The following is a 57671-nucleotide window of genomic DNA, read 5'->3' as shown; positions in this document are numbered from 1 at the left end:
TACACGGACGACGACGAAGCGGAACTCGTCGAGAACTCCCACTACAAGGGGTTCGCGGACCGCAAGAACAAAGCCGTGACGATCCGCTACTTCCAGACGTCGGCCGAGATGGTCGCCGCCCTGAAGGCCAAGCGGATCGACGCGACGTTCCGCGGTCTCGCGGCCGCGGACGTCGTACGCCTCCAGGCCAAGCGCGACACGGCGGGCCTGCAGCTCGTCGAGGGCGCGGGCACGGAGATCAGTTACCTCGTGTTCAACCCGAAGGACCCGTGGGCGGGAAAGCGTGCCGTCCGCCGGGCCGTCGCGCAGGTCGTCGACCGCGGAGCCATCGCGCACGAGGTCTACCAGGACACCGTCGAACCGCTGTACTCCATGGTCCCCAAGGGCCTCGCGGGCCACACCACCGACTTCTTCGACGACTTCGGCGACCCCAGCGCCGCCAAGGCGGCGGGGATCCTCTCCGCGGCGGACATCACCGCGCCGGTACCGCTCACCCTCTGGTACACCACCGACCGCTACGGATCGGCCACGGCACCGGAGTTCCGTGCGCTCAAGCGGCAGCTGGAGGCGTCGAAGCTGTTCACCGTGACGCTCAGGAGCCGACCCTGGAAGACGTACGAGAAGGGGTACCGCAACGGTGAGTACCCGGTGTTCGGGCGCGGCTGGTTCCCGGACTTCCCGGACGCCGACAACTTCATCGCGCCCTTCGTGGGCCAGGAGAACGCACTCGGTACGCCGTACGTGTCGCCCGAGATCACCGGGACGCTGCTGCCGCGCTCGCGCGGCGAGAGCGACCGGGGCGCGGTGGTGCGCCAGTTCGAGCGCGCCCAGCAGATCATGGCGGACGACTCCCGGCTGCTGCCCCTGTGGCAGGGCAAGCAGTACATCGCGGCCAGCGACGAGATCTCCGGCGGCGAACGCGCCCTCGACCCGTCGACGATCATGATGATGTGGGAGCTGCACCGCAAGACCAGCTGGTGAGGCCGGACGTGGTTGTCAGTGGGTACCGGTAGGTTCGTGGGTGTCGAAAGCGGCCGGGCGCGTGGGGACACGCGCCCGGCCGAGCAAGTGCCCGTACCCCGGAGGTTGTTGACGTGACCGACACCGCGATGCTGCCCGAGTCCTGGCGCGGCGTCCTCGGCGAGGAGCTGCAGAAGCCCTACTTCAAGGAGCTCACCGAGTTCGTCGAGGAGGAGCGCGCGAAGGGCCCCGTCTACCCGCCGCGCGAGCAGGTCTTCGCCGCGCTCGACGCGACGCCCTACGAGAAGGTGAAGGTGCTCGTCCTCGGCCAGGACCCGTACCACGGCGAGGGGCAGGGGCACGGGCTGTGCTTCTCGGTGCGGCCCGGCGTGCGGACGCCCCCTTCGCTGCGGAACATCTACAAGGAGATGCAGGCCGAGCTGGGCACCCCGATCCCGGACAACGGCTATCTGATGCCGTGGGCCGAGCAGGGGGTGCTGCTGCTGAACGCGGTGCTGACGGTGCGGGCCGGCGAGGCCAACTCGCACAAGGGCAAGGGCTGGGAGAAGTTCACGGACGCCGTGATCCGGTCCGTCGCGGACCGTCCCGACCCGGCGGTCTTCGTCCTGTGGGGCAACTACGCGCAGAAGAAGCTCCCGCTCATCGACACCGAGCGGCACATAGTCGTGAAGGGGGCGCACCCCTCGCCGCTGTCGGCGCGGAAGTTCTTCGGCTCGCAGCCCTTCACGCAGATCAACGAGGCGGTCGCGGCGCAGGGCCACGAGCCGATCGACTGGCGCATCCCGGATCTGGGCTGAGTCGCGCCTGTGCCGGATCGCGGACGGCGGCCGTTAGCGTCGGTAGCCGCGATCGGCGCGCGGCCGTTCGGGAAGGTGGAGGAGCCAGTGGTACACCAGCGCGAGCAGGCCTCGGACGACGCCATGATGACCCGCATCGGGCAGGCGGTCATGCTGGCGCACGCCGGGGACCGCGAGGAGGCGCGGGACCGCTTCCTCGGCCTGTGGTCGGAGATCGGCGAGGACGGCGACCCGCTGCACCGCTGCACGCTCGCGCACTACATGGCCGACACCCAGGACGACCCGGCCGACGAGCTGGCCTGGGACCTGCGCGCGCTCTCCGCCGCCGACGGGCTCTCCGGCGAGCGGCTCGCGGCCCACGAGGAGTCCCTCGCGCTACGGGCCCTGTACCCGTCGCTGCACCTCAATCTGGCGGCGGACTATGTGAAGCTCGGCCGCCCCGGCGCGGCCCGCAGCCACCTCGCGCGGGCCTGGTCGGTGATCGACGCGCTGGGCGACGACGAGGCCAACGACTACGCGGCCGGGGTGCGCGCCGCCCTCACCCGGATCGAGCAGCGGGTGGCGGGGATGCCGCCCGACGGCGACGACGGCGAGGGCGGGAACGGGCGCTCGGGCGGTGAACCGCTGGGCCCGCCGCGCCGCAGCTCCTGACGCGACCTCTGCCGGGGCCTCTGTCGAGGGCGCTCGGGCGGTGGACCGCCCGCTCGGGCGGGGAACCGCTGAGCCGCGGTGAACCGCTGGGTCTGCCGCGCCGAGGTTCCCGGCGTGATCTCCGCCGGAGTCAACTTCCGTACGCGCTGTGGCAGATGACGGATTGCGGGCTGTCCGGGTCCCAGCCGCCGTACTGGCGGCCCAGCGCGCACACATCGGTCTGCGGCGGCGGCTTCCGGACGGTGCGCGGCGCGGGCTCGGGCGCCGCCTTGCGGGGTGCCGGTGCGGGCGCGCGGCGCGCGGGTTCCGGTGCGGCGGCGCGCCGGGGCGGGGCGGCCGTACGCGGAGGAGGCGGCGGGGCCTCGGTGCGCGGAGCGGCGGGGGTGCGGTGCGGTGCGGGGCCGGTGCGTTTCAGCGCTTCCCGGGCGGGAGCCTGCACCAGCGGCCGGTCGGCGTGGCCGTCGGGGTGGGGCTCCGGAGCGGTGACGGACGGTGAGGGCGCGGCCGGGGCGGTCGGGGTGGGGACGCTCATGCATCCGGACGTGACGGCGGCGGTGACGGCTGCGGTCGCCGTCAGGAAGAGCGCGGCTGAGCTGGGCTTTCGGTCCACCCGCGCCACTCTGCTGGACGCGGCCGTGGTGGGGGAACCGTAGCGGGCGAGGTTGCCCCGCACGGGTGACGGCGGACGGCTCAAGCGCCCTCGCCGGGCCCGTGCGGGCCGCTGCCGTGCGTGCCGCCCGTGTCGATCCCGTGCGGGCCGCTGCCGTGCGGGTCGTCGCTGTGCGTGCCGCCCGTGTCGAGCATGCCGTGGAGCAACTCCCCGTAGCCCTTGCGCAGTTCCGCGAGGCTCGGCACCGCCGCGTGGTACGAGCCCGCCACGCACGAGAACATCGTCCCCTCGGTCCACGCCACCAGCGACAGGGTGTGCCGCTCGGGCTCCTTCGACCCCGCTGCCCGCAGGAGCTCCGTCAGCGGCCGGCGGAACCGGCTCCCCGCATCGTCGAAGAAGGTGCGCAGTTCGGGGCGGCGCGTCGCTTCCAGAGCCAACTCGTGCCGCGACACGAGAAGTTGCGGGTAGCTCGTCAGATAGCGGTGGAGGGCGAGGGCCATGCCGTCGATCAGGGCGGGCAGGCCGCTCGCGGGGCCGGGCAGTTCGTCCACCGCGAGCACCTTCCCCTCCAGGACCGCGAGCCGCCGCACGGCCGCTTCGAGGAGGGCGAGCCGGGTGCGGGCGTGGTTCGACGTCGACCCCTGCGGCAGGTGGGCGACCTCGTCGACGGCCCGGTGCGTCAGGCCGCGCATCCCGCGCTCGGCGAGCAGCACCAGGGCGGCGTCGGCGATCCGGTCGGGGCGGGGGACGGCGGGGTCGGTGAGTTCGATGGTGCGGGGCATGAGCACAACCTACCGCGCCGACTACGGGTGTAGTGCTCGTCACGCCATGAATGCCGGGCGAAGACTGTCGCGCGCACTACGGGTGTAGTACGGTCATATCACTCGCTCACTACAGGTGTAGTGAGCGACCGGCTACACAACTGCACGGCTGCGAATCCGCGGACCCGCACACCGACACCGAGGGGGACGACATGGCATCGACCGAGGACCCGGCGCCGCGAACACGGCCGTCCAGGCGTACGCCGCAGGCCAGGGCCGTCGTGGTCGGCGGCGGCATCGGCGGGCTCACCGCGGCCCTGGCGCTGCGCCTGCGCGGCTGGCAGGTGACCGTCCTGGAGCGGGCGCACGAACTCAAGCCCGTCGGGGCGGGTATCTCCCTCGCGCCGAACGCGCAGCGCGCGCTCGATGTGGTCGGACTCGGCGACGAGATCCGCGCGCTCGCGGCGTGGGAGGGCGAGGGCGGCCTGCTCACCCCGGAGGGCCGCTGGCTGTCGCGGACCGATCCGGCTCGCGCGGCCGAGCGGTTCGGCGGCTCGCTGGTCCTGCTGCACCGCGCGACCCTCATCGGCGCACTGGCGGGCCGGCTGCCCGCCGACGCGGTGCGCACGGCGTCCGACGCACGCCTCGCCGCCGTCGGGGACCCGGCCGATCCGAACCGCCCGGCCCGTGTCACGACCTCCGCGGGCGAACTGGAGGCGGAGCTGGTCGTCGGCGCCGACGGGATCGGATCGGCGGTACGCGGCGCGCTGTTCCCGGAGCACCCCGGTACCGCGTACGCCGGATTCACCACCTGGCGCATGCTCGTGCCGCCCCTCGGCCGTTCCTTCGTCGAGCACGAGAGCTGGGGGCCGGGCCGGCTCTGGGGCACGCACCCGTTCGCCGACGGCACGGTCTACGCGTACGCCGCCGCGACGGTCCCCGCGGGGCGGACCGCCCCGGACGGTGACGAGAGGGCGGAACTACGGCGCCGGTACGGGAGTTGGCACGACCCGATCCCCGCGATCCTCGACGCGGTCGAGCCCGCTCAGGTGCTGCGGCACGACGTCCACCACATCGCCGGGGCGCTGCCCGCCTTCCACCGCGGCCGCGTCGCGCTCCTCGGCGACGCCGCGCACGCCATGGCGCCCACGCTCGGCCAGGGCGGCAACCAGGCCATCGAGGACGCGGTCGTCCTCGCCCACCACGCCGCCCCCGGCGCCGCGCTGGACCTGGCGGGATACACCCGGGTGCGGCAGCCGCGCACAGCGATGATCGCGCGCAGGGCGAGGACCGTCGGCCGCGTGGGCATGCTCGGCAACCGGCCCGGCATCGCCCTGCGCAACGCCGCGATCCGCGCCGTCGGCCTCGCCGGGCCCGCGCTGATGCTGCGCGGCATGGACGGCATCGCGGACTGGCGCCCTCCGCAGCGGGCGCCGTACGTGGACGCGGCCGGGCGGGCGTAGCCCCGTATGCTGCCCGGACGCAGGCGGGGCAGGGCTACAGAGGAGTACAGGGACGTGAAGGTCGGCTGCATCGGACTCGGGGACATCGCGCAGAAGGCGTATCTGCCCGTGCTCACCACGCAGGCCGGGGTGGAACTGCACCTGCAGACCCGGTCGCCCGCGACGCTCACGCGCGTGGGCGAGCAGTTTCACCTTTCGGCCGCGCAGCGCCACAGCGACCTCGACGCGCTGCTCGCGCAGGGGCTCGACGCGGCCTTCGTGCACGCGCCGACCACCGTGCACCCCGAGATCGTGACGCGGCTCCTGGAGGCGGGCGTCGCCACGTACGTCGACAAGCCCCTCGCCTACGAACTCGCCGACGCGGAGCGCCTGGTGGAGCTCGCCGAGGAGCGCGGCGTCAGCCTGGCCGTCGGCTTCAACCGGCGGTACGCGCCCGGGTACGCGCAATGCCTGGAGCACCCGCGCGAGCTGATCCTCATGCAGAAGAACCGGGTCGGCCTGCCCGAGGAACCGCGCTCGATGATCCTCGACGACTTCATCCACGTCGTCGACACGCTGCGCTTCCTCGTGCCTGGCACGGTCGACGACGTCTCGGTGCGGTCCCGTGTCGAGGGCGGTCTGCTGCACCACGTGGTGCTCCAGCTCGCGGGCGACGGATTCACCGCGCTCGGCGTCATGAACCGGCTCAGCGGCTCCACCGAGGAGATCCTGGAGGTGTCGGGGCAGGACACCAAGCGGCAGGTCGTCAACCTCGCCGACGTCATCGACCACAAAGGCCAGCCGACCGTGCGCCGCCGCGGCGACTGGGTCCCGGTCGCCCGCCAGCGCGGCATCGAACAGGTAGCGGTCAACTTCCTCGACGCCGTGCGCGCGGGCGAGGTGCTCAGCGCCCGCGACGCGCTCGCCACGCACGAGCTGTGCGAACGGATCGTGCGCGAGGTGCGCCGCCACGCCCGCTGACCCGGCCGGGACCCCCATGGGCCGGGGCTGACGGTGACTCCGCCGTCCGCCGCCCGAGCAGGCGCGCCGCCTCCGCCGCGGCCAGTACCGCGAGGACCGCCACGGCCGCGTGCACCGGCCAGTCCCCGAAGCGGACGTACCACGTGGTGCCGTGCGCCGTGGGCACCGCGTACACGCGGGCCGCGCTCGCCGCGGTGGGAAGCCAGGCGCCGGCCCGCCGCCCGTCCGGGCCGTACACCGCGGAGACCCCGGTCAGCGTCGCGTGCACCATGGGCCGGCCGGTCTCCGCGGCCCGCACCGCCGCCAGCGACGCGTGCTGCTCAGGCGCCCAGGTGTGCTGGAACGTCGAGGTCGAGGACTGGGCGAGCAGCAGCCGCGCCCCGTCCCGCGTCAGCTCGCGCGTCATGTCGGGGAACGCCGACTCGAAGCAGACCAGTGGTCCGACCCGCAGGCCCCGGCCACCGTGGTGCACGTCCATGACGACCTGGCGCGAGCCGCGCCTGCGGTCCTCGCCCGCCGCCTTGCCGACCGAGGTGGCCCAGCCGAGCAGGGACCGCGCGGGCACGTACTCGCCGAAGGGGACGAGCCGCATCTTGTCGTAGCGCGCGCCCGTCGGGCCGTCGGGGCCCACCAGCACCGAACTCTTGTAGATGCCGGGGCTCGCGGCGTCCGCGCCCGATGCGGGGCGGCGGGCGTCCACGTTGACCAGGACGTCCGCGTCGACGGCGCGGGAGAGCCCGGCGATCCGGCGCGCCAGGTCGGGGCGCCCGGCCAGGTCGTGGCCGACGCTGCTCTCGCCCCACACCACCAAATCGACGTCCTGACCGGCGAGCCCGCGGGTCAGCGCCTCCTCGCGGTCGAAGCGCCGCTCGGCGCTGTCCGCGCCGTCGATCACCCCCGGCTGGACCACGGCGACACGTGCCTGTCCGTCGGTCTGCGGGCGCGGCGCCCACACCCAGGCGACGCCGGTCACGGTGACGGTCGCGACGAGTCCGGCCACCGCGGGGGCCCGCGCGCCGCGGGCGACGACGAGCACCGTGATCCCCGTGTTCACGCTCACCACGAGCAGGCTCACCAGCCACACCCCGCCCACGGAGGCGAGCCGCAGCGCCGGCGCCACCTGCCACTGGCTGGAGCCGAGCATTCCCCACGGGCCGCCGAGACCCTGCCAGGAACGGACCAGTTCGACCATCAGCCAGCCCGACGGCACGGCCACGAGGGCGGCCGCCGACCGGCCGGGGGAGGGTGCGGCGTGCAGCAGTCTGTGCAGCAGCCAGGCCCACGGCGCCCACAGCGCACCGAGCAGCGCCGCGAGGACGACCGTGAACACGTGCAGGCTCGGCAGCAGCCAGTGGTGCACCGCCAGCATGAACCCGAGTCCGCCGAGCCAGCCGTCTAGGGCCGCGCGCCGCGGTGAGCCGGCCGAGCGCGCCAGCAGCATCCACGGCACCAGCGCGACGTACGCGAACCACCACAGCGACGGCGCCGGGAACGCGAGCGCGGGCAGCGCGCCCGCGAGGAGCGCGGCGGCCCCGCGCCACCAGGGCGACGAGCCGAGCCGCCGCTCCCATCGCCGTCGCCACATGGGCCGCGCCTCCCCGCTCGTCCGACACCCGACGCCACCCGCCGGGTGCCTTCAGTGTGCGTGCCGGGAGCGATCAACGACAGGGGCACCGGGCCGGCCGGGGGAGACGGTCACGCTCCGGCGGGGGCCCGTTCCGGGGCGCGCCGCCACTTCTCGTGGACGGTCACCCGGTGCAGACGCCAGCCGCCGGGCGTGCGGACGAGCCCGAAGGCGTACCGGCCGCCGCACACGAAGTCCGGCGCCGTGCCGTCGCCCGCGAAGCGCATGGGGTTGATGTAGTCGGCCTGGACGTCGGCCGTGTCGCCGATCTCCCGGTCCACGGAGTCGAACCGCACCAGCCGGTTCACGATCAGGTGCTGCCGCATCGGGAACAGTTCCATGGTGGAGGTCAGCCAGCGCGCGATCTCCTCCGCGCTGCCCTCCACGCCACCGGCGTCCCGGTAGTCGGCGCGGCCGTCCGGTGCGAACAGGGCGCGGTACGCCGCCCAGTCACCGTCGTCCACGGCCACCGCGTAGCCCGTCACCAACTCGTCGACCGCGAGCCGGTCCAGGACGGTCGCCAGTTCCACACGCTGCGTCATCGGCCAAGTGTCGAGCCCCAGGCCCGTTCAGCCAAGGCCCCTGCGTCATTCGTCGACTGACGCCGCGTCAAGATTGACCTCGCGTCCAGGGAACGGGACTTGACCGCGCCCGTCAGGGCGGTACGAAAACTCCCGGGCCCGCCGGACGGACCACGGTACGGTCGCCCCATGCCAGCACAGTCGAGCACCCCCAGCACCCCGAGCGACTCAGGCCCCTCCACGAGCCTGCGGCCGGGGCCCGTCACCGGCGACGACGTGGCGCGGGCCGTCGCTCTCGCCGTCACCGCGCTGGAGCCCGCGCGCGACGCCGACTGGAACGTCCGGGCCGGGTCCCTGGAGTGGACGTGCTGGGAGACCGGCGAGCACCTCGCCGACGACCTGTTCTGGTACGCGGCCCGGATCGGCTCGCTGCGGCCCTCGACCGACGGGAGCGACCCCCTCGGCTCCTCGCGGCGCCGCCCCGAAGGGCCCGTGAACACCATCACCGCAGACCCGGCGGCCGGTCCCGCCGGGCTCCTCCAGGTACTGGAGGACTGCGGCGGACTGCTCGCCGCCGTCGCGCGGGCGACACCGCCGACCGCGCGCGCCCACCACGTCTTCGGGGTCAGCGATCCCGAGGGCTTCGCCGCGATGGGCGTCGTCGAGACGCTGCTGCACGCCCACGACCTGGCCCAGGGGCTCGGCGTGGACTTCGCGCCGCCGGCCGACCTGTGCGCCCGGTCGCTGCACCGCCTCTTCCCGGACGCGCCCGAGGACGCCGAACCCTGGCCGTCCCTGCTGTGGCTGACCGGGCGCGGTGACCTCCCCGGACGCGGGCGCGTCACGAAATGGCGCTGGTACGGTGAGCCCGGCGCGGCATGATCATTGTTCGGGAGGACCCGTTGACCCGCCCTGCCACGCTCCGCCCCGCACCCTCGTCACCGGCGGCAGCCGGGGCATCGGCGCCGCGACCGCACTGCGGCTCGCCCGCGACGGACACGATGTCGCGCTCTCCTACGTCCATGACCAGGCGGCGGCGGACCGGGTCGCCGAGGCCGTGACCGCGGCCGGTGCCCGCTGCGCCGTCATCCGTGCGGACATGGCCCAGGAGGCGGACGTGGAGCGGATGTTCGACGAGGCGGTGGACCGGATCGGGCCGCTCACCGGCCTGGTCAACAACGGAGGCGTCACCTCCGCGCTCGGCCCGCTCGCCGAAGTGTCCACCGAGGACCTGCGCCGCGTCGTCGACGTCAACGTCCTCGGCGTCCTGCTCTGCTGCCGCCGCGCGGCCCGGGACATGAGCGCCGCGGGGGTCGGTGCGATCGTGAACCTGTCCTCGGCCGCGGCCACCCTCGGCAGCCCCGGCGACTACGTGCACTACGCCGCGTCCAAGGCCGCCGTCGACACGCTCACCCTGGGCCTCGCCAAGGAGCTCGGCCCGGCGGGCGTGCGGGTCAACGCCGTCGCGCCGGGCATCATCGACACCGGGATCCACGTGGCGAGCGGCGCGCCCGACCGGGCCGCGCAGGCCGCCCCGGGCATCCCGCTGCGCCGCCCGGGCACCGCGGAGGAGGTCGCCGCGGCGATCGCCTGGCTGCTGTCGGACGACGCCGCGTACACGACGGGCACGGTCCTGCGGGTGGCGGGCGGCCGCTGAACCCGGCCGGTCGGCCCCGGGGGCGGGCGGTGGCGGGGGCGACCGGTGGTGGAAACCGACCGCTGCGGGGACCGGCCACCGCCGAGATCGGACGTCCGCGGGGACCGATCAGGCGGCTTCGGTCACGACCTCGGCGCGGACGGCCTCGGCCCACTCGGTCACGAGCATCTCGTACTGCGCGCGCTGCTCGGCGCGGAGTCGTCCGCCCGCGCGCAGCCACAGATTCCGGATCTGCTCGTTCACCTCGTCGGCAGACCGCACGGAACCAGAAGTGACAGGCGGCATGTGCCAAGGCTACGTGCCGGGCGACCGATTGGAAACCCTGAGCGAGCATTCGAACGCGGCAAGTGATCAAATACGTACCGGAGTTGGCGTACTCAGCCTGCGGACTCGGCCGCGTGCGGGCTGAGTACGCCCACGCCGACCAGCACGAACAGGGCGATGCCCAGCGCGATCCGGTAGTAGACGAACGGCATGAAGCTCTTCGTCGAGATGAACTTCATCAGCCACGAGATCACCGCGTACCCCACGCCGAAGGCGATCAGGGTGGCGAAGATCGTCGGGCCCCAGGAGACATGGCCGCCCTCGGCCGCGTCCTTGAGTTCGAAGACGCCGGAGGCGAGGACCGCCGGGATGGCCAGCAGGAACGAGTAGCGGGCGGCCGACTCACGGGTGTAGCCGAGGAAGAGGCCGCCGCTGATCGTCGCGCCGGAGCGGGAGACGCCGGGGATCAGGGCCATCGCCTGGCAGACGCCGTAGATCAGGCCGTCCTTGACGGAGAGGTCCTTGAGCTCCTTGCGGCTGCGGATGGCGCGGTGCCGGCCGCCCGTCTCGTCGCGGGCCGCGAGACGGTCGGCGATGCCGAGGACCACGCCCATCACGATGAGCGTCGTCGCCGTCAGGCGCAGGTCGCGGAACGGGCCCTCGATCTGGTCCTTGAACGTCACGCCGAGCACGCCGATCGGGATGGAGCCCACGATCACCAGCCAGCCCATCTGCGCGTCGTGGTCGCCGCGCATGGCTTTGTCCGTCAGGGAGCGGAACCACGCGGAGATGATCCGCACGATGTCCTTGCGGAAGAAGATCACCACCGCGGTCTCCGTGCCCAGCTGGGTGATGGCCGTGAAGGCGGCGCCGGGGTCGCTCCAGCCCGCGAAGGCGGCGGTCAGACGGAGGTGGGCGCTCGACGAGATCGGGAGGAACTCCGTCAGTCCCTGGACGAGTCCGAGAATGAATGATTCGAACCAAGACATGGGGAGATAGCGATCCAGGGTGCGGGCGGAACCGGCCGCGAACGCGGTCCGGAAAGGGTCTGCGAGCCCCCGGGGCCTCTGCCGCGGGCGCACGCGTGGGCAGCGTAGCGCCCGAAAGTGACGGACCCGCCACGGGGTCCCGCCACCGAGACCCGGCCCGGGACCGCCGCACGGGCTCGACACAGGCCCCAGCACGGGCCCCGCGCAGGTCGGGGGACAGGTCCCCGCACGGGCCCCGCGCAGGTCCGGGTACATATCCCGGCGCAGGTCCCGGCCACGGGCGCCCGCCCCGGATCGGCCTGGCCGGACTCCACAGGCGCCCGCCCCGGCTCGGCCCGCCTCAGCCGCCGCCCTCCCTCCGCGCCGCCACAAGCGTGTCACCGGCCGGGGCGCGGTAGTACAGCACCGAACGGCCCGCCCGGCGGCGCCCCACGAGGCGGGCGTCGAGCAGCACCTTCAGGTGGCGGCCGACCGAGCCGAGCCCCTGGCCGGTCAGGGCCACCAACTGGGAGGTCGTCAACGGCTGTCCGAGCAGCACGAGGACCTGCGCTCGGGCCGGTCCGAGCAGCGTGGCGAGCCCCGAGGGCGCCGCCGCCCGGCCCGGGTCGGCGAGGGCGCCCGCGCACGGGTAGATCACGGCGTACCGGTCCGCGGGTGTCTCCCAGGAGAACCAGCCCTGCTCCGGTGTGACGGGGACGAAGAGCAGCCCCGACCCGGAGATGTCCCGCGGCGGGTGGTCGTGCGCGTTGATCCGCAGGCGCCCGTCGCCCAGCCAGCGCATGGCGGGAAGCATGCCGTCGAGCGCCGCCGCCCAGCCGCCGAGCGTCAACTGCCGGGTCCGGGCGACGACATCGGCCTCGATGACCCGGCGCCGCCACGTCCACTGCGGCCGTACGGTCTCCCGCCACACCCATGCCAGCAGCGCGGCCGTGCGCTCCGCCAGGTCGTCCGCGCGGGCCAGGGCGGCGGGCAGCGGCCCGGCGCAGGAGAGAGCGAGATCAGCGCGTACCACCTGCGGCGCGGTGGCGCGGATCCGGGCGAGTCCGTCGTCCAGATCGAGGACGCGGAGCCCGTCCGGGGTGGGCGTGACGAAGTCGGCGGTCCAGGTGGCCCCGAACGCGGCCGTCACCAGCAGCGCCGTCACCGGATCCGCGGCGAGGCGCGCACGGTAGGCGGGCAGGTGCCGCTGGAGCCACTGCCGTTCACCGGGGTGCGCGGCCCGGGGAGCCGCCAGCTTCTTCAGGCTCGCGACCGTCTCTGCCAGCGACGACACCACGAAACGGCTGCCCGCGAGCGTGTCCGTGTCGATCTGCCAGATGCCCAAGGCGCCGCCCTCCGCCGCGCCGGTCCCCACCTTGTTTCGCCGGCCCGCGAAACATTAACGCCCCGCTCGCGCCGCCCCGCACGCTCCCGACCATGCGCACCTACCGAGAGCTGTTCACCACGCCGGAATATCCGCTGTTCTTCCTCTCCTGTTCGCTCAAGACCGCCGCCCAGACCGTCGGCGGCCTGGCCCTCGGCTCGCTCGTCTACGCCTCCACGGGGTCCGCGCTGCTCTCCGCGCTCGCCATGTTCGGGCCGGCGCTCGCCCAGGTCGTGGGCGCGTTCACGCTGCTGTCGGCCGCCGACCGGCTGCCTCCGCGCGCGGCCCTCGCCTGCCTCCCGCTGTTCCTGGGCCTCACCACCGCCGCGCAGGCCGTACCTGGCCTGCCCACGGCGGTGGCGCTCACCCTCGTCCTGGTCCAGGGTGTGCCCGCGGCACTCGGCGGCGGCATCCGCTACGGATTGCTCACCGACATCCTCGACCGCGACGGTTACCTGCTCGGCCGCTCGGCCCTGAACATGAGCACGGGCCTCTGCCAGATCCTCGGGTACGCGCTCGGCGGCATCCTCGTCCAGAGCCTCGCCCCGCGCGGCACCCTGCTGATCGCCGCGGGACTGTACGGCCTGTCGGCGGCCGTCGCCCGCCTCGGCCTGACCCGGCGTGCGGCGCGGGCCACCGGCCGCCCCTCGGTCGCGGAGACGATGCGCGGCAACGCCCGGCTGTGGTCCTGCGGGCCGCGCCGCTACGTGTTCCTGGCCCTGTGGGTGCCGAACGGGCTGATCGTCGGCTGCGAGGCCCTGTTCGTCCCCTACGATCCCCGGCACGCGGGCCTGCTGCTGGCCGGCGCCGCCCTCGGCATGCTCGCCGGGGACATCCTCGCGGGGCGCCTTCTGCCGCCCCGCCTGCGGGCCCGCCTCGGCGCACCGCTGCGGCTGCTGCTCGCCGCGCCCTACCTGGTGTTCGCGGCCCGCCCGGTGCTGCCGGTCGCCGCGGTCGCGGTGGCGCTCGCCTCTGTCGGGTACGGGGCGAGCCTGCTCCTCCAGGAACGCCTCGTGGCGCTGACGCCGGAGGAACTCAGCGGGCACGCCCTGGGGTTGAACACCGCGGGCATGCTCTCGGCGCAAGGGGTGGCGGCGCTCGTCGCGGGCGCGCTGGCCGAGGCCACCTCGCCGTCGACGGCGATGACGGTCCTGGCGGCCGCGTCCCTGGCCGTCACCTTCGCGCTCGCGCCCGGACTGCGTCCGGTGGAGCGCCCCGCGCCCCGGACCTTCGCGCCCTGAACCGGCCGGACCGCAGCCCGGCCCCGGGGCGGGAGCGAATCAGCCGTGCGTGGATCGGCCGTGCGATGGATCGGCCGTCCGCGGATCGGCCGTGGGGGGATCAACTGCGCGCGGATCACCGGGAGTGCATCAACCGGGAGTGGATCAACCCCCGCCGCACTGTTGACCCCCATCCCTCCGCCCGCTTAGCGTCAACGCGGAGAAAGCGCTTGCTACACGGCGCCGCCCCTCGCGTCAGTCCCGTCACCGCACCCCGATGGAGTGTTGATCGCGTCCATGCGCAGCGCACCCGCACCGACTCGCTCCGGCCCCCGTACCCACCGGCTCAGAGCCGCCGTCGTCGGCACCGGCGGCATCGCCCGCGGCAGCCACCTGCCGGCCCTGAAGGAGCTGGCCGCCGAGGGTGAGCTGGAGGTCGTCGCGGCCGTCGACATCGACGACGACGCCGTACGCCGGTTCTGCGCGGAAGGCGGCGTCCCGCACCCGTACACCGACCTCCGGCGGATGCTCGACGAGCAGCGCCCCGACCTCGTCACCGTCTGCACCCCGCCCACCCTGCACCGCGAACAGACCGTCGCCGCACTGGAGTCCGGCGCCTGGGTGTGGTGCGAGAAGCCGCCGACGCCGTCCCTGGAGGAGTTCGACGCCATCGAGGCGGCCGAGGGGGCGCCGGGCGGGCCGTACGCGGCGATCGTCTTCCAGCACCGGTTCGGATCGGGCGCGCGGCACGTACGCGACCTGCTCGCCAAGGGCGAGATCGGACGGCCGCTCGTCGCCCACTGCCAGACGACCTGGTACCGGGACGCCGCCTACTACGCCGTTCCCTGGCGCGGCCGTTGGGCCACCGAGGGCGGCGGGCCCGCCATGGGGCACGGCATCCACCAGATGGACCTGCTGCTCGACATCCTCGGCCCGTGGTCCGAGGTGCGGGCCATGGCCGGCCGGCTCGTGCACGACGTCGAGACCGAGGACGTGTCGACCGCCCTGGTGCGCTTCGAGAGCGGCGCCCTGGCCACCGTCGTCAACAGCGTCCTCAGCCCCGACGAGGTCAGCCGCATCCGCATCGACTGCGAGCGTGCCACCCTCGAACTCACCCACCTGTACGGGTACGGCAACGCCGACTGGACCGTCACCCCCGCACGCGACGTGCCCGGCGAACTGGCCGCCTCCTGGCGGGACTTCGGCGCCGACGTGCCGAGCTCCCACGTCGCCCAGCTGCGCGAACTCGTCGCCTCCCTGCGCGCGGGCGAGCGGCCGCGCGGCAGCGGGCCCGACGGGCGCACCAGCCTGGAGCTGATCTCCGCGCTCTACAAGTCCGCGTTCACCGACGTCACCGTCCGCGCGGGTGAGATCGGCCCCGGCGACCCGTACTACACAGCCCTGCACGGCGGCGCGCACGGCTGGGCGCCCCTCCCGGAGGCCGGTACTCATGAGTGAGACCCTGCGCGTCGTCCACGCCCACGGCGACCGGATCACCGTCACCGAACCCACCACCGGCGTCGACCTGTTCGCGTACGTCTACCGTCCCGAGGCGGCCTGGGAGGCACCCAAGCCCTACCTCCACCCCATCAGGACACTCAGCGGTGACATCGTCACCGACTACCGGCCCAACGACCACCGCTGGCACAAGGGCCTCCAGATGACCGCCTCCCACCTCTCGGGCCAGAACCTGTGGGGCGGCAACTCCTATGTCCCCGGCGAGGGTTACCTGGCGCTGCCCGAGCGGGTCGGCTCCATGGCCCACGCCGGCTTCGACGAGGTCCGCGCGGACGCGAGCGGCCTTGCCATCGCCGAGCGGCTGACCTGGCACCCGTACGACGGTGCGCTGTGGGCGGAGGAGGAGCGCCGCATCGAGGTGCGGGACGTCGATCCGGCCGCCGGGGCCTGGGCGCTGATCTGGACCAGCGCCGTCACCAACCGTCGCGCCGAACCTCTCCGGTTCGGCAGCCCCACCACCCACGGCCGCGAACTCGCGGGCTACACCGGCCTGTTCTGGCGCGGCCCGCGCGCCTTCCGCGGCGGCCGCATCCGGACGGCCGACGCCGAGGGGCCCGCGGTCATGGGGACACAGGCGCCCTGGCTGGCGTACAGCGCGGAGCACGACGGGTCCGACGGACACGCGACCCTGATCTTCGAACACGCCCCGGACAACGACCACCTGGGGGAGCGGGGCGCCCATCCGGCGCACTGGTTCGTCCGCGCCGAACCGTTCGCCGCGGTGGCGCCCTCCTTCGCCTTCCACGACGAACTGGTCCTGGAACCCGGCGCCGCCCTCACCCGCCGCTACCGCGTCGTCGTCGCCGACGGCGCCTGGGAGCGCGACGAGATCTCCGCGTACCTCGCGGAGCACCCGTGGTGAGCCTCTCGGACGCGTCCCCGGCCTTCTCGGGGCTGCCGGGCGGCATCGCCGTCTCGCAGCTGTCCGTCTACGACTGGCCCGCCGCCGACGGGCTGCGCGGCGGTACTCCGCACCTGCATCTGGCGTGCAGCGAGGGGTACGTCGTCACGGCGGGCGCCGGCGCCGTCCAGACGCTCACCGCCGCGGGCTTCGCGCGGACGCCGCTGACGGCGGGCACCGTCGCCTGGTTCACGCCGGGCACCGTCCACCGGCTCGTCAACGAGGACGGCGCCCTGCGCATCGTCGTCCTGATGCAGAACAGCGGGCTGCCCGAGGCGGGCGACGCCGTGCTCACGCTGCCGCCCGCGTACCTGACCGACCCCGACACGTACGCCGCCGCCACCGCCGTCCCCGCCGACGCCCCCGAGGCCGAGCAGGAGCGGATCGCGAGGGCCCGGCGCGACCTTGCGATCGAGGGGTACCTGCGGCTGCGCGAGAGACCGGCGCAGCTCCCCGCCTTCCACGCGGCGGCGGCCGCGCTCGTCCGGCACCGGCTCGGCGCATGGCGGGCCAGGTGGGAGACCGGGGCGGACGCCGCTGCCGCCGCGACCGGGCGCCAGCTCGACCGGCTCGCCGACGGGGACGCCGGGCATCTCACGGACGCCGTGGTGCGCTCCGAAACGCCCGCCGCACGCGGGAGATTCGGGGTGTGCGGCCGCCTGGACGTGTACCGGACGGACTGAACCGGCGGGGCGCGCCCCGGCCCTGCCTCCCGGCGCCTGCCTTCCCGCGCCCGCTTCTCTACACCTTGTCGCGCAGCTTGTGGCGCTTCAGCCAGGCCACCAGCGCGCCTGCCACACCCGTGATCGCGATGAAGCCCATCGCGACCAGGAACACCGGGGACGTGGGCGTCGAGGCGCGGGCGCCCGCCACCACGTAGGCCGCCGTGTTCGGGATCGAGCCGAGCGCGGTGGCCAGCAGGAACGAGGTCCAGCTCATCCGGGAGATCGACGCGCAGTAGTTGGCCGCCCAGAACGGGACACCGGGGAAGACGCGGGCCGCCAGCATCGAGCGGAAACCGTGTCTGCTCAACTGGCCGTCCGCCGCCTTGAGCCAGCGGCCGCGCAGCAGCGGGCGCAGCGCGTCCTGGCCGAGCATCCGGCCGAGACCGAAGGCGAGACCCGCGCCGAGGACCGTCCCGCCGATCGCTCCGAGCAGGCCGAGCTGCGAGCCGAAGAGGGCGCCCGCCGCCAGGTTGAGCAGGGGGCGCGGGACGAAGGCGACCGTGCACACGCCGTACGCCACGGCGAACAGCACCACCGCGGCCGCGCCACCCACCTCGGCGGGCCACCCGTCGGACAGCAACCGCTGCGGCTCGAAGAGCAGGACGCAGGTCGCGCCCGCGGCCAGCAGCAGCACGAGGAGCGACAGTCTCGACCAGGGCGAGAGCAGCGCTCTGGTGCAGCGCGCTGCCAGGCCGGAGGGACGGGCGGCGACGGGTTCGAACATCCGGGGAGACTAACCGACACATACATAAGATCGCCGTAGGTTGTGTCTCACTTTTCCGGAGGTTCTCCCGCATTTCCCCGCGCCGTTCCGCTTCGAGGGAGGTCTCGTGCCCGTCATCACACCGCCGCCCAGCGCGTACGCCGACACCGTGCTCGCCCGGCTCCCCGTCGTCCACGGCGCCGCGGCCGATCCGGAGCGGGCCGCGGCCATGCGCGCGTACATGAAGGGCATCGCTCCCTTCCTCGGGATCGCCTCGCCCGTGCGCAAGGAGTTGTCCCGGGCGGTGCTCGACGGGCTGCCCCGGCCGGACGAGAGAGACCTCACCGCCGTGGCGCTGCGCTGCTGGACGCTGCCCGAGCGCGAGTACGCGTACTTCGCGAGCGATCTGCTGCGCCGGCACGTACGCCGCCTGTCGTCCGGCTTCCTGCCCGTCGCCCGGCAGTTGGTCACCACCGTGCCCTGGTGGGACACGGTGGACGCGCTCGCCGCGCACGTGGTGGGCGGCCTCGTGGCCGCCGACCCCGCGCTGACCTCCGCCATGGACGCGTGGATCGAGGACCAGGACCTGTGGGTCGCGAGGACCGCACTGCTGCACCAGCTCCGCTACCGCCGATCCACGGACCAGGAACGGCTGTTCGCGTACTGCCTCCGCCAGGCCGGGCACCCCGACTTCTTCATCCGCAAGGCCATCGGCTGGAGTCTGCGCGAATACGCCAAGACCGACCCCGACGCCGTACGCGCCTTCGTCGCAGCGCACCACGGCGTACTCGCCCCGCTGTCCGTGCGGGAGGCACTGAGGAACGCAGGGCCCTGACGGTCGGGCCCGCCACGCCTGCGAGCGGCGAAAACCATTCGACGCCGGACGTCCCGTCGGCGATGCTCTGCACATGTTCCGGCACGCCTTCCTCGCAGCAGCGCCCGCAGTCGCGGGCGCCGCTCAGGCTGCCGCCTTCCTCGCAGCTCCTTCCGCAGCGGCCGTCGACGGCGCGCGAAGCTGACCCTCTCCGGACATTCCGGCGGACCCCGCAGGGGGAGGGTCGGTAGGGCCCAGGGGTCCCCGCCTCCCGCAGGAGGCCATTGCGTATCTGAATGACTCAGATGTTCCGGAAGGACCACCCAGCCATGCCCAAGACGGCTTACGTGCGCACCAAGCCGCACCTGAACATCGGCACCATGGGCCACGTCGACCACGGCAAGACCACCCTGACCGCCGCCATCACCAAGGTCCTCGCCGCCCGCGGCGCGAGCACCTTCGTGCCGTTCGACCGGATCGACAAGGCGCCCGAGGAGGCGCTGCGCGGCATCACCATCAACATCACGCACGTCGAGTACGAGACCGACACCCGGCACTACGCGCACGTGGACATGCCCGGCCACGCCGACTACATCAAGAACATGGTCACCGGCGCCGCCCAGCTCGACGGTGCGATCCTCGTCGTCTCCGCGCTCGACGGGATCATGCCGCAGACCGCCGAACACGTGCTGCTCGCCCGGCAGGTGGGCGTCGACCACATCGTCGTGGCTGTCAACAAGGCGGACGCCGGTGACGAGGAGCTCACCGACCTCGTCGAGCTGGAGGTGCGCGAGCTGCTGTCCGCGCACGGCTACGGCGGCGACACCGTGCCCGTCGTCCGCGTCTCCGGACTCAGGGCCCTGGAGGGGGACCCGCGTTGGGAGGCGTCGATCGAGGCGCTGCTCGACGCCGTGGACACGTACGTGCCGATGCCGGAGCGGTACGTGGACGCGCCGTTCCTGATGCCGGTCGAGAACGTCATGACCATCAGCGGGCGCGGCACCGTCGTCACCGGCGCCGTGGAGCGCGGCCGTGTCCGCATGGGCGACCGCGTACGCGTGTACGGGGCCGAGACCCTCAAGGAGGGGGAGACCGTGGTCACCGGGATCGAGACCTTCGGCAAGCCGATGGACGAGGCCCAGGCCGGGGACAACGTGGCGCTGCTGCTGCGCGGGGTGGCGCGGGACGCGGTGCGGCGCGGCCACGTCGTCGCGCGGCCCGACAGCGTACGGCCCGCCCGGCGCTTCACCGCCCAGGTGTACGTCCTGTCGGCGGCGGAGGGCGGCCGCAGCACGCCTGTCGCCACCGGGTACCGGCCGCAGTTCTACCTGCGTACGGCGGATGTCGTCGGGGACGTCGACCTCGGCGCGGCGGCCGTCGCGCGGCCCGGGTCCACCGTCACGATGACGGTCGAACTCGGCCGTGACGTACCGCTGGAGGCCGGGCTCGGCTTCGCGATCCGCGAGGGCGGCCGGACCGTCGGCGCCGGTACGATGACGGTCGTCGAGTGAGGTGAGCCCGTCGTGTGGCCGGGGCCCGCGGACCCCGGCCACACTGACCGAGGACAGGAAGACGACGCGTCGGACGGAGGTCACGGTGGCGGGCAGGGCTCTCGTACTCGGCGGTGGCGGGCTCGCCGGCATCGGCTGGACCTCCGGCATCCTGTACGGCCTCGCGGAGGCGGGCGTCAACCTGTGGGACGCGGACACCGTGATCGGCACGTCGGCGGGCGCGGTCGTGGGCGCCCAGCTCACCTCGGGGAAGCTCACCCCTGCGACGCTGTACGAACGGCAACTCGCCGCGCCGGTAGGGGAGGTGGCCGGAACGCTCGGTGCGGGCACCCTCTTCCGCTACGCGCGCCACGCGCTCACCTCCCGCACCGTCGAGGCGTACGGACGCAGGCTCGGGCGGCTGGCCCTGGCCGCCTCCACCCCCGACGAGGCGGCGCGGCGGGCCGTGATCGCGGACCGGCTCCTCTCGCACGACTGGCCGGACCGCCGCCTCCTGATCACCGCGGTACAGGCGCGCACCGGGGAGTTCCGGGTCTTCGAAGGGGACCGCGGCGTCGGGATCGTCGACGCCGTCGCCGCGAGCTGCGCCGTCCCCGGCGTCTGGCCGCCGGTCACCATCGACGGGGCCCGCTGGATCGACGGCGGGATGCGTTCCCCGGCCAACGCCCAGCTCGCCGCCGGCCACGACCGGGTCGTCGTCGTCGCCCCCGTCGCGGCGGGCGGCGGTGTCCTGCACGCGGCCCGCACCCAGGCCGCCCGGCTCGCCGCGGACGGCGCCCGGGTCACCCTTCTCACCCCGGACCGCGCCGCCCGCCACGCCTTCGGCGGCAACAGCCTCGACCCCGCGTGCCGGGCGCCCGCGGCCCGGGCGGGCCGTGAGCAGGCCGCGGCGCACGTCGAGGAGGCGCTGCGGACGTGGGCGGACGGCTGACACGCGCCGCCACCGGGGTCCGGCCCGTCGCCCCCGGCACAATGGGCACGTGAACGCACCCGATCCCGAGCCGATACCCGTCGTCCGCACCGTCGACCACGGCACCGCCAGACTCCTGCCCGACGTGGACCGGCGGCGCGCCTGGCTGCTCACCGTGGACGGGGCGCCCCAGTCCTACGTCGACCTCGACGACCCCGCGCACCTGGAGTTCGAGTACGCGCGCCGCCTCGGGCACGTGCTCGACTGCGCGGCGCCGGAGGGACGGCCGCTCGACGTACTGCACCTGGGCGGCGGCGCGCTGACGCTGCCCCGGTACGTCGCCGCGACGCGGCCCGGCTCCCGGCAGCACGTCGTCGACGCGGACCGGGCGCTGACCGCCCTGGTCGCCGAGCATCTGCCGCTGCCGCCCGGCACGGACATCACCGTGCACGGCGCCGACGCCCGGCAGTGGCTGGAGGACGCGCCGGACCGTTCCGCGGACGTCCTCGTGGCCGATGTGTTCGGCGGGTCGCGGGTGCCCGCGCATCTGACGACGGAGTCCTACGCGCGCGAGGCGGGCCGGGTGCTGCGCGCGGGCGGCTGCTACGCGGCGAACCTCGCGGACGGGGCGCCGTTCGCCTTTCTGCGCTCGCAACTGGCCACGTTCTCCCGTGTCTTCGCGCAGGTCGTCCTCATCGCGGAGCCCGGGGTGCTGCGCGGCCGGCGGTTCGGCAACGCCGTGCTGCTCGCATCGCAGAGCGAACTCGACGTGGCGGAGCTGGCCCGCCGCACCGCCCGCGACACGTTTCCCGCGCGGGTCGAGCACGGGGACGGGCTGCGCCGCTTCGTGGGCGGCGCGCGGGCCGTCGCGGACGCGGACGCGGTGCCCTCCCCCGAGCCGCCCGGCGGCTCCTTCAGCGTGGGGTGAGGTCCGCTTCCCGCGCGGCGGACCCGGCCGACGCCGCGACCCCGGCCGAGTGCGGCCGGCGGCGCAGATTGCGGACGTCCGGCACGCACAGGACCGCCGAGGTGGCGAGGACGACCAGGGCCGCGCAGCCCCACAGCGACTCCGTCCGGCCGAACACCGACTCGGCCGGACCGGCGAGCGCCGTCGCCAGCGGCACCATCGCCACCGAGCCGAACCAGTCGTAGGCCGAGACCCGGGAGAGCTTCTCCTCCGGGATCTCCTGGTGCAGGGCGGTGATCCAGGAGACGCCGAATATCTCGATCGTGACGCCGCTGACGAACATGACCGCGATGAGGGCGCCCAGGGGCACGGGGACCGCCAGCGCGGCAGACGGCAGGGCGAGCGAGAACACCGACAGCGTCGCCGCGAACAGCAGCCGCTGCGGTTTCCAGCGCATCATCAGCAGGCCGCCGAGGATCGTGCCGACCCCGAACGCGCCCAGCGCGATGCCCCACGGCCCGGCCCCGCCCAGCTCGTCGCGGGCCACCAGCGGCCCGAACACCGACTCGGCCGCGCCCACCACGGCGACGACCACCGAGAACTGGGCGACGATCGTCCACAGCCAGGGCCGCCCGACGAATTCCCGCCAGCCGTCCCGCATGTCCGCGAGCAGCCCGCTGCCCGGCACCCGGGGTGCGATATGACTCACGTCGAGGAACATGCGGAGCGCGCCGGCCACCGCGAACGCGGCCGCGTCGACCGCCAGCACCCAGCCGGGTCCGAGCGCGGCGACCATCAGCCCGCCGAGCGCGGCCCCGCCCACCGCGGCGCCGGACATGCCCATCCGGAACATCGCGAACGCGCGGCTCGCCTGCTCCCCGGAGACCGACGCCATCAGCATGCCCTCGGCCGCCGGATTGAAGAACGCCTGGCCGGTGCCGCCGAGCGCGCTGAGCGCCATCATCTGCCAGAGCTTCGGGTCGCCCTGGAGGACGAGCAGGGCGAAGGCGCCCTGGGAGAGGAAGTTGAGGGCGTTGGCCGCGACCATCACATGGTGGCGCGGCAGCCGGTCGGCGACCGCGCCGCCGACCAGCAGGAAGATCACCAGGAACAGCGTGCGCGCCGCGGCCACAAGCCCCACGTCGCCGCCGTCGCCGCCCGTGTCGAGCACGGCGAAGGCGGACGCGATGAGCGCACCGTGCGCGCCGAGCGTCGTGACGAACGCGGCGACGGCCAGCAGCGTGTAGTTCCGCCCGGCCCACGCGGGGCGGCGGCTCGGGCGGGGTGGCGGGGAGGCGGCGGCTGAGGTCACTGAGGGACTATCGCCGCCGCGCGCCCATTTGCCAAACCGTTTCCTTACGGGGCGGACCTGGCCGGACCCGACCTGACCGGGCCCGTCAGGTCAGGAAGCGGTCGGGTCCTTGTAGTAGCGGACCGAGCCGAGGATCTTGTCGATCGTCGCGTCGTCCAGCTCGCCCTTGACGCCCTTCGCCGCCCAGAGATCCCAGGACACGTAGTCCCCGGCCTCGTTCTGGAAGGCGAAGACGACCGCCTTGCCCTCGCTGGCGCACTTGCCCTTCTGCGGCGTGTTCTCGGAGGTCGCCTTGATGAGGCTGCCCGAGACGCCCTGGCCGTTGGTGAACTCCTCGGCCTTGCCGGTCTTCACCGACTTGATGTCCGGCTCGGTGTACCCGCCGTAGATCCACCACGGCACGCGGTTCTCGGCGGCCTGCGCGGCGGTCTTGGCGCCGTCCTCGCCCCGGGTCCCGGCGCCGGCGAGCGAGGTGTCCTCCTTGCGCCCGTCCTTGTCGGAGTCGTCGGAGCACCACTTGGACTTGAACTCGGCAGGAGCGGACACGGTGGTCATACCGTGCTCCTTCTTGCCCTTCTTGTTCTTGAAGTCGTACTCGAACCCGATGATCTGGTCCGAGCCGCCGGAGCTGACCTCCCAGCCCGGCGGGACGTCGAACACCGTCTTGTGCTTGGTGTTCACCACCGGCTGCCACCCCGCGACGACCGGCTTGACGGCGTTGTCGCCGCCGCGCGGGTTGTCGTCGCCCGACGGGGTCGGGCTCGGCCGGGGGCTCGCGGACTGCGAGGCGCCGGGCTTCGTGTCGTCCTTGCCCTTCGCGTCGTCGTCCTTGTCGCCGCCGAGCACCAGGAATCCGGTGACTCCGGCCGCGATCACGACGGCGGCCGCGGCGACGATCGCGACGATCTTCGTCTTGTTGCCACCGCCGCCCCCGTGCGGCGGCTGCGGGCCGAGTGGTGTCGTCGGCGCGTTCCAGCCAGGCTGCTGCTGGTACGGGTTCGGCTGCTGGTAGCCCTGCTGCTGATAGGGGTTCGGCTGCTGGTACCCCGGCTGCTGGTACGGGTTGGGTGTCGGCGGGTCGGTGGGGTAGTTCGCGTTCTGCGCGTCCTGCGGGTTCTGCTCGCCCCCGGGCGGCTGCTGTCCTGGCCACATGGCCGTAAACGATAGAGGGTCACGGGGCCGCCGAGGCCCCTGCCCTGTACCGGACGTGCAACGGTTCCGTTCCGCAAGGCCGAGGATGGCCAACTTTGCTACCCATGGGTAACATGCGGTCATGAGCGCAGACCAGATGTCGATCGGCGAGATGCTCGCCGCCACGGTGCCGATGGCCCGCACCCTGAACCTCGCCTTCGTCGAGACCACCCCCGAGCGGGCGGTCGTCGCCCTGCCGGACCAGGCGGACTACCACAATCACGTCGGCGGCCCGCACGCCGGCGCGATGTTCACGCTGGCCGAGTCCGCGAGCGGCGCCATCGTGCTGGCCGCCTTCGGGGACCAGCTCTCGCGGGCCGTGCCGCTGGCCGTCAGCGCCGAGATCGCGTACAAGAAGCTGGCCATGGGCCGGGTCACCGCCACGGCGACGCTCGGCCGCCCGGCCGCCGACGTGGTGGCCGAGCTGGACGCGGGGGAGCGCCCCGAGTTCCCGGTGGCCGTCGCGATCCAGCGGGAGGACGGCGCGGTCACGGGCGAGATGACCGTGGTGTGGACCCTGCGCCCCAACGGCTGACGGACGGCCCGCGGTCGCCCGCGCCTCCTGCGGATGCGGGGCTCGTCATGAGCACCCATGCTGGAGACAACGGCTCGAACCGAGGAGGCCGACCATGTCCGTGATGGACAAGCTCAAACAGATGTTGAAGGGCCACGAGGACCAGGCCGGTCAGGGTGTCGACAAGGCCGGTGACTTCGTGGACGGCAGGACCGACAGCAAATACAGCGGTCAGGTCGACACGGCCCAGCAGAAGCTGAAGGATCAGTTCGGTGGGAGCGGCGGCCAGGAGCCTCCGGCCCAGAAGTGACCACCGGCCCGCCTCCGCGGGCACTGATCTGCGCGTCAAGCCAAGCCCCGTCGCACGAGCGGCGGGGCTTCCGGCGTTCCGCTGCCCTCCTCTGCGCGTGATCCTTCCGCGCATCTCATTGACACGAGTCACCGGCGGTCATAGCTTTCCGGGCGGTTCCGCATCCGCACGCGAGGACGCGTACGTGAGAAGGAGTGACTGCGATGAGCGACCGCACATCCAGGAGACCGGCCGCGCGGCGGACCGGAGGCGCCGTCGCCGCCCTGCTGACGGCCCTGATCGTCGCCCTGTTGCCCGCGGCGCCCTCCCAGGCGGCCGACGACGGCACCAAGGTCCTCACCAGCTCGGGGTGGGTGCGCGGTCGGCACACCGATGAGGGGCGGCAGTTCCTCGGCATCCCGTACGCCGAGCCGCCCGTCGGCCCGCTGCGCTGGCGCGAACCGCGGCCGGCGAAGCCCTGGCAAGGCGTCCGAGCCGCGACGCGCTTCGGCAACCGGTGCGTCCAGAGCGCGAGTTGGGACCCCGGATACGAGGACCCGACGTACACCGAGGACTGTCTGCATCTCAACGTGTACGCGCCCGAGGGTGCCGCGGGGCGGCCCGTGATGGTGTGGCTGCACGGCGGCGGGCTCACCGCGGGCGCGGGCGCCGACATCGTCCCGGACACCTTCGCGCGGACCACCGGCACCGTGGTCGTCACCGTCAACTACCGCCTCGGCGCCATGGGGTTCCTCGCCGCGGCCGCTCTCGGCCGCCAGGCCGCCGACGGGGTCTCGGGCAACTTCGGCATGCAGGACCAGCAGTTGGCGCTGCGCTGGGTGCGCGCCGACATCGGGCGGTTCGGCGGCGACCCCGGCCGGGTCACCCTCGCTGGCGAGTCCGCGGGCGGCCGCTCCGTCTGCACGCAGCTCGCCGCACCGACGGGGCGTGGCCTGTTCCGCGCCGGGATCATCGAGTCCGGGGCGTACGGGGACTGCGCGGCCCGCGCCCACGAGGACGCCGTCGGTTCCGGCGCCGCGTTCGCCGCCCGGCTCGGGTGCGCGGCCGGGCCCGTGGCGGACTGCCTGCGGGGCAGGTCGGCCCGGGAGATCCTGGAGGCGCAGGGCGGCTTCGACTGGGGGCCCGTCGTCGGCGGCGCCTTCCTGCCCGAGCAGCCGGCCGCCGCGATCGCCGCGGGGCGCTCCGCGCGCGTGCCCGTGCTCAACGGGGCCAACCGGGACGAGGGGCGGCTGTTCGCGTACGGCGCGTACGACGGACAGGGCACGCCGCTCACGGCCGAGGCGTACCCGAGGGCTCTGACCGACGCGTTCGGCCCGGACACCGGGGCGCGGGCGCGGGCGGCGTACCCCCTGGCCGAGCACGCCTCGCCGACCTACGCCTATGCCGCCGCGGCCGGTGACCAGCTGATGGCCTGCCCGGCGCTGCGCCTGGACCGGCGGCTCGCCCGCGCCGGTCTGCCCGTCTACGCCTACGAGTTCGCCGACCGCACGTCGCCGCCGTTCGCGTCGATCAGGGAAGCGGGCCGGACGTTCGACTTCGGGGCCACCCACGTGAACGAGGTGCAGTACCTCTTCAAGCACTTCGGTCTCGTCACGCCGCTCGACGCGCAGCAGCGGGCTCTGGCGCGGCGGATGGTCCAGTACTGGGGTTCGTTCGTGCGGGGTTCGGTGCCGCGTGCTGAGGGGGCGCCCGCGATGCCGGACCAGCGGGTCGCGGCCGGCCGGACGCTGTCGCTGCGGACCGCCGCCGTGGGCGGGATCACGCTCTCCTCGACGATTCACCGGGAACACCGATGCACCTTGTGGGACTCGGCGGCGTCTTGACCGGTAGGTGCGCCAGGTAGGCTGCCCGGCGTGCGCGACCGGCGGGGGAGTGCACGGCGGGCACACGGAATTTTTGGGTACGGGAGGCGACGGCGTTGCACGTCCAGGAGTGGCTCGACACGATTCCGGCGGTCGCCATCTACGCCTTGGTGGCCGGGGTCATCGGCCTCGAGAGCCTGGGCATTCCGCTGCCCGGGGAGATCGTGCTCGTCTCGGCCGCGCTGCTGTCCTCGCAGCACGGTGACGTCAACCCGGTCGTCCTCGGGGTCTGCGCCACAGCGGGCGCCGTCATCGGCGACTCCATCGGGTACGCGATCGGGCGCAAGGGCGGGCGGCCGCTCCTCGCCAAGCTGGGTGCCAGATTCCCCAAGCACTTCGGGCCCGCCCACATCGCCACGGCGGAGCGGTCCTTCGACAAGTGGGGCATGTGGGCCGTCTTCATCGGGCGGTTCATCGCCCTGCTGCGGATCTTCGCCGGGCCGCTCGCGGGCGTGCTGCACATGCCGTACTGGCGGTTCCTCACCGCGAACCTGCTCGGGGGCGTGGTGTGGGCCGGCGGGACGACCGCCGTCATCTACTACCTCGGGATCGTCGCCGAGGACTGGCTGAAGCGGTTCTCGTACGTGGGGCTCGGACTGGCCGTGCTGTTCGGGCTCGGCTCGATGCTGTTCATGAAGCGGCGCGCGGCGAAGGTCGCCGCCGAGGCCGAGGCCGAGCCGGAGACCGTCGGGGCGGAGTAGATTCCGCGGGCCCGTGTCGTCGGCCCGCCCCCGGCCCGGTCCGGCCAGGCTTACGCGTGGGCCGCTTTGTGGGCCTTGGCCAGGTCGACGTAGAGGGTGCCGTTGAGGGTGATGCCCTCGCGCTCCTCCTGGGTCAGTTCGCGCTTGACCTTGGCGGGGACCCCCGCCACCAGCGAGCCCGGCGGGACGACCATGCCCTGGGGGACGAGGGCCTGGGCCGCGACCAGGGAACCCGCGCCCACCACCGCGCCGTTGAGGACCGTCGCGCCCATGCCGATGAGGCAGTCGTCCTCCACGGTGCAGCCGTGCAGCACCGCGTTGTGGCCGACCGAGACGCGCTCGCCGACCGTCACCGGGAAACCGGGGTCGACGTGGACCGTGCAGTTGTCCTGGATGTTGCTGTCGGCGCCGAGCTCGATCGGCCCGCAGTCGGCCCGCAGTACGGCCCCGTACCAGACGCTCGCGCCCGCGTGCAGCGTCGCCTCACCGATCACCACGGACGTCGGCGCGGTGAACGCCTCCGGATCCACCTGCGGGTCCTTGCCGCCGATCCCCATGACGAGTGCCTCGTGGCCAGTGCTTCCCATCGGGTGCCGCTCCCTACGTGTCGTGCCTGCGTCGCGCCTGAGCGAACCGTACCTGTGGGGTGAAGATCACAGCTCGTCGAGGTGGGGGCGGACGGTACGGATGAGTAACGTGGCGCCGTGCCGATGAAGGGGAACGTGTTCTCGCCCGATGGACGGTCCGCCAAGGGCCGGCTCACCCATCGCGTCGTGCAGGCGGCCTGGCGCTGGGCGCAGCGCGCGGGAGCGGTCACCGCCGAGCAGCCGGGCGGACACCGGTTCGCTGCGATCGGGCCCGGCACGAAGCTCGCGTTCCCGCAGGGGACGGTCTTCGGGGAGCCCTGGATCCGCCTCGGCGAGCACTGCATCATCGGTGAACAGGTCACCCTGACCGCCGGGATGATGCCGGACCTCGATCTGGGGCCCGAGCCGATACTGACCCTCGGCGACGGAGTCGTCATCGGACGCGGCAGCCATGTCATCGCCGACACGACCGTCACGGTGGGGCGCGACGTGTACATGGGGCCCTACGTCTACATCACCTCCACCAACCACTCCTACGACGACCCGCACGAGCCCATCGGCAAGCAGTGGCCCCGGATGGAGCCGGTCGAGATCGGTCCCGGCTGCTGGATCGGTACCGGCGCCGTGATCCTGCCGGGCGCCAGGATCGGCCGGAACGTGGTGGTCGCGGCGGGCGCCGTGGTGCGCGGCGAGGTACCGGACCACGCGGTCGTGGCCGGTGCGCCGGCCCGGGTCGTACGGAGCTGGGACGCGGACACGGGCTGGCAGCCGCCCCTGCGCACCCCCGCCCCGCGGCCGATCCCCGCCGGGGTGACGCCCGAGCAACTGGTGGCGCTGGGAGAGCTCGAAGAGACGTAGGGCTGCGTTCCGAACGTCCGTGCGGTGCTGCGATAGTGACCCCTGGCCGAATAGATGTAACGAGCAACCAGGAAGCCCGTGGACACCAGCGACAGCAGCACCGGCACCGACCCGCGGGACGCGTCGCCCGCCGAGGAGAAGGCGCGGCCGCCCCGGCGCGGATGGCGCCGCTGGGCCATGGACACCCGCCCGCTGCGCATCCCCGCCTACCGCCGCCTGTGGTCGTCGACGATCGTCACGGCGGTGGGCAGCCAGCTCACCGCGGTCGCCGTGCCGAAGCAGATCTACGACATCACCGGCTCCTCGGCATGGGTCGGCGCCGCGAGCATGGCGGGGCTGCTGCCGCTGATCGTGTTCGCCCTGTGGGGCGGGGCGGTCGCCGACACCATGGACCGCCGCAAGCTGCTGCTGATCACCAACTGCGGCATCGCCGTGACCTCGGTGCTGTTCTGGGTGCAGGCCGTCGCCGGGTTCGACTCGGTGGCCGCCCTGATGATCCTGCTCGCGGTGCAGCAGGCGTTCTGGGGGCTCAACGCCCCGGCACGCAACGCCTCCATCGCCCGGCTCGTCCCCGAGGGAGAGCTGGCCGCCGCCAACGCGCTCGGCTCGACCGTCATGCAGACCGGCCAGGTCGTCGGCCCGCTCATGGCCGGTGTCCTGATCCCCGTCATCGGCCTGCCCGAGCTGTACCTCATCGACGCGCTGGCGCTCTGCGTCACGGTGTGGGCCGTCCACCGGCTGCCCGCGCTGCCGCCCCTGGACTCCGCGACGAAGCGGCGGGCGGGGGTGCGCGAGATAGCCGCCGGGTTCCGCTACATCTCCGCGCACAAGGTGCTGCTGCTGTCGTTCCTCGCCGACATCATCGCCATGGTCTTCGGCATGCCACGCGCCCTGTTCCCGCAACTCGCCGCCGAGACCTACGCCCCGTACGGCGAGGGGCTCGCGCTCGGTCTGCTGTTCGCGGCCATCCCCATCGGGGCGGTGGTCGGCGGGCTGTTCTCCGGCACGTTCTCGCGGGCCCGGCGGCACGGCTGGATGGTGATCGGCGCGGTCGTGGCGTGGGGCGCGGCCATCGCCGGGTTCGGACTGAGCGGCAGCCTGTGGCTCGCGGTGGTGTTCCTGGCCGTGGCGGGCGTCGCGGACATGGTCTCGATGGTCTTCCGCGGGGCGATCCTGCTGTCCGCGGCCACCGACGAGATGCGCGGCCGGATGCAGGGCGTCTTCACGGTCGTCGTCGCCGGCGGCCCCCGCCTCGCCGACGTGCTGCACGGCGCGGCGGGCTCGGCCTTCGGACCTCGCGCCGCGGTCGTCGGCGGCGGCGTCCTCGTCGTGGTCGCCATGGGGGGCCTGGCCCTCGCCGTACCCGCCCTGCGCCGCTACCGCATCTGACGCCCGGCCCCAGAGATCAGGCATCTGACGCCCGGCCCCCGGAGCTCAGCCCGCCGCCAGCAGCACCGTGCCGACCAGGGCCAGTCCCGCCCCCGCCGCCTGCACCCCGCGCAGCCGCTCGCTCAGCACGCCCCGCGCCGCGAGGGCCGTGATCACCGGGTACAGGGAGGCCAGTACCGCCGCGACGGTCACCGGCCCGTGCTGGGCGGCGAGCGAGTAGGTGCCGTTGGCGGCCACGTCCGCGAGGCCCACGAAGGCGAGCGCGGCCAGGGACCGCAGGACGAGCCGCGCCCCGCCCTCCGGCGGCAGCACCGGCGCGCCGCGCCGGGCGGAGGCCCAGAGCGCGGCGCCGCCCGCCGCCACGTTCGTCACGCGCTGCACGAACAGCGCGAGGAAGAGGCCCGTCAGCGTGGTCGACGCCGCCGAGATCAGGGCCATCACCGCGCCGAAGCCGAACGCCGCGACGAGGGTGAGCAGGACCGCCCGGCGCTGGACCGGCGCACCCCGGAGCTGGGGGCCGCCGGCCAGGACGACGCCCGCGACGGCCACGAGGATGCCCGCGAACTGGAGCGGCCCGGGGCGCTCGCCGAGGACGAGGCCGACGCCGACCGGCACGGCGACGCCGATCGAGCCGAGCGGGGAGACGACGCCCATCGGGCCGAGGGCGAGCGCCTTGTAGAAGGCGAGCATGGCGACCGGCCCCACCAGACCCGCGCCGACGGCGAACCACAGCCGTGGCCCCGCCTCGCTCCAGCCGCCGGTCGCCGCCACGATCGCGCCGAGCACGGCCACGGCGAGGGACTGGGAGACGACCACGACCGTCAGCGCCGGGGTGCGCCGGGTCAGCATGCCGCCGCCGAAGTCGGCCAGCCCCCACAGGACGCTCGTGGCCAGGGCGAAGAGCGCGGACCGTGCTTCCACTGTCGACCTCGCAGTACAGTTTGCTGAACGTTTTGGTGCACCACAACGTAGTTCAATTCATTGCACTCTGTCATCCAAAATATTGGACGGAATGTGTCGGACCTCGACCTCCTGACCCAGTCGCTCGCCCGCAACGTCAGACACTGGCGCTCCGAGCGCGGCTTCACCCTGGACGTGCTCGCGACCCGGGCCGGCGTCAGCCGCGGCATGCTCATCCAGATCGAGCAGGCGCGCACCAACCCGAGCATCGGCACGGTCGTGAAGATCGGCGACGCGCTCGGCATCAGCATCACCACGCTCCTCGACTACGAGCAGGGGCCCAAGGTGCGGATCGTCCCCGCCGACCAGGCGGTGCGGCTGTGGTCCACGGAGGCAGGCAGCTACCACCGGCTGCTGGCCGGGACCGAGGCCCCGGGTCCGCTGGAGATGTGGGACTGGCTGTTGCAGCCCGGCGACGGCAGCGCGTCCGACCCGCACCCCAAGGGCGCCGTGGAACTGCTCCACGTCACCGAGGGCGAACTGACCCTGATCGTGGACGGCGTCCGCCACCAGGTGCCCGAGGGGGCGAGCGTCACCTTCGAGGCCGACGTGGCGCACGAGTACCGCAACGACGGCGCCGTACCGGCCCGGATGGTGATGGCCGTATCGGTGCCGTTCGAACGCTGAGACACTCGGAATCCGTGCGCGCGGCGGCTGTTAGCGTGCCGCCATGCGCGCACCCCTCGGCACGTTCGACGACGCCCGCCCGGCCCCCGACGCCCTCGACCTGCTCACCCGGCCCGTCGCCGACGCCGTCCGCCACTGGCGCGGCGCGGTCCCGGCGCAGGAGCTGATCCACGTCGACACCGAGCCCGCGTGGGCCGACACGGCCACGTTCCTGGAGCACTACGGGCCCGAGCTGCTGGCGCGGTCGGCGAACTGCGTCGTCGTCGCGGGCAGGCGTGGCGGCGAGACCACGCTCGCCGCCTGCGTCGTCCTCTCCGCCACCAAGGTCGACGTCAACGGGGCCGCGCGCCGCCGACTCGGCGCACGCAAGGCCTCGTTCGCTCCCATGGACATCGCCACCGGCGAGACGGGCATGGAGTACGGCGGCATCACCCCGATCGGCCTCCCGGCCGACTGGCCGGTCCTGGTCGACGCGGCCGTCGCCGACCTCCCGTACGTCCTCATCGGCAGCGGCACGCGCCGAGGGAAGCTGATCGTCCCGGGCAAGGCCCTCACGGAGCTGCCGGGCGCCGTGGTCCTCGAAGGGCTCGGCGTCTAGACGCGGGGACCCGGCGCCCGTCCCGTGCTCTCCCGCACCACCAGCCGCGTCGGCACCAGCGTCGTCCCCCGTTCCGCCTCGCTCTGCCGGACCTGGCGCAGCGCGCTCTGCACGCAGCGGCGGCCCACCTCGGCGAAGTCCTGGTGGACCGTGGTCAGCGGGGGCAGGAACGAGCCCGAGTCGGGGATGTCGTCGAAGCCGATGACCGAGACGTCCTCGGGGACCCGGCGGCCGCGCTCGTCCAGGGCGCGCAGCAGGCCGAGGGCCATCTGGTCGTTGGCCGCGAACACCGCGGTGCAGTCGGCCTCTTCGGCCAGGCGCAGCCCCGCACGGTAGCCGGACTCCGCCGACCAGTCGCCGCGCACCAGCGGCGGCGCGGCCCGGCCGGCTTCCTCAAGTGCCGTGCGCCAGGCGTCCGTCCGGCGCTGGGCCGCGTACGACTCGGACGGCCCCGCGAGGTGCCAGACCGTGTCGTGGCCGAGGCCGAGAAGATGGCGCACGGCGTCGCGGGTGCCGCCCGCCTGGTCCGTGTCCACGACCGCGTACCGGTCCCCGGCGTCCGAGTCCGCGACGACGACCTTCACGTGCGGCGGCAGCGACAGCCGCGCGGAGTCCAGGAGATGGACCTCCATGATGACGATGACCGCGTCGACCGCCAGCTCGCCGAGGCGGGAGAAGGCGCCGCGGACCTCGTCCTGGGTGGGGACCGCGACGGGGAGCAGCGTCACCGCGTAGCCCTCGTGCGCGGCCGAGGTCGCGATCGCCTCCAGGGTGCGCATGTTGCCCGTCGTCGACAGCGTGAACGTGATGACACCGATCGTGCGGAAGTCGCCGCGCTTGAGCGCCCGCGCCGCGCTGTTGGGGCGGTAACCGAGCTCCTTCATCGCCGCGCGGACCCGTTGCCTGGTCTCCTCGTGCACGCCGGGGAAGCCGTTCGAGACGCGGGACACCGTCTGCGAGGAGACCCCCGCGACCCGGGCGACGTCCGCCATCGACGCGTTCTGTGTACGACGACGACGCCGGCCCTCGGCCCCGTCGTGCGCCGGGGCGCTCTCCGTTGCTCCCACCGTCTCCCTCACCAGCCGTGTTCTTCCCGTACCGCGCTCTGCTCCGCGATGTCCCCGGCGACTCTTGACCGCCGTCATCGGGGCAGTGTAGACATGCCGCCACCGAATGTTTACGTAAACATAACAGCCGTGGGCCGCTTCGCGCGCCGCGATGTTTACGCAAACATCGGCAGCGCCACCCGCGAGGGATGTACGAGCGAGGGACCCGAGATGACGACGCTTGACCCACCGGCCGCCACCGGCCGCCGCCCGGCCGGGCCCCCGGCGCGACGCACCCGCCGCGCGCGCCGCTCATGGACGGGATGGGGGTTCATCGGCCCCTTCGTGCTCGTCTTCGCCCTGGTCTTCCTGGCCCCTCTGGCGTACTCGGTCTACCTGAGCCTGTTCCGTACACAACTCATCGGCGGCACCACCTTCGTGGGCCTCGACAACTATCAACAGGCGCTTCAGGACGGCCAGTTCTGGGACGGTGTCGCCCGCGTCGGCCTCTTCCTGCTCGTCCAGGTGCCGATCATGCTCGGCATCGCGCTCCTGGTCGCCCTCGCCATCGACAGCGGCCGGCTGTACGGCAAGGATTTCTTCCGGATATCCGTCTTCCTGCCCTACGCGGTGCCCGCCGTCGTCGCCACCCTCATGTGGGGCTTCATGTACGGCCCGCGCTTCGGGCTGGTCGGCGACCTCAACGACGCGTTCGGCCTGCACCTGCCCGACCCGCTCTCCTCGGGCCTGATCCTCGCCTCCATCGGCAACATCGTGACCTGGGAGTTCGTCGGCTACAACATGCTGATCTTCTACTCCGCGCTGCGCGTCGTCCCGCACTCCCTCTACGAGGCCGCGGAGATCGACGGCGCGGGCCAGTGGCGGGTCATCTCGGCGATCAAACTCCCCGCGATCCGCGGCGCCCTCGTCATCGCCACGATCTTCTCGATCATCGGCAGCTTCCAGCTCTTCAACGAGCCCGCCATCCTCCAGAAGCTCGCGCCGAACGCCATCACCACGGACTACACCCCGAACTACTACACGTACTCGCTGTCCTTCTCCGGCCAGCAGCACAACTACTCCGCGACGGTCGCCATCGTCATGGGCGTCATCACCATGATCGTCGCCTACGTGGTCCAGCTGCGCGGCATGCGCAAGGGAGCGTGAACCCGGTGACAACCCTGCCGGAACCGACCGGACCGCTCGCCACGATCGCCTCCCCGCGGATGGCGCCCCCGAGGACCGCCGCGCGCCTGCGCACCCCCCGCCGGCACCGCCCGGGCCGCCCCCGGCGCAGCGTCCTGCTGACCGCGCTCACCGCGCTCGTCCTGCTCTACAGCCTCGTACCACTGCTGTGGCTGCTGATCAGCGCCACCAAGTCGCAGGAGGGGCTGGCCAACTCCTTCGGCCTGTGGTTCGACGGGGACTTCGCCCTGTGGGACAACATCAGCCGGACCTTCACCTACCAGGACGGCGTCTTCGGCCGCTGGCTCCTCAACACCCTGCTGTACGTCGTGGTGGGCGCGGGCGGCGCCACCTTCCTGGCCGTCCTCGGCGGCTACGCGCTCGCCAAGTTCCGGTTCCCCGGCAAGCGGGCCGTGTTCGCGGTCGTCATCGGCGCGGTCGCGGTGCCCACCACGGCGCTCGCGGTCCCGACCTTCCTCATGTTCAGCAAGATCGGCCTGACCGACACCCCGTGGGCCGTCATCGTCCCGTCGCTGATCTCGCCGTTCGGCCTGTACCTGATGTGGGTCTTCGCCACCGACGCGATCCCCGCCGAGCTGATGGAGGCCGCCCGGATCGACGGCGCGAGCGAGCTGCGCACCTTCTTCCAGGTGGCCCTGCCGCTGCTCGCGCCCGGCACGGTCACCGTGCTCCTCTTCACCACGGTCACGACCTGGAACAACTACTTCCTGCCGCTGATCATGCTGAAGGACCCCGACTGGTACCCGCTGACCCTCGGTCTCGACGCCTGGAACAAACAGGCGCAGACCGCAGGCGGCGAGGCCGTCTTCAATCTGGTCGTCACCGGCTCGCTGCTCACCATCGTGCCGCTGATCGCCGCCTTCCTGCTGCTCCAGAAGTACTGGCAGTCCGGGCTCGCCGCCGGAAGCGTCAAGGAGTAGGCGCCGCGGCGCCGTTCGCTCCGTACCGCTGTATCGCACCGCTGTTCAGAAATCCCTCGTAGAACCACGACGAAGTGGAAGCCTCAGCATGCCCAAGCACACCCGCCGCCTCCTGCGCGGTATAGGTCTCGTCGCGGCCCTCGCCCTCGGGGCGACCGCCTGCGGCGGCTCCGACGACGACAGCTCCGGCCAGAAGCAGGTGGGCGCGGCCGATATCGAGGCCGCGCTGAAGAAGGGCGGCACCGTCACGGTGTGGGCCTGGGAGCCCACCCTGAAGCAGGTCGCCGCGGACTTCGAGAAGGAGCACCCGAAGGTCGACATCAAGCTGGTCAACGCGGGCACCAACAACGACCAGTACAAGGCCCTGTCGAACGCGATCTCGGCGAAGAAGGGCGTCCCGGACGTCGCGCAGATCGAGTACTACGCGCTTGGCCAGTACGCCCTGACGAAGCAGATCTCCGACCTCAAGGCCTACGGCGCCGACAAGCTCGCCGACGCGTACTCGCCCGGCCCGTGGAACGCGGTCCGCTCCGGCGACGGCGTCTACGGCCTGCCCATGGACTCCGGCCCGATGGCGCTCTTCTACAACAAAAAGGTCTTCGACAAGTACAAGATCGCCGTCCCCACCACCTGGGACGAGTACGTCGAGGCCGGCCGCAAGCTGCACAAGGCGGACCCGAAGGCGTACATCACCAGCGACGTCGGCGACGCGGGCACCACCACGAGCCTGCTCTGGCAGGCGGGTTCGCGCCCGTACAAGGTCGACGGCACCAAGGTCGGCATCGACTTCACCGACGCGGGCGCGAAGAAGTACACCGACACCTGGCAGAAGCTGATCGACGAGAAGCTCCTCTCGCCGGTCGTCGGCTGGAGCGACGACTGGTACAAGGGCCTCGGCGACGGCACCATCGCCACGCTGCCCATCGGCGCGTGGATGCCCGCCAACTTCGCCTCGGGCGTGAAGAACGCGTCCGGCGACTGGCGCGTCGCCCCGCTGCCGCAGTGGACGAAGGGCGCGAACGCCAGCTCCGAGAACGGCGGCAGCTCCCTCGCGCTGCCCGAACTCGGCAAGAACAAGGAACTCGCCTACGCCTTCGTCGAGTACGCCAACTCCGGTGCGGGCGTGCAGACCCGCATCAAGAACGGCGCGTTCCCGGCGACCACGAAGGACCTGGACTCCCCGGCGTTCCAGGACACCGCGTTCCCGTACTTCGGCGGCCAGAAGGCCAACAAGATCTTCGCCGAGTCCGCGAAGAACGTCCCCGCCGACTGGAAGTACCTGCCCTACCAGGTGTACGCCAACTCGATCTTCAACGACACCGTCGGCAAGGCCTACATCTCCGGCACGAAGCTGACCGCCGGCCTGAAGTCGTGGCAGGACGCCTCCACCGAGTACGGCACCGAACAGGGCTTCACCGTCGAGAAGTAGCCCACCGCGCACCATTCGACCCCGTACGACCGGAAGGACCTCGATGACCGCCCCCCTCACCTCCCGCTTCCCCTACGCGAAGGGACCCGACGGCACCCGCAGACTCGGTTACGGCGCCGACTACAACCCCGAGCAGTGGCCGCGGGAGGTGTGGGAGGAGGACGTCCGGCTGATGCGCGAGGCCGGGGTGAACGTCGTCTCCCTGGCGATCTTCTCCTGGGCGAGACTCCAGCCCACCGCCGACACCTGGGACTTCGCCTGGCTCGACGAGGTCATGGAGCTCCTGCACGCGGGCGGCATCGGCGTCGACCTGGCCACCGCCACCGCGTCCCCGCCGCCCTGGCTGACCACCGCCCACCCCGAGATCCTCCCGGTGACCGCCACCGGCGAGACGCTCTGGCCCGGCGCGCGACAGCACTGGCGGCCCACGTCACCCGTCTTCCGCGAGCACGCGCTGCGCCTCGTACGGGAGATGGCGACCCGGTACGCGGACCACCCGGCCCTCATCGCCTGGCACGTCAACAACGAACTGGGCTGCCACAACGTCTACGACTACTCCGACGACGCCGCGAGCGCCTTCCGCACCTGGCTGCGCCGCCGCTACACCACGCTGGACGCCCTCAACGACGCCTGGGGCACCGCCTTCTGGTCCCAGCGCTACAGCGACTGGGACCAGCTCCTGCCCCCGCGCCTCGCGGCCTCGCACCCCAACCCGACGCAGCAGCTCGACTTCAAGCGGTTCTCCTCCGACGCGCTGAAGGAACATCTGCTCGCCGAGCGCGCCGTGCTGCGCGAACTGACCCCGGGCACCCCCGTCACCACCAACTTCATGGTCATGGGCGGCACCAAGGGCATGGACTACGCCGACTGGGCCACCGAGGTCGACTTCGTCGCCAACGACCACTACGTCGTCCCCGGGCCGCAGGACCGCGACGAGCTCTCCTTCGCCGCCAACCTCAGCAGCGGCATCGCGGACCACCGCCCGTGGTTCCTGATGGAGCACTCCACCAGCGCCGTGAACTGGCAGCCGGTCAATCTGCCCAAGAGCGCGGGGGAGTTGGCGCGGGACTCCCTGCTGCACGTCGCCCACGGCGCCGACGCCGTCTGCTTCTTCCAGTGGCGGCAGTCCGTCGCGGGCGCCGAGAAGTACCACTCGGCGATGGTGCCGCACGCCGGCGCCGACAGCGAACTCTTCCGCTCGGTCACCGAGTTGGGCCGCACCCTTCAAGCGCTCGCGCCGGTCGCCGGATCGGTACGTGAACCGGCCCGCGTCGCCGTCCTGTTCGACTGGGACTCGTGGTGGACCAGCGAGCACGACTCCCACCCCACCGCCCGCCTCGACTACCACCGCGAGGCCCTCGACTGGTACTCCGCACTGCTGCGCCTCGGCGTCCGCGCCGACGTCGTGCCCGCGCACCGCACCGACCTCTCCGGCTACGACGTCGTCATCGCGCCCGTCCTGCACGTGGTGCCGCAGCAGCTCGGCAAGGAGCTCACCCGGTACGTCGAGAGCGGCGGCCACCTCGTGACCACGTACTTCTCGGGGATCGTCGACGAGAACGACCACATCTGGCTCGGCGGCTACCCCGGCGCGCTGCGGGAGCTGCTCGGCATCCGCGTCGAGGAGTTCGGGCCGCTGCTCGACGACGCCGCCGTCGACCTCGACAACGGCACCACCGGAACCCTGTGGACCGACCGGATCGACGTGACGGGGCCGGACGTCGAGGTCCTCGCCCGCTACCGGACCGGTACCTACGCCGCGCGCCCCGCGGTCACCCGCCGCGGCACGGGCCGGGGATCGGCCGCGTACGTCTCCACGCGCCTGGGCGTCGACGGCCTCACCACCCTGCTGCCCGACCTGCTCGCCCCGGCCGGTGTGGCCGGTGAACTTCCCGCGCAGGCCCGCGGATCGGTGGAGACGGTCGTGCGCCGCGACGCGGACCACCGCTACCTCTTCCTGGTCAACCGGAGCGACGCGCCGGTGCCACTGCCCGGCATCACCGGTGACGTGCTCATCGGCCCGGCGCCGGGCGACGGGCTCGTCCTGCCGCCGCGGGAGGTCGCCGTCCTGCGGCAGCCCGCTTCCTGATCCGCACCGTCACAGCAGTACCAACTGCCCGGCTACACCCTCGCGTTGGGAGAGCACGTTGACACGCCGTACCCGCACAAGACGCCTCCTCGGCCTCGTCGGCACCGCAGCCCTGGTCTCCGGGGCCGCCCTGACCACGGCGCCGCCGGTGACCGCCGCGACCGCGGCCGTCACGGTGACACTCGACCCCTCCTACCAGCAGCAACGGTTCGAGGGCTGGGGCACGAGCCTCGTCTGGTTCGCGAACGTCACCGGCGGCTATCCGCAGCAGATCCGCGAGAAGCTCGCCGATCTGCTCTTCGGCGACGACGGGCTGGCCCTGAACATCGCCCGCTACAACATCGGCGGCGGCAACGCCCCCGACGTCCCGGACTACCTGCGCGCGGGCGGCGCCGTCCAGGGTTGGTGGAAGGCGCCCGCGGGCACCACCCGGGACGACACCGACTGGTGGAGCGCGGACGATCCGGCGGACTGGAACCCGGACGCCGACGCCACCCAGCGCTGGTGGGTGGAGCGGATCAAGGACCAGATCGACCACTGGGAGACGTTCAGCAACTCCCCGCCCTACTTCATGACGGAGAGCGGCTACGTCTCCGGCAACTTCGACGCGAACAAGGACCAGCTCAAGACCGAGTCGGTCGACGACTTCGCCGCCTACGTCGCCGGGGTCACCAAGCGCCTGGAGAAGGCGGAGGGCATCGAGGTCGACACCGTCGACCCGTTCAACGAACCGAACACCGGTTACTGGGGTACGCAGTTGGGCGCCGACGGCGAACCGACCGGTGGCCGCCAAGAGGGCGCGCACATAGGTCCCGAGCTCCAGCAGAAGGTCATCAAGGCCCTCGCGCCCGCCCTGAGGAAGGCACGGACCGGCGCGGAGATCGCCGCCATGGACGAGACCAACCCCGGTCTCTTCGCGACGAACTGGTACAGCTACCCGGCCGACGTGAAGAACCTCGTCGGGCAGATGAACGTCCACACCTACGGCACCGGCGGCCGCACCACGGTCCGCGATCTCGCCAAGGCCGCCGACAAGCCGCTGTGGATGAGCGAGGTGGAGGGCGACTGGGGCGACGGGCAGTCCTTCACCGACATGCGCCCCGGTCTCGGACTCGCCCAGCAGATGGTCGACGACCTGCGGGAACTGGAGCCCACCGCCTGGGTGTTCTGGCAGCCCGTCGAGGACTACGACAACATGAAGCCCGGCGCCGAGTCGGCGAAGGGAGGCAACTGGGGTGAGATCCAGCTGCCCTTCAGCTGCACCGCGAAGGACACCCTGCAGAGCTGCCCGGTCCGCACGAACACGAAGTTCGACACGGCCCGCAACTTCACGCACTACATCCGGCCCGGGGACAGCCTGATCAGGACGGACGACACCAGCAGCGCCGCGGCCGTCTCGCGCGACGGCAAGGGCGCGAGCGTCGTCCACGTCAACCGGACCACCGACGCCCGCACGGTCACGCTCGACCTCTCGAAGTTCGCGAAGACCGCCCGGGGCGCCACCGTCACCCCGGTCGTGACCAGCGCCGACGGCAAGCTGGAGCGGCACGCCGCCGTCCCGGTCAAGGACAAGAAGGCCACGTTCACGGTGCCCGCGCAGTCCGTGACCTCGTTCGTGGTCGACGGGGTGTCCGGCACGGCGAAGGACGCGGCGGCGCTGCGCGACGGCCCCACGTACGAGCTGACGGGCGTCCAGAGCGGCAAGGACCTCACGGCCGCCGACGACAGCGGCAAGCTCGTCATCAGGGCCGGCACGGCCGACGCCGGACAGCGGTGGCAGGTGCGGCAGGTCGGCGGCAAGGGGCCGGGCAACCGCGAGCAGTACGTGGTCACCGGCGCGGAGAGCGGCAAGCGGCTCGCCGTACGCGACGACGTCCCGGTCGCCGAGGCGGACACCGGACGGCGGGACGCGGCCGCCCGGTGGATCGCCTCCACCACGGGCGACGGCACGTACACGCTGGTCAACGCCGGGACCGGCACGCTCCTCGAGGTCGGCGGGCAGGCCACGCACGACGGCGCCGCCGTCACCACGTACCAGCCCAACTCCGGGGCGAACCAGCGCTGGAGGGTCACCGAGGTGGCCTCGTGATCAGCCGGCGGTGAGCAGGGGGCGGGCGCGGCCGTGCCCGCACGGGTCAGAGCCGGTGCGTCCGGCGCTCGCGCAGCAGCAGCCACGCCAGGAACAGGCCGCCGCCCACCCCCGTCACCACGCCGACCGGCATCAGCGCCGAACCGGTCACGCGCTGCGTCACGAGATCGGCGCCCGTCACCAGGAGGGCGCCCGTCCACGCGGCGGGCAGCACGTTCGGTCCTGCCGCCCGGGTGATCCGGCGGGCCAGTTGCGGCGAGGCCATCGCCAGGAACGGGATCGGTCCCGCGGCGGCCACCGCCATCGCGGTCAGGCCGGTGCCCGCGCAGAGCAGGATCAGCCGGCTGCGCTCGGGCGGCACACCGAGCGCGCCCGCCGTGTCGTCGCCCATCTCCAGCATGGTCAGCCTGCGCCCGTACACCAGCACGACGGGGAGGCAGACGAGGAGGCCGAGCCCGGCCGTCCGGACCTCGCTCCAGCCGCGGTCGTTGAGGGAGCCGATCATCCAGCTCGCCGCCTGCGCCGCCTTGCCGATGTCCGCGCGGACGTAGAGGAAACTGGTGGCCGAGCCGAGCACCGCGGAGACACCGATCCCGACGAGCACCAGCCGGTAGCCGTGCACCCCCTGACGCCAGGCCAGCAGATAGACCGCCGCGGCCGTCGCGAAGCCGCCCACCAGCGCGCCGAGCGTGGTCTGCGGCGCGCCCGCGTCGAGGAAGATGATCGCGACGAGTGCGCCCGCCGAGGCGCCGTTGCCGAACCCGATGATGTCCGGGCTGCCCAGCGGGTTACGGGTGAGCGACTGGAAGACGGCGCCCGCCATCCCCGTCCCGAAGCCGACCAGGACGGCCACGAGGGCGCGCGGCAGCCGCAGGTCGAGCACGATGAACTCGGCGCCGGGCGGCCCGTTCCCGGCGAAGGTCCGCACCACCTCCACGGGTGACAGCTCGTAGGTGCCCGTGCCGACGGAGAGCACCACCAGGCACGCCGTGACCACGATCAGCGCGAGGCAGACGAGCACCGTGCGCGGGTCGAAGCGCAGCGAGAAGCGTCCCGCGCGCAACCGTCCGTCCCCCCACTCGGCGCGGGCCGGCCGCTGCTCGTTCTTGATCAGCGTGGTCACAGCTGGGCCACCTTCCGCCGGCGTACGAGATGGACGAAGAGCAGGCCGCCGAGGAACGAGGTGACGATGTCGGCCTGTATCTCGGACGGCGCCACCACGACCCGGCCGATCACGTCGGCCACGAGCAGCAGGGTGGGCGCGAACAGGGCGCAGTAGGGGAGCATCCAGCGCGGATCGGGGCCGGTGAACGCGCGGACCGCGTGCGGGATCATCAGGCCGACGAAACCGATCGGCCCGCACACGGCGGTGGCGCTGCCGCAGAGCAGCGTGACGGCCACCACGGACAGGGCCCGGGTGCGCCGCACCGAGGTGCCGAGCGCGCGGGCGTGCTCCTCACCGAGCGAGAGGGCGCCGAGCGGCCGGGACACGGCGAACGCCAGCAGCGCACCGGCGATCAGCAACGGCAGTGCGGTGAGCAGGAGTTGGGGATCGCGCTTCTCCAGCGTGCCGACGGACCAGTACCGCATCGAGTCGAGGGTGCTCAGGTCCCACAGCTGGAGCCCGTTGACGTAGCCGAAGAGGGCCGCGTTGACGGCGGTGCCCGCGAGGGCGAGCCGGACCGGGGTGGCCGCGCGGGTGCCGCCCAGCGCGTTCACGACGACGGCGGCGACGGCCGCGCCGAGCAGCGCGAACCACAGGTACCCGGTGAACGACGTGATGCCGAAGACGCTGATCGCGGTGACCACGGCGGCGGACGCCCCCGCGTTCACGCCGAGCAGGCCGGGATCGGCGAGCGGATTGCGCATCAGGACCTGCATCACGCCGCCGGCCAGCCCGAGCGCCGCGCCGACGGCGATCCCGACGAGGGTCCGGGGCAGCCGCAGTTCGCGGACGACGGCGTCGAACCGGGAGCCCGAGGGCGAGAACAGCCCGGCCCAGACGTCGCCGGGCGGAATGTGCTCCGTGCCCACGGCCAGCGACAGTGCGGCCGCCGCGACGAGGAGAACCACGCCGAGCACCAGGCCGGTGGCCCTGGAGGGGCCTGTTCGGCGGATGGCCGGTTGTCGCGGCGGGTCTCCCAGGCGGGGACGGGTTCCGATGAGCATGTGATTAGCTTAGGCTAACCTTACCGAGCTTGCTGACAATTGCGTTGACGAAATCGACCCATGCCGTCGACGAAAACGGCCCATGCCGTCGCCGGACCCGACGCCGAGACCGCCGCCGGACCCATCGATGGGCCCGTCGGCGGTGAGAGCGCCGGTGCCGTCGTCGGCGTCGTACCGGAGACCACCGGAGGAAGAGGAGACATGCGCGTCCAGATCGCGGCCCCCGCCGGCCGGCCCGCCCCCGCCGCCCTGCCGGACCACCGGCCGGCCCGCGTCACCGGCCCGCGCGTCGCCCGTCTCCTCGACCACCTCATCGGCGCCGATGACGCCCAACGGGCGCGGAGCGCCGAGGAGTTCTGGCAGGACGTGGCGGACCGCGGCACCCCGCTCGTCGAGGAGATCGACGGCGAGCCCGACCACCGGGCCGTCACCTTCCTGTGGCGCGGCCACCGCACCACCCGGCAGGTGCTCCTCATGGCCAACCGCCTCGCCGACCGCGCACACCTGGCAGGCTCCCTCCTGGAGCACGTCCCCGGCACCGACATCTGGCACCTCGGACTCCGGCTCCGCGCCGACCACCGCGGCTCCTACCGCATCGCCGCCGACGTCTCCGCCGGTGAGCCGCCCACCGACCCGGGCGTCCTCCAGGCGCACTTGCGCTCCCTCGCCGTGCACGCGTCCCGCGACCCGCTCAACCCCCGTTTCCAGCCGACCCGTTGGGGCCCCGCCGAGTCATCGGTCTTCGCGCTGCCGGACGCCCCGCCCGAGCCGTGGAAGGGGGCGGCGGGCCCGGTACCTGCCGGGCGCGTCGAGCGGCACCGCACCGCCGCCACCGCGCTCGGCGGCCACCGCGACGTCTGGGTCTACCTGCCGCCCGGACACCACGACACCGGCGCCCCGCTGCCCGTCCTGGTGCTGTGCGACGGTGACATGTGGCTCGGCCGGATGGGGTTCCGGCACACCCTCGACGCGCTGATCGCCCAGGGCGAGCTGCCACCGCTGGCCGTGCTCGCGCCCGACGCCGTGGACCGCGTCACCCGTGGCCGCGAACTCGGCGCCGACGACGCCTACGTGGACTTCCTCGCCGACGACCTCCTGCCCTGGGCGGCCGCCCGCTGGCCCCTCACCACCGACCAGGACCGCACGGTCGTCGCAGGCCAGAGCCTCGGCGGCATGGCCGCGCTGCACGCCGGGCAGCAGCGCCCCGACCGGTTCGGCCACGTCGTCGCCCAGTCTCCGTCCCTGTGGTGGCGGCCGGGCCTTTCGCCCGGCGCGCCGCGGAAACACGTCTTCGGAGTGCCCTGGCTCGTCGCCCGGTTCGCCGTGGCCGAACCCCGGCCCATCACCGTCCACCTCGACGTCGGCCTGCACGAGGGCGCCATGGTCGACCACTGCCGGGCCCTCTACGACACCCTGCACTCGGCCCGCTACCGGGTCACCCGGAGCGAGTTCAACGGCGGCCACGACTACGCCTGTTGGCACGTCGCGCTGGCCGACGCACTGATCCGCCTGCTGGGCGGCACGGAGCCCCGCCCGGCCCGCTGAGCCGCCCGCACCACCACCGACCCCTTTTCCCGTCTTCAGCACCTTTCTTCTTGCCCTTAGGAGCATCACGCACATGTCCTCCAACCGAACCTCCCGCCGCGCCGTCCTGGTGGCCTGCGCCGCCGTCACCGGAGCCCTGCTCCTCAGCGCCTGCGGCAGCGACAGCGGCGACGACAGCGAGAGCGGCAGCGGCGAGGCAGAGGCCGCGGCGGCCGGTACGCGCCGGATCACCGATGCCCAGGGCCGCAAGGTCACGGTGCCCGGTGCCCCGCGGAAGGTCGTCACACTCAGCGAGCCGACCACCGACGCCGCGCTCGCCCTCGGGGTGGAGCCCATCGGCGTGACCGCGGGACGCGGCCAGAAGGGCGTCTCCACCTACCTCGCCGACAAGGCGTCCAAGGCGCAGGTCGTCGCCACCGTCGCCGAGGCCGACATGGAGAAACTGGCCGCGCTCCAGCCCGACCTGATCCTGCTCGACGAGACGACCGGCGCGAAGAAGACCGTCGACAAGCTCCAGGAGATAGCGCCGACCGTCGTCACCGCGAAGCTCAACGAGGACTGGAAGAAGTCCTTCACCGACACCGCCGACGCCCTCAACAAGAAGGCCGACGCCGAGAAGTGGCTGACCGACTTCGACAGCCAGGTCGCCGCCGTCAAGAAGCGGCTCGGCTCCAACGCCGGCAAGTCCGTCTCCGTGATCCGCTGGCAGGACGGCGCCCCCTCGGTCGTCGGCAAGGGCGACGGCGTCGTCGCCTCCACCCTCCAGGCGCTCGGCACCACCCGGCCCGAGGACCAGCAGGGCGCGAGCACCGGACACAGCGAACCGGTCTCCCTGGAGAAGCTCGACACCATCGACGGCGACTGGCTGTTCTTCGGGACGCTCGGCGACAAGGCCGACGGCGAGAAGGCGTACGGCGAGGCCAAGAAGGTCACCAACTTCGGCAAGCTGACCGCCGAGAAGGACAAGCACGTCGTGGTCGTCGAGGGCTCCGCGTGGAACAGCGCCGGCGGCCCGCTCTCCGCGCAGGTCGTCCTCGACGACATCGAGAGGGCGCTCGCCAAGTGATATCCGGTCAGGTACACGCCGACACTCCCGCGGCCTCTGCGGTCTCCGCGGCCTCTGCGGTCTCCGCGGCCTCCGCGGGAGAGCTGACCGGCCGGTTCGCCCTCGTCACGGGGGCGGGCCGGGGGATCGGCGAGGCGGTGGTCGCCGCGCTCGCCGGGCGCGGTGCCCTCGTCCTGGCCACCGACCTCGACGCCGGCACCGTCGAGAAGATCGCGGCGCAATACGACGGTGGCCAGGTCACCGCCCGCCCGCTCGACGTCACCGACGCGGCGGCGGTCGAGACGCTCGTCGCCGAGACCGAATCGACCCTGGGCCCCCTCGACATCGCCGTCAACGTGGCCGGGATCCTGCGCAGCTCACCCGCGATCGATCTCAGCGACGAGGACTGGGCCGCCACCTTCGCGGTCAACACGAACGGCGTCTTCCACGTCTGCCGCTCCGTCGCCCGCCGGATGAGCGCGCGCGGCGCGGGCAGCATCGTCACCGTCGCCTCCAACGCGGCTGGCATCCCCCGCGCGGGCATGTCCGCCTACGCCGCGTCGAAGGCCGCCGCCGCGATGTTCACCAAATGCCTCGGCCTCGAAGTCGCCGCGCGGGGCGTGCGCTGCAACACCGTCTGTCCCGGCTCGACCCTCACCGACATGCAGCGCGGCATGTGGGAGGCGTCCGGCGCCGACATCGAGGCGGCCCGCCGCTCCGTCATCGGGGGTGACCTCGACGCCCACCGCACCGGTATCCCGCTCGGGCGCATCGCGGACCCGGCCGACATCGCGGAGGCCGTCGCCTTCCTCGCCTCCGACCGTGCGCGGCACATCACGCTCCACGACCTGTACGTCGACGGGGGCGCGACGCTCCGCGGGTAGCGGGGGGCGCCGTCTCGTGTGCCGGGTGCGCTGGGTTCGGCGGCTGCGGGTGCGTCGTGGCTGGTCGTGCAGTTCCCCGCGCCCCTGGAGAGGCGCACTTCGTGCCCCCTCCCTGAAGGCGAGCGGCGCAGCCGCAGCCTTCAGGGGCGCGGGGAACTGCACGAGAAGCCCCACCGGTCCGCAGCCGCCGAACCAAGCGCACCCGCCACGGCGAAGAGGCACCCCACCCCACAACCCCACCCCCCCTCACACAGGAGGCAACGATGACCACGTCCGTGCACGACCCCGTCACGACCCCACCGGAGGTGACCGGTACAGCGACCGCCCTCCTCGACGCCTACCGCCGGGCCACCGACCGATTCCTCGCCACCCCGCACCGCACCCTCCTGGGCCACGGAACCGCCGCCGAACTCCCGGACGACGCACGCCCGTTGGCGGACCGCGTACGGGAACTCCTCGTCGCCCGGCGTCGCGCCGGACACGCCGGACCCGTCGTCATGGGCGCCCTGCCCTTCGACCCGGCCGCCGCGCCCGCCCTCGCCGTCCCGGAGAGCGTGCGCTGGGCGCCGCCGCTGCGCGAGGACCCGCTGATCGCTCTGCCCGCGCCGCCCGCCGAGGACGCCGCCGACTGGCAGGTGCGGGAGGTGCCTGCCGCGAAGGAGTACGGCGCCGCGGTCGCCGCCGCCGTCGCCCGGATGCGGACGGGGGAGTTCGACAAGGTCGTCCTCGCCCGCACCCTGGAACTGACCGGCCCGCACGCCCCCGACCTGCCCGCGATGCTGCGTCGCCTGGCCCGCCGCGACCCGGCCGGTTACACGTTCGCCGTGCCCAGCGGCCCCGGCCGCACCCTGATCGGCGCGAGCCCCGAACTCCTCGTCGCCCGCGACGGATCGCGCCTCACCGCCAACCCGCTGGCCGGGTCCGCGCCCCGCAGCGCCGACCTCGCCGAGGACGTACGGCGCGCCGCGGCCCTTTTGGAATCCCCGAAGGACCTGCACGAGCACGCGGTCGTCGTGGCCGCGGTGCGCGAGGCCCTCGCCCCGTTCTGTATCCGCCTCGACGTCCCCGAACGCCCCACCCTCGTCCGGACGGCCGCGATGTGGCACCTGTCGACCACGGTCACCGGCGAGCTCGCCGACCCCGCCGCCACCACCGCGCTCGACCTCGCGTCCGCACTGCACCCCACCCCTGCCGTCTGCGGCACCCCGACGGACCTGGCCCGCCGCGTCATCGCGGAGTCCGAACCCTTCGACCGCGGCGCCTACACCGGCATGGTCGGCTGGCAGAACGCGGACGGCGACGGCGAGTGGGTCGTCACCATCCGCTGCGCCGAGGCCGAGGGCGGCCTCCTGCGGCTGTTCGCGGGGGCCGGGATCGTGGCCGCCTCGTCGCCCGAGGCGGAGACCGCCGAGACCGGCGCCAAGTTCCGTACGTTCCTGAACGCCGTGGGAGCCACCCTGTGACCGCCGACGCCACGACCCCGGGTATCGACGCGCCGACCTGGCCCGCCGAGTTCGCCAAGCGCTACCGGGCCGCCGGCTACTGGCGCGGCGAGACCTTCGGCGGGGTGCTGCGCGAACGCGCCGAGGCGCACCCCGACCGGATCGCGCTGGTCGACCCGGCCCCGGCCCGGCGTACCTGGACCTACCGCCAACTCGACGAGCGCGCCGACCGGTTGGCCGCCGGGTTCACCGAGCGCGGCATCGGCAAGGGCGACCGCGTCGTCGTGCAGCTCCCCAACATCGGCGAGTTCATCGAGGTCGTCTTCGCGCTGTTCCGCATCGGCGCGCTGCCGGTGTACGCGCTGCCCGCACACCGTGACACGGAGATCGCGTACTTCTGCTCGTTCGCCGAGGCCGTCGCCTACGTCGTCCCGGACCGGCACGCGGGCTTCGACCACCGTGACCTCGCGACCCGGGTCAAGAAGGACACCCCCAGCCTGGAGCACGTCTTCGTGGTCGGCGACCCGGGGGAGCACACGGCACTGGCCGACGTGGACCGCGACCCGGTGGCCCTGGCCGGCCCCGAGCCCCACGAACTGGCCTTCCTCCAGCTCTCCGGCGGCACCACCGGCCGCCCGAAGCTGATCCCACGCACCCACGACGACTACCTGTACTCGCTGTGGGGCTCGAACGCGATCTGCGGCGTCGACGCCGACACCCGCTTCCTGGTCGTCCTGCCCGCCGCCCACAACTTCCCGATGAGCAGCCCGGGTTGGCTCGGTGTGCTCTACGCGGGCGGCACCGTGGTGATGTCGCCGGGCACCGACCCCGAGACGGCGTTCCCGGTCGTCGCGCGGGAACGCGTCACGATGACCGGGCTCGTGCCACCGCTCGCCCTCGTGTGGACGCAGGCCGGACCCGAGACGCGGTACGACCTGAGCAGCCTGGAGTTGATCCTCGTCGGCGGCGCCAAGTGCAGCGAGTCGGCCGCCCGCCGCCTGCGGCCCGCGCTCGGCTGCGCACTCATGCAGGTCTTCGGCATGGCCGAGGGCCTCGTCAACTACACGCGCCTGGACGACGATCCGGAGACGGTCGTCACCACGCAGGGCCTGCCGATCTCCGCGGACGACGAGATCCGCGTCGTCGACGACGCCGACCAGGACGTCCCCGAAGGCGCGTTCGGGCATCTGCTGACCCGCGGCCCGTACACGATCCGCGGCTACTGGAAGGCGCCCGAGCACAACGCCCGCTCCTTCACCGAGGACGGCTTCTACCGGACCGGCGACATCGTGCGCCGCACCCCCAGCGGCCATCTCGTCGTCGAGGGCCGGGCCAAGGACCAGATCAACCGCGGCGGCGAGAAGATCGCCCCGGAGGAGATCGAGAACATCATCCTCGCCCACCCCGGCGTCCACGACGTCTCCGTCGTCGCCGTCCCCGACGAGTACCTCGGCGAGCGCTCACTGGCCTACGTCATCCTGCGCCCGGACGCCGAACGCCTGAAGCCGGTCGCCGTGAAGCGGTTCGTGCGGGAGCGGGGTGTCGCCGCGTACAAGGTGCCCGACCTCGTCGAGTTCGTCGACGCCTTCCCTCGGACCGGCATCGGCAAGATCAGCAAGCAGCAGCAGCGCTCCGCCGCCGAGCAGCACTGAGTAGTTCCGAAAGGTTCCCCACCATGGCACTGCCCGCCATCGCCGCCTACCCCCTGCCGCGCCCGGACGAGCTGCCGGCCAACCGCGTCGCCTGGACCGTGGACCCCGCGCGCGCCGTACTCCTCGTCCACGACCTGCAGCACCACTTCCTCGCCAAGTACCCTCAGGGCGAACAGCCGTTGACCGGCATGCTCGACAACACCGCCCGTCTGCTCAAGGAGAGCCGGGGGCTCGGCATCCCCGTGTACTACTCCGCCCAGCGCGGCGGCCAGACCCCCGAGGAGCGCGGGCTCCAGCTCGACTTCTGGGGGCCCGGCGTCGCCGACGACCCGGCGGCGCTCGCCATGCCACGGTCCGTGGCCCCCGAGGACGGCGACACGGTCCTCACCAAATGGAAGTACAGCGCGTTCGTCCGCACCGAACTCGAGACGCTGATGCGGGAGTCGGGCCGCGACCAACTGGTGATCGTCGGCGTCTACGCCCATATCGGCGTGCTCATCAGCGCCGCCGACGCGTGGATGCGGGACATCCAGGCGTTCGTCGTCGCCGACGCCGTCGCCGACTTCACCCGCGACGACCACGACATGGCGCTGCGCTGGGCCGCCGGGCGCTGCGCCGTCGTCACCACCACCGACGCGCTCATCGAGGAGGTACGGGCCGCATGACCCTCACCGTCGAACAGATCCGCACCGACGTCGCCGACTGCCTCGGCGAGGACCCCGCCGACATCCCCGTCGACGAGAACCTCGTCGACTACGGCCTCGACTCCGTCCGCATCATGTCCCTCCTGGAGCGCTGGCGCCGCGACCACGGCGTCTCGGCGTCCTTCGTCGACCTTGCCGAGAAGCCGGCCGTCGACGCCTGGGCGGCCCTGCTGGGAGTGGCCGCCTCATGACCGTGCTGACCAGCCGCGACACCGCCGCCGCACGGGACTGCGTCCTGCCGCTCACCGCCGCCCAGTCCGGCATGTGGTTCGCGCAGGCCCTCGATCCGCTGAGCCCCGCGCAGAACACCGCCGAGTACCTGGAGATCGACGGCGAACTCGACCCCGAGGTCTTCGCCGCCGCCCTGCGCCGCGTCGTCACCGAGGCCGACGCCCTGCGCGTGCGGATCGAGGACGCCCCCGACGGGCCGCGCCAACGGGTGTGCACCACCGTCGAGTTGCCGCTCACCGTGCGCCGGGACCTGAGCGCCGACGAGGCCGTCGCCTGGATGCGCGAGGACCTCGCCCGGCCCTGCGACCTCGCGGCAGGACCGCTGTTCGCGCACGCCCTCTTCCGGGTGGGGGAGCGGCGCTGGCTCTGGTACCAGCGCGTGCACCACCTCGTCATCGACGGCTTCGGCCACTCGCTGCTCGTACGCCGCACCGCCGAGATCTACACCGCCCTGTCGCAGGGCGCGGAGCCCGGCCCGCGCCCCTTCGCGACCCTCGCCGACCTGCTCGCGCTCGACGCCGAGTACCGGGCGTCGGACGCCTACGAAGCCGACCGCGCACACTGGAGCGCTGAGTTCGCGGACCGCCCGGAGGCGCCGCGCCTCGCGGGCCGCGGCGCACTGCCCTCGCGCTCGTTCCGCCGCCGTACGACACACCTGCCGCCCGAGACGACGGAACGGCTGCGCACGCTCGCCGCCGACACCCGCGCCACCTGGCCGGACGTGCTCATCGCCGCCCAGGCCCTGTACACCGCGCGCGCCACCGGCCGCACCGACGTCGTCCTCGGTCTGCCGATGATGGGCCGCATGGGCTCGGTCGCCCTGCGCGTCCCCGGCATGGTCATGAACGTCCTGCCGCTGCGCCTGACCGTCACCCCGGACGCGACCTTCACCCAGCTCGTCCGCCAAGTAGTGCTCGCAGTACGGCAACTGAGGTGCCACCAGCGCTACCGCTACGAGGACATCCGCCGCGACCTCGGACTGCTCGGCGAACACCGCGGCCTCGTCGGCCCGCTGGTGAACGTCATGCCTTTCGACTACGCCACCGACTTCGCGGGCGCCCCCGCACGGGCCCACAACCTTGCGGCCGGACCGGTCGACGACCTCACCGTCAACATCTACGACCGGGCCGACGGCCACGGCCTGCGCATCGACCACGACGGCAACCCCGCGCTCTACCAGGACTCCGAACTCGCCGCACACCAGGCGCGATTCGTCCACCTCCTGCACCGCCTCGCGGAGACCGACCCGAACGCCCCGCTGAGCGCCCACACCATCGCGACGCCCGCCGAACTCTCCCTGGTCCTCGACGAGTTCAACCGCACCGAACGCGCCCTGCCCGCGACCACCCTCATCGGTCCGATCGTCGCCCAGGCCGCCCGCACCCCGGACGCGGTGGCGCTCGTGCACGGCGACGCCACCCTCACCTACGCCGAACTCGACGCCCGAGCCAACCGGTTGGCGCGCCATCTGCAGAGCCTCGGCGCCCGCCCCGGCGAGGTCGTGGCCGTCTCCGTGCCGCGCTCCGTCGAGCTGATCGTGGCCCTGCTGGCCGTGCTGAAGGCGGGCGCGGCGTATCTGCCGCTCGACCCGGACTACCCCGGGCAGCGCCTCACCCACATGCTCCAGGATGCCCGGCCGGTGTGCGCCGTCACCGACCGCGCCGACCGCATGCCCGCCGACGCGGGCACACCGCTGGTGGTCCTCGACGGCCTGGACGTCTCCTCGTACGCCACGGTCGACCCGGCCCGCGCGCTGACGCCCGCGCACCCCGCCTACGTCATCTACACCTCCGGCTCGACCGGCCGCCCCAAGGGCGTCGTCGTGCCGCACTCCGCGATCGACAACCGGCTGCGCTGGATGCAGCACGCCTATCCGATCGGCCCCGGCGACCGCGTGCTCCAGAAGACGCCCTCGTCGTTCGACGTGTCCGTGTGGGAGTTTTTCTGGCCGCTGCGGCAGGGCGCGACCCTCGTCGTGGCCGAGCCCGGCGGCCACAAGGACCCGGCCTACCTGGCCCGGGTGATCCGCGAACAGTCCGTCACCATCTGCCACTTCGTGCCCTCGATGCTCCAGGTGTTCCTCGCGGAGGCCGACGTCCCGGCACCGACCGCGGGCGGCGGTACGCTGCGCCGCGTGTTCTGCAGCGGGGAGGCGCTGGCCCGCGAGACGGCGACCGCGTTCGCCCGGGCGCTGCCCGGCGTCGAGCTGCACAACCTGTACGGGCCGACCGAGGCCGCTGTCGACGTCACGTACCACGCGTGCGAGCCGGACGGCACAGGACCGGTACCCATCGGGCGCCCCGTGTGGAACACCCGCCTGTACGTCCTCGACCCGGCGGGACAGCCGTGCCCGCCCGGCATCGTAGGTGAACTGCACCTGACGGGGCGGCAGTTGGCCGACGGCTACCTGAACCGTGACGAACTGACCGCCGAGCGTTTCGTCACCGACCCGTTCGGCGCGCCGGGCAGCCGGATGTACCGCACCGGCGACCTGGCGCGCTGGACCGAACACGGCGAGGTCGAGTACCTCGGCCGCACCGACCACCAGGTGAAACTGCGCGGCCAGCGCATCGAACTCGGCGAGATCGAGGCCGCGTTGACTGCACGGGACGGCGTCGAAGGCGCCTGCGCGCTGGTCCGCGAGGACCGCCTCGTCGGCTACGTCACCGGCACCGCGGACCCGGCGGCGATCCGCACCGCCCTCGCCCGCGAACTCCCCGAACACATGGTCCCCTCCGCGATCGTGCCCCTGCCGGCCTTCCCGCTGACCCCCAACGGCAAGCTGGACCGCGCCGCACTGCCCGCCCCCGTCTTCGCGGGCAGCGGCGCGGCCGGACGCCCGGCGAACCGCCGCGAGGCGACCCTGACCCGCCTCTTCGCCGACGTCCTCGGCGTCGGACAGGCCGGCCCGGACGACGCCTTCTTCGACCTCGGCGGCACCTCGCTCCTCGCGGTCCGCCTGGTCGCCAGGGTCCGCGAGGAACTCGGCGCGGAACTCACCATCGGCTCCCTCTTCGAGGCCCCGACCCCGGCCGCGCTCGCCGCCCGCATCGGCTCCACGGCCCCCGTCTCGGGCGACGCCCTGGACGTACTCCTGCCACTGCGCCCCCAGGGCGACCGCCCGCCCCTCTTCGCCATCCACCCCGCGGGCGGCATCTCCTGGTGCTACGCGGGACTCACCGCACGCCTCGACCGGGACCAGCCCGTCCACGGCATCCAGGCCGCCGGCCTGACGACGGACGGCCCCCTGCCGGCCACGCTCTGGGAACAGGCGGCCGACTATGTGACCCGCATCCGCGCGCTCCACCCGCACGGCCCCTACCGGCTGCTCGGCTGGTCCGTCGGCGGCATCCTCGCCCACGCCGTCGCCGTCCTCCTCCAGGAAGCGGGGGACCGCGTCGACCTGCTCGCCCTGCTGGACGCCTTCCCCGCCGACCAGTGGAAGGAGCGCCCCGCGCCGGAGGAGGGCGACGCGCTCACCGCCGTCCTGCGCATGGCGGGCTTCGAACGCGGCACCGAACGCACCCGCGACGACGTCCTCGCCACCCTCCGCGAGGCGGGCAGCCCCCTGGCGGGCCTCACCGACGCCACGCTCTCCCGCATCGTCGACATCGTCCCGAACCACGCCCGCATGATGCGCGCCCACACCCACCGCCGTTACGACGGGGACGTCCTGTTCTTCACGGCGGCGGCGCCCCGCCCGGAGACGTGGCTGACCCGCGAGGCGTGGCGGCCCCATGTCAGCGGCGAGGTGCTCAACCACGACCTGCCGTGCACCCACCCCGAACTGCTCCGGGACGAGCACGTGGAGGTGATCGCGAAGGCGCTCTCGCTCCGCCTCGACCAGCTCGGCGCAGGCTCTAAGCTCGACGAGCACCGACCGAGAGAGAGTTGACGACGCATGAGCGACCAGCTGACCGTCAGTGTCCTGGGCACCGGGATCATGGGCGCGGCGATGGCCCGGAACATCGCGCGGGCCGGCCACACCGTCCGCGCCTGGAACCGCAGCCGCGACAAGGCCGAGCCCCTGGCCGCCGACGGCGTGCGCGTCGCCGACACGCCGGCCGAGGCCGTGGCGGACGCCGACGTCGTCCTGACGATGCTGCACGACGGGCCCGCCGCCCTCGACGTGATGCGCCGGGCCGCCGACGGGCTGCGGCCCGGCGCCGCCTGGCTGCAGTCGACCACCGCGGGCCTCGACGCGCTCGGCGAGCTCGCCGCCTTCGCCACCGCGCACGACCTGGTTCTCTTCGACGCGCCGGTGCTCGGCACCCGCCAGCCCGCCGAGGCCGGACAGCTGCTGGTGCTCGCCGCGGGCCCGAGCGCGTACCGCGCCGCCGTGACACCCGTCCTCGACGCCGTCGGCGCCCGCACGGTGTGGACCGGGGAGGACGGCGCGGCCGGCTCCGCGACCCGGCTGAAGCTCGTCGCCAACAGCTGGGTGCTGGCCGCGACCAGCGCGGCCGGTGAGGTCCTCGCCCTGTCCAAGGCCCTCGGCGTGGACCCGCAGGACTTCTTCGACGCGATCGAGGGCGGCGGCCTCGACCTCCCCTACCTGCGGCTGAAGGCGGGCCTCGTCCTGGAGGACCGGCTGACCCCCGCCCAGTTCGCGGTGGACACGGCGGCGAAGGACGCCCGCCTCATCGTCGAGGCGGCCCGCCGGCACGGCGTCCGCCTGGACGTCGCAGAGGCGAGCGCGGCCCGCCTGACCCGAGCCGCCCAACAGGGCCACGGCGACGAGGACATGGCCGCCGCGTACTTCGCTTCCTTCGAGGAGGGGGCGGGGCGCTGACGCCGAGGTCTCCCGCTCAGCCGAGCCGCGGGATCTCGATCGCTGGGCACCGGTCCATGACCATGTCCAGGCCCGCCGCACGGATGCGCTCGTACGCCGCCTCGTCGATGACTCCGAGCTGGAACCAGACGGCCTTGGCGCCGATGGTCGCGGCCTCGTCGGCGACGGGGCCCGCGAGGTCGCTGTTGACGAAGACATCGACCACGTCGACCGGGAAGGGGATCGCGTCGAGCGTGGCGTAGCCCCGCTCGCCGTGGACCGTCTCGGCCTTCGGGTGCACGGGGACGACCCGCTTGCCGAAGTGCTGCAGGACCGCGGCGACCCGGTACGCGGCGCGCGCCTGGTTCGATGAGAGTCCGACGACGGCCCATGTGTCGCCGGACTCCGTGAGGATCTTCCGGATGGTGCCTGGATCGGCGTACATGCTGGCTCCCTGTCGACGCGGGCTTCCTGTCCTGCGGTCAACCTCGGCAGAGTGCGGCGGATTCCTCGGCGGGAGCGGCTCCGCCGAAACCATTGACGCAACAGGGGTTCGATTCTACGGTCCCGTCCGAAGCCGCGACTGGTGTCCGGTATTTCGGACGGGACTCCGGCGGTTCTCCGCGCAGCCCGGGCAGGCGCGGCGGTCGCGTCCGTCCCCCGACGCGTCAAGGAGTCCCGCGTGAGCCGCATCTCCCGCAGCAGCCGCATCTCCCGCCGCACCCGAACCGCCCTGCTGGCAGCCCCCACGGCCCTGGTCCTCGCCCTGCTCCCGTCGGCCGCCTCCGCCTACCCGAACCCGGGGCGCGTCACCGGCGCCACCGTCGTCCACGATCCGACCATGATCCGCACCTCGGCCGGGCAGTACCTGCTGTACGCGACCGGCGGCGGGCTCGGGTTCCGTACGTCGGGCGACCGGATCGCCTTCACGGCCGGCGCCGATGCCTTCGCCACCAAACCGTCGTGGTGGTCGGCGTACGCGACCGAGGCGTGGGCGCCCGACATCTCGTACCACAACGGCAAGTACCTGATGTACTACGCCGTCTCGACCTTCGGCTCCAACAAGTCGGCGATCGGCGTGGCAGGTTCGAGCACCGGGCTGCCCGGATCGTGGTCGGACTACGGCGTCGTCCACACCTCCACCACGTCCAGCGACTACAACGCCATCGACCCGAACCTCTTCGTCGACGGCGACGGCAAGTGGTGGCTGTCGTTCGGGAGTTGGTGGACCGGCATCAAGATGATCCGGATCGACCCGGCCACCGGAAAGCAGTACGCGGCCGACACCGCCCGCCGCTCCCTCGCCTCCCGCCCGACCGGGAGCAAGGCGGTCGAGGCCCCGTACATCGTCAAGCACGGCAGCTACTACTACCTCTTCGCCTCGTACGACGTGTGCTGCGCCGGCACCTCCTCCACGTACAAGGTGAAGGTCGGCCGTGCGAGCGGCGTCACCGGGCCGTACTACGACAAGAGCGGTGTCGCCCTGACGAACAACGGCGGCACCCCGGTACTGGAGTCGCACGGCAGCGTCGTCGGGCCGGGCGGGCAGTCCATCCTGCACGACGCCGACGGCGACCTGATCGTCTACCACTACTACGACGCCGACGACAACGGCACACCCAAGCTCGGCGTCAACCTCCTCGACTGGAGCAGCGGCTGGCCCGTCGCGTACTGAGCGCCGGGCCGCCGG

54 protein-coding genes (1 of these 54 running past the window's edge) are annotated in these 57671 nt (G+C 73.0%); 38 read left to right on the top strand and 16 right to left on the bottom strand.

From position 1 onward, the window contains the following. The 3 genes from ACZ45E_RS27920 to ACZ45E_RS27910 all read left to right on the top strand — a co-directional run. Positions 1–981 carry the 3' portion of an ABC transporter substrate-binding protein gene (locus ACZ45E_RS27920; RefSeq protein ID WP_468225463.1) on the top strand. It extends 603 nt beyond the left edge of the window, so 981 of the gene's 1584 nt are visible here — the last part of the coding sequence; its start codon lies beyond the left edge, outside the window; its stop codon occupies positions 979–981. A 113-nt stretch (positions 982–1094) separates the two neighbouring features. Further along, positions 1095–1778, top strand: coding sequence for a uracil-DNA glycosylase (ung, locus tag ACZ45E_RS27915; protein ID WP_468225460.1), 684 nt, complete (start codon positions 1095–1097; stop codon positions 1776–1778). An 87-nt stretch (positions 1779–1865) separates the two neighbouring features. Beyond that, positions 1866–2429 (top strand): hypothetical protein, encoded by a 564-nt coding sequence (locus ACZ45E_RS27910; RefSeq protein WP_468225457.1) that lies wholly within the window; start codon positions 1866–1868, stop codon positions 2427–2429. A 130-nt stretch (positions 2430–2559) separates the two neighbouring features. On the opposite strand, the gene ACZ45E_RS27905 is transcribed toward ACZ45E_RS27910, so the two are convergent. After that, complete coding sequence (locus tag ACZ45E_RS27905) at positions 2560–3039, bottom strand: hypothetical protein (protein WP_468225455.1); 480 nt, start codon at positions 3037–3039, stop codon at positions 2560–2562. A gap of 80 nt (positions 3040–3119) precedes the next feature. After that, positions 3120–3821: a TetR/AcrR family transcriptional regulator gene (locus ACZ45E_RS27900; protein WP_468225452.1), complete on the bottom strand. Its 702-nt coding sequence runs from the start codon at positions 3819–3821 to the stop codon at positions 3120–3122. 191 nt (positions 3822–4012) lie between these two features. Between ACZ45E_RS27900 and ACZ45E_RS27895 the strand changes: the two genes are divergently transcribed. Continuing rightward, a complete protein-coding gene (locus ACZ45E_RS27895; RefSeq protein ID WP_468225449.1) occupies positions 4013–5263 on the top strand; it encodes an FAD-dependent oxidoreductase in 1251 nt (416 codons plus the stop codon). Between the two features lie 54 nt (positions 5264–5317). Continuing rightward, a complete protein-coding gene (locus ACZ45E_RS27890) occupies positions 5318–6223 on the top strand; it encodes a Gfo/Idh/MocA family protein (RefSeq protein WP_468225446.1) in 906 nt (301 codons plus the stop codon). Here the strand turns inward: ACZ45E_RS27890 and lnt are convergent. Further along, complete coding sequence (gene lnt / locus ACZ45E_RS27885) at positions 6147–7808, bottom strand: apolipoprotein N-acyltransferase (RefSeq protein ID WP_468225444.1); 1662 nt, start codon at positions 7806–7808, stop codon at positions 6147–6149. The two genes, ACZ45E_RS27890 and lnt, sit on opposite strands and share 77 nt — an antisense overlap. A gap of 110 nt (positions 7809–7918) precedes the next feature. Further along, positions 7919–8389 carry a nuclear transport factor 2 family protein gene (locus ACZ45E_RS27880; RefSeq protein WP_468225441.1) on the bottom strand — a complete coding sequence of 157 codons (471 nt, stop codon included), beginning with the start codon at positions 8387–8389 and terminating at the stop codon, positions 7919–7921. A 168-nt stretch (positions 8390–8557) separates the two neighbouring features. Between ACZ45E_RS27880 and ACZ45E_RS27875 the strand changes: the two genes are divergently transcribed. Further along, entirely contained in the window at positions 8558–9250 is a 693-nt protein-coding gene (locus tag ACZ45E_RS27875) for a hypothetical protein (protein WP_468225438.1), read from the top strand. Further along, positions 9231–10025 (top strand): glucose 1-dehydrogenase, encoded by a 795-nt coding sequence (locus ACZ45E_RS27870; RefSeq protein WP_468225435.1) that lies wholly within the window; start codon positions 9231–9233, stop codon positions 10023–10025. The genes ACZ45E_RS27875 and ACZ45E_RS27870 overlap by 20 nt, the downstream gene beginning before the upstream one ends. 108 nt (positions 10026–10133) lie before the next feature. Here the strand turns inward: ACZ45E_RS27870 and ACZ45E_RS27865 are convergent, their stop codons facing one another. The 3 genes from ACZ45E_RS27865 to ACZ45E_RS27855 all read right to left on the bottom strand — a co-directional run bounded on the left by ACZ45E_RS27865 (position 10134) and on the right by ACZ45E_RS27855 (position 12602). Then, complete coding sequence (locus tag ACZ45E_RS27865; protein ID WP_468225433.1) at positions 10134–10310, bottom strand: hypothetical protein; 177 nt, start codon at positions 10308–10310, stop codon at positions 10134–10136. Positions 10311–10402: 92 nt separating this feature from the next. Continuing rightward, positions 10403–11278, bottom strand: a complete 876-nt coding sequence (locus ACZ45E_RS27860) for an undecaprenyl-diphosphate phosphatase (RefSeq protein WP_468225431.1) — start codon at positions 11276–11278, stop codon at positions 10403–10405. A gap of 340 nt (positions 11279–11618) precedes the next feature. Continuing rightward, entirely contained in the window at positions 11619–12602 is a 984-nt protein-coding gene (locus ACZ45E_RS27855) for an ArsR/SmtB family transcription factor (RefSeq protein ID WP_468225428.1), read from the bottom strand. 92 nt (positions 12603–12694) lie between these two features. On the opposite strand from ACZ45E_RS27855, the gene ACZ45E_RS27850 reads away from it, so the two are divergent. The 4 genes from ACZ45E_RS27850 (at position 12695) to ACZ45E_RS27835 (ending at position 16963) form a co-directional block, all read left to right on the top strand. Continuing rightward, positions 12695–13882, top strand: a complete 1188-nt coding sequence (locus ACZ45E_RS27850; RefSeq protein WP_468225426.1) for an MFS transporter — start codon at positions 12695–12697, stop codon at positions 13880–13882. Positions 13883–14158: 276 nt separating this feature from the next. Continuing rightward, positions 14159–15319: a Gfo/Idh/MocA family protein gene (locus ACZ45E_RS27845; RefSeq protein WP_468225423.1), complete on the top strand. Its 1161-nt coding sequence runs from the start codon at positions 14159–14161 to the stop codon at positions 15317–15319. Further along, positions 15312–16241, top strand: coding sequence for a DUF6807 domain-containing protein (locus tag ACZ45E_RS27840; RefSeq protein WP_468225420.1), 930 nt, complete (start codon positions 15312–15314; stop codon positions 16239–16241). The genes ACZ45E_RS27845 and ACZ45E_RS27840 overlap by 8 nt, the downstream gene beginning before the upstream one ends. Next, entirely contained in the window at positions 16235–16963 is a 729-nt protein-coding gene (locus ACZ45E_RS27835) for a cupin domain-containing protein (RefSeq protein WP_468225418.1), read from the top strand. The genes ACZ45E_RS27840 and ACZ45E_RS27835 overlap by 7 nt, the downstream gene beginning before the upstream one ends. Positions 16964–17021: 58 nt before the next feature. On the opposite strand, the gene ACZ45E_RS27830 is transcribed toward ACZ45E_RS27835, so the two are convergent. Further along, entirely contained in the window at positions 17022–17729 is a 708-nt protein-coding gene (locus ACZ45E_RS27830) for a TVP38/TMEM64 family protein (RefSeq protein WP_468225416.1), read from the bottom strand. Between the two features lie 106 nt (positions 17730–17835). On the opposite strand from ACZ45E_RS27830, the gene ACZ45E_RS27825 reads away from it, so the two are divergent. The 4 genes from ACZ45E_RS27825 to ACZ45E_RS27810 all read left to right on the top strand — a co-directional run bounded on the left by ACZ45E_RS27825 (position 17836) and on the right by ACZ45E_RS27810 (position 21871). Next, positions 17836–18543, top strand: a complete 708-nt coding sequence (locus tag ACZ45E_RS27825; RefSeq protein WP_468225415.1) for a DNA alkylation repair protein — start codon at positions 17836–17838, stop codon at positions 18541–18543. Between the two features lie 308 nt (positions 18544–18851). Next, positions 18852–20033, top strand: a complete 1182-nt coding sequence (gene tuf, locus ACZ45E_RS27820; protein WP_468225412.1) for an elongation factor Tu — start codon at positions 18852–18854, stop codon at positions 20031–20033. Positions 20034–20118: 85 nt separating this feature from the next. Beyond that, positions 20119–20964: a patatin-like phospholipase family protein gene (locus ACZ45E_RS27815; RefSeq protein WP_468225409.1), complete on the top strand. Its 846-nt coding sequence runs from the start codon at positions 20119–20121 to the stop codon at positions 20962–20964. 49 nt (positions 20965–21013) lie between these two features. Then, positions 21014–21871 carry a spermidine synthase gene (locus tag ACZ45E_RS27810; protein ID WP_468225406.1) on the top strand — a complete coding sequence of 286 codons (858 nt, stop codon included), beginning with the start codon at positions 21014–21016 and terminating at the stop codon, positions 21869–21871. On the opposite strand, the gene ACZ45E_RS27805 is transcribed toward ACZ45E_RS27810, so the two are convergent. Together ACZ45E_RS27805 and ACZ45E_RS27800 are read right to left on the bottom strand one after the other, a co-directional pair. After that, positions 21858–23162 carry an MFS transporter gene (locus ACZ45E_RS27805; RefSeq protein WP_468225404.1) on the bottom strand — a complete coding sequence of 435 codons (1305 nt, stop codon included), beginning with the start codon at positions 23160–23162 and terminating at the stop codon, positions 21858–21860. The two genes, ACZ45E_RS27810 and ACZ45E_RS27805, sit on opposite strands and share 14 nt — an antisense overlap. A 90-nt stretch (positions 23163–23252) precedes the next feature. After that, positions 23253–24314, bottom strand: a complete 1062-nt coding sequence (locus ACZ45E_RS27800; protein WP_468225402.1) for a DUF8017 domain-containing protein — start codon at positions 24312–24314, stop codon at positions 23253–23255. 121 nt (positions 24315–24435) lie between these two features. Here ACZ45E_RS27800 and ACZ45E_RS27795 point away from each other — a divergent pair, with 121 nt between their 5' ends. The 4 genes from ACZ45E_RS27795 to ACZ45E_RS27780 all read left to right on the top strand — a co-directional run bounded on the left by ACZ45E_RS27795 (position 24436) and on the right by ACZ45E_RS27780 (position 27740). Beyond that, the gene (locus ACZ45E_RS27795) at positions 24436–24888 is read left to right on the top strand and encodes a DUF4442 domain-containing protein (protein ID WP_468225399.1); all 453 of its coding nucleotides are present in this window, start codon (positions 24436–24438) and stop codon (positions 24886–24888) included. 94 nt (positions 24889–24982) lie between these two features. After that, complete coding sequence (locus ACZ45E_RS27790) at positions 24983–25177, top strand: antitoxin (protein WP_468225396.1); 195 nt, start codon at positions 24983–24985, stop codon at positions 25175–25177. A gap of 203 nt (positions 25178–25380) precedes the next feature. Beyond that, positions 25381–27000 carry a carboxylesterase/lipase family protein gene (locus ACZ45E_RS27785; RefSeq protein ID WP_468225393.1) on the top strand — a complete coding sequence of 540 codons (1620 nt, stop codon included), beginning with the start codon at positions 25381–25383 and terminating at the stop codon, positions 26998–27000. A gap of 95 nt (positions 27001–27095) precedes the next feature. Then, positions 27096–27740, top strand: a complete 645-nt coding sequence (locus tag ACZ45E_RS27780) for a DedA family protein (RefSeq protein WP_468225391.1) — start codon at positions 27096–27098, stop codon at positions 27738–27740. Positions 27741–27790: 50 nt separating this feature from the next. Here the strand turns inward: ACZ45E_RS27780 and ACZ45E_RS27775 are convergent, their stop codons facing one another. Next, positions 27791–28327, bottom strand: coding sequence for a gamma carbonic anhydrase family protein (locus ACZ45E_RS27775; protein ID WP_468225389.1), 537 nt, complete (start codon positions 28325–28327; stop codon positions 27791–27793). 123 nt (positions 28328–28450) lie between these two features. Between ACZ45E_RS27775 and ACZ45E_RS27770 the strand changes: the two genes are divergently transcribed. Then, entirely contained in the window at positions 28451–29185 is a 735-nt protein-coding gene (locus ACZ45E_RS27770; protein WP_468225554.1) for an acyltransferase, read from the top strand. 78 nt (positions 29186–29263) lie between these two features. Continuing rightward, the gene (locus tag ACZ45E_RS27765; RefSeq protein WP_468225387.1) at positions 29264–30574 is read left to right on the top strand and encodes an MFS transporter; all 1311 of its coding nucleotides are present in this window, start codon (positions 29264–29266) and stop codon (positions 30572–30574) included. Positions 30575–30619: 45 nt separating this feature from the next. Here the strand turns inward: ACZ45E_RS27765 and ACZ45E_RS27760 are convergent, their stop codons facing one another. Then, positions 30620–31495 carry an EamA family transporter gene (locus tag ACZ45E_RS27760; protein ID WP_468225384.1) on the bottom strand — a complete coding sequence of 292 codons (876 nt, stop codon included), beginning with the start codon at positions 31493–31495 and terminating at the stop codon, positions 30620–30622. 93 nt (positions 31496–31588) lie between these two features. On the opposite strand from ACZ45E_RS27760, the gene ACZ45E_RS27755 reads away from it, so the two are divergent. Together ACZ45E_RS27755 and ACZ45E_RS27750 are read left to right on the top strand one after the other, a co-directional pair. Further along, a complete protein-coding gene (locus ACZ45E_RS27755) occupies positions 31589–32161 on the top strand; it encodes a helix-turn-helix domain-containing protein (protein WP_468225381.1) in 573 nt (190 codons plus the stop codon). Between the two features lie 43 nt (positions 32162–32204). Then, positions 32205–32759 (top strand): YbaK/EbsC family protein, encoded by a 555-nt coding sequence (locus tag ACZ45E_RS27750; RefSeq protein WP_468225378.1) that lies wholly within the window; start codon positions 32205–32207, stop codon positions 32757–32759. Here ACZ45E_RS27750 and ACZ45E_RS27745 read toward each other — a convergent pair. Then, positions 32756–33751: a LacI family DNA-binding transcriptional regulator gene (locus tag ACZ45E_RS27745; protein ID WP_468225375.1), complete on the bottom strand. Its 996-nt coding sequence runs from the start codon at positions 33749–33751 to the stop codon at positions 32756–32758. The genes ACZ45E_RS27750 and ACZ45E_RS27745 overlap by 4 nt on opposite strands. Positions 33752–34036: 285 nt before the next feature. On the opposite strand from ACZ45E_RS27745, the gene ACZ45E_RS27740 reads away from it, so the two are divergent. The 5 genes from ACZ45E_RS27740 (at position 34037) to ACZ45E_RS27720 (ending at position 41538) form a co-directional block, all read left to right on the top strand. Next, entirely contained in the window at positions 34037–34972 is a 936-nt protein-coding gene (locus ACZ45E_RS27740) for a carbohydrate ABC transporter permease (RefSeq protein WP_468225372.1), read from the top strand. Between the two features lie 59 nt (positions 34973–35031). Continuing rightward, a complete protein-coding gene (locus ACZ45E_RS27735) occupies positions 35032–35931 on the top strand; it encodes a carbohydrate ABC transporter permease (protein ID WP_468225552.1) in 900 nt (299 codons plus the stop codon). Between the two features lie 88 nt (positions 35932–36019). Then, positions 36020–37360 carry an ABC transporter substrate-binding protein gene (locus tag ACZ45E_RS27730; protein WP_468225369.1) on the top strand — a complete coding sequence of 447 codons (1341 nt, stop codon included), beginning with the start codon at positions 36020–36022 and terminating at the stop codon, positions 37358–37360. Positions 37361–37403: 43 nt separating this feature from the next. Further along, complete coding sequence (locus ACZ45E_RS27725) at positions 37404–39449, top strand: beta-galactosidase (protein WP_468225367.1); 2046 nt, start codon at positions 37404–37406, stop codon at positions 39447–39449. A 58-nt stretch (positions 39450–39507) separates the two neighbouring features. After that, positions 39508–41538, top strand: a complete 2031-nt coding sequence (locus ACZ45E_RS27720; RefSeq protein ID WP_468225365.1) for an RICIN domain-containing protein — start codon at positions 39508–39510, stop codon at positions 41536–41538. Between the two features lie 46 nt (positions 41539–41584). On the opposite strand, the gene ACZ45E_RS27715 is transcribed toward ACZ45E_RS27720, so the two are convergent. Both ACZ45E_RS27715 and ACZ45E_RS27710 read right to left on the bottom strand, forming a co-directional pair. After that, complete coding sequence (locus ACZ45E_RS27715; protein WP_468225362.1) at positions 41585–42661, bottom strand: FecCD family ABC transporter permease; 1077 nt, start codon at positions 42659–42661, stop codon at positions 41585–41587. Continuing rightward, complete coding sequence (locus tag ACZ45E_RS27710) at positions 42658–43707, bottom strand: FecCD family ABC transporter permease (protein WP_468225359.1); 1050 nt, start codon at positions 43705–43707, stop codon at positions 42658–42660. Before ACZ45E_RS27710 ends, ACZ45E_RS27715 begins: the two co-directional genes overlap by 4 nt. A 60-nt stretch (positions 43708–43767) precedes the next feature. On the opposite strand from ACZ45E_RS27710, the gene fes reads away from it, so the two are divergent. From fes to ACZ45E_RS27665, 9 genes are all read left to right on the top strand, one after another. Next, a complete protein-coding gene (fes, locus tag ACZ45E_RS27705; RefSeq protein ID WP_468225356.1) occupies positions 43768–45252 on the top strand; it encodes an enterochelin esterase in 1485 nt (494 codons plus the stop codon). Positions 45253–45325: 73 nt separating this feature from the next. Continuing rightward, on the top strand, positions 45326–46318 hold the full coding sequence (locus ACZ45E_RS27700) for an ABC transporter substrate-binding protein (protein ID WP_468225353.1): 993 nt from the start codon (positions 45326–45328) through the stop codon (positions 46316–46318). Positions 46319–46401: 83 nt separating this feature from the next. Further along, a complete protein-coding gene (locus ACZ45E_RS27695; protein WP_468225549.1) occupies positions 46402–47181 on the top strand; it encodes a 2,3-dihydro-2,3-dihydroxybenzoate dehydrogenase in 780 nt (259 codons plus the stop codon). Positions 47182–47444: 263 nt separating this feature from the next. Beyond that, complete coding sequence (locus ACZ45E_RS27690; protein ID WP_468225350.1) at positions 47445–48644, top strand: isochorismate synthase; 1200 nt, start codon at positions 47445–47447, stop codon at positions 48642–48644. Then, a complete protein-coding gene (locus tag ACZ45E_RS27685) occupies positions 48641–50275 on the top strand; it encodes a (2,3-dihydroxybenzoyl)adenylate synthase (RefSeq protein ID WP_468225348.1) in 1635 nt (544 codons plus the stop codon). Before ACZ45E_RS27690 ends, ACZ45E_RS27685 begins: the two co-directional genes overlap by 4 nt. A 23-nt stretch (positions 50276–50298) precedes the next feature. Beyond that, positions 50299–50940, top strand: a complete 642-nt coding sequence (locus ACZ45E_RS27680; protein WP_468225345.1) for an isochorismatase family protein — start codon at positions 50299–50301, stop codon at positions 50938–50940. After that, positions 50937–51170: a phosphopantetheine-binding protein gene (locus tag ACZ45E_RS27675; RefSeq protein ID WP_468225344.1), complete on the top strand. Its 234-nt coding sequence runs from the start codon at positions 50937–50939 to the stop codon at positions 51168–51170. Before ACZ45E_RS27680 ends, ACZ45E_RS27675 begins: the two co-directional genes overlap by 4 nt. Next, complete coding sequence (locus tag ACZ45E_RS27670; protein ID WP_468225343.1) at positions 51167–55105, top strand: amino acid adenylation domain-containing protein; 3939 nt, start codon at positions 51167–51169, stop codon at positions 55103–55105. Before ACZ45E_RS27675 ends, ACZ45E_RS27670 begins: the two co-directional genes overlap by 4 nt. 6 nt (positions 55106–55111) lie before the next feature. Next, positions 55112–56002 carry an NAD(P)-dependent oxidoreductase gene (locus ACZ45E_RS27665; RefSeq protein ID WP_468225340.1) on the top strand — a complete coding sequence of 297 codons (891 nt, stop codon included), beginning with the start codon at positions 55112–55114 and terminating at the stop codon, positions 56000–56002. A gap of 16 nt (positions 56003–56018) precedes the next feature. Here ACZ45E_RS27665 and ACZ45E_RS27660 read toward each other — a convergent pair whose 3' ends face one another. Further along, complete coding sequence (locus ACZ45E_RS27660) at positions 56019–56426, bottom strand: CoA-binding protein (RefSeq protein WP_468225337.1); 408 nt, start codon at positions 56424–56426, stop codon at positions 56019–56021. A gap of 246 nt (positions 56427–56672) precedes the next feature. On the opposite strand from ACZ45E_RS27660, the gene ACZ45E_RS27655 reads away from it, so the two are divergent. Beyond that, a complete protein-coding gene (locus tag ACZ45E_RS27655; RefSeq protein ID WP_468225547.1) occupies positions 56673–57656 on the top strand; it encodes an arabinan endo-1,5-alpha-L-arabinosidase in 984 nt (327 codons plus the stop codon). Positions 57657–57671 lie beyond the last annotated feature (15 nt).

The organism is Streptomyces sp. NPDC030991, from assembly GCF_055571235.1.
This window is presented reverse-complemented; position numbering and strand designations above follow the sequence as displayed.

Coding starts and splice junctions, on each gene's coding strand:
- ACZ45E_RS27900 (WP_468225452.1), bottom strand. CDS start 3,821: ATGCCCCGCACCATCGAACTCACCGACCCCGCCGTCCCCCGCCCCGAC.
- ACZ45E_RS27895 (WP_468225449.1), top strand. CDS start 4,013: ATGGCATCGACCGAGGACCCGGCGCCGCGAACACGGCCGTCCAGGCGT.
- lnt (WP_468225444.1), bottom strand. CDS start 7,808: ATGTGGCGACGGCGATGGGAGCGGCGGCTCGGCTCGTCGCCCTGGTGG.
- ACZ45E_RS27880 (WP_468225441.1), bottom strand. CDS start 8,389: ATGACGCAGCGTGTGGAACTGGCGACCGTCCTGGACCGGCTCGCGGTC.
- ACZ45E_RS27875 (WP_468225438.1), top strand. CDS start 8,558: ATGCCAGCACAGTCGAGCACCCCCAGCACCCCGAGCGACTCAGGCCCC.
- ACZ45E_RS27865 (WP_468225433.1), bottom strand. CDS start 10,310: ATGCCGCCTGTCACTTCTGGTTCCGTGCGGTCTGCCGACGAGGTGAAC.
- ACZ45E_RS27860 (WP_468225431.1), bottom strand. CDS start 11,278: ATGTCTTGGTTCGAATCATTCATTCTCGGACTCGTCCAGGGACTGACG.
- ACZ45E_RS27850 (WP_468225426.1), top strand. CDS start 12,695: ATGCGCACCTACCGAGAGCTGTTCACCACGCCGGAATATCCGCTGTTC.
- ACZ45E_RS27845 (WP_468225423.1), top strand. CDS start 14,159: ATGCGCAGCGCACCCGCACCGACTCGCTCCGGCCCCCGTACCCACCGG.
- ACZ45E_RS27840 (WP_468225420.1), top strand. CDS start 15,312: ATGAGTGAGACCCTGCGCGTCGTCCACGCCCACGGCGACCGGATCACC.
- ACZ45E_RS27830 (WP_468225416.1), bottom strand. CDS start 17,729: ATGTTCGAACCCGTCGCCGCCCGTCCCTCCGGCCTGGCAGCGCGCTGC.
- tuf (WP_468225412.1), top strand. CDS start 18,852: ATGCCCAAGACGGCTTACGTGCGCACCAAGCCGCACCTGAACATCGGC.
- ACZ45E_RS27800 (WP_468225402.1), bottom strand. CDS start 24,314: ATGTGGCCAGGACAGCAGCCGCCCGGGGGCGAGCAGAACCCGCAGGAC.
- ACZ45E_RS27795 (WP_468225399.1), top strand. CDS start 24,436: ATGAGCGCAGACCAGATGTCGATCGGCGAGATGCTCGCCGCCACGGTG.
- ACZ45E_RS27790 (WP_468225396.1), top strand. CDS start 24,983: ATGTCCGTGATGGACAAGCTCAAACAGATGTTGAAGGGCCACGAGGAC.
- ACZ45E_RS27785 (WP_468225393.1), top strand. CDS start 25,381: ATGAGCGACCGCACATCCAGGAGACCGGCCGCGCGGCGGACCGGAGGC.
- ACZ45E_RS27775 (WP_468225389.1), bottom strand. CDS start 28,327: ATGGGAAGCACTGGCCACGAGGCACTCGTCATGGGGATCGGCGGCAAG.
- ACZ45E_RS27770 (WP_468225554.1), top strand. CDS start 28,451: ATGAAGGGGAACGTGTTCTCGCCCGATGGACGGTCCGCCAAGGGCCGG.
- ACZ45E_RS27750 (WP_468225378.1), top strand. CDS start 32,205: ATGCGCGCACCCCTCGGCACGTTCGACGACGCCCGCCCGGCCCCCGAC.
- ACZ45E_RS27745 (WP_468225375.1), bottom strand. CDS start 33,751: ATGGCGGACGTCGCCCGGGTCGCGGGGGTCTCCTCGCAGACGGTGTCC.
- ACZ45E_RS27740 (WP_468225372.1), top strand. CDS start 34,037: ATGACGACGCTTGACCCACCGGCCGCCACCGGCCGCCGCCCGGCCGGG.
- ACZ45E_RS27735 (WP_468225552.1), top strand. CDS start 35,032: ATGGCGCCCCCGAGGACCGCCGCGCGCCTGCGCACCCCCCGCCGGCAC.
- ACZ45E_RS27730 (WP_468225369.1), top strand. CDS start 36,020: ATGCCCAAGCACACCCGCCGCCTCCTGCGCGGTATAGGTCTCGTCGCG.
- ACZ45E_RS27725 (WP_468225367.1), top strand. CDS start 37,404: ATGACCGCCCCCCTCACCTCCCGCTTCCCCTACGCGAAGGGACCCGAC.
- ACZ45E_RS27710 (WP_468225359.1), bottom strand. CDS start 43,707: ATGCTCATCGGAACCCGTCCCCGCCTGGGAGACCCGCCGCGACAACCG.
- fes (WP_468225356.1), top strand. CDS start 43,768: ATGCCGTCGACGAAAACGGCCCATGCCGTCGCCGGACCCGACGCCGAG.
- ACZ45E_RS27700 (WP_468225353.1), top strand. CDS start 45,326: ATGTCCTCCAACCGAACCTCCCGCCGCGCCGTCCTGGTGGCCTGCGCC.
- ACZ45E_RS27690 (WP_468225350.1), top strand. CDS start 47,445: ATGACCACGTCCGTGCACGACCCCGTCACGACCCCACCGGAGGTGACC.
- ACZ45E_RS27680 (WP_468225345.1), top strand. CDS start 50,299: ATGGCACTGCCCGCCATCGCCGCCTACCCCCTGCCGCGCCCGGACGAG.
- ACZ45E_RS27675 (WP_468225344.1), top strand. CDS start 50,937: ATGACCCTCACCGTCGAACAGATCCGCACCGACGTCGCCGACTGCCTC.
- ACZ45E_RS27670 (WP_468225343.1), top strand. CDS start 51,167: ATGACCGTGCTGACCAGCCGCGACACCGCCGCCGCACGGGACTGCGTC.
- ACZ45E_RS27665 (WP_468225340.1), top strand. CDS start 55,112: ATGAGCGACCAGCTGACCGTCAGTGTCCTGGGCACCGGGATCATGGGC.
- ACZ45E_RS27660 (WP_468225337.1), bottom strand. CDS start 56,426: ATGTACGCCGATCCAGGCACCATCCGGAAGATCCTCACGGAGTCCGGC.